The sequence below is a fragment of the Bacteroides sp. OM05-12 genome (genome assembly GCF_003438995.1).
Lineage (GTDB): Bacteria > Bacteroidota > Bacteroidia > Bacteroidales > Bacteroidaceae > Bacteroides.
In genome coordinates, this window is record NZ_QSUN01000004.1 from 115,343 (window position 1) to 173,013 (window position 57,671).

Annotated in this window: 38 protein-coding genes (2 of these 38 running past the window's edge); 22 read left to right on the forward strand and 16 right to left on the reverse strand. The window is 39.9% G+C overall.

Annotated features, from left to right (window positions below; all coding sequences use genetic code 11):
- Positions 1–300 carry the beginning of a tRNA (adenosine(37)-N6)-threonylcarbamoyltransferase complex dimerization subunit type 1 TsaB gene (gene tsaB, locus DXB63_RS05205; RefSeq protein WP_122125338.1) on the reverse strand. Its footprint begins 390 nt before the window's first position, so only the first 300 of its 690 coding nucleotides appear in the window; it begins with the start codon at positions 298–300; its stop codon lies beyond the left edge, outside the window.
- Between the two features lie 309 nt (positions 301–609).
- On the opposite strand from tsaB, the gene DXB63_RS05210 reads away from it, so the two are divergent.
- The 5 genes from DXB63_RS05210 to DXB63_RS05230 all read left to right on the forward strand — a co-directional run bounded on the left by DXB63_RS05210 (position 610) and on the right by DXB63_RS05230 (position 7,507).
- On the forward strand, positions 610–2,085 hold the full coding sequence (locus DXB63_RS05210; RefSeq protein ID WP_122125339.1) for a TolC family protein: 1,476 nt from the start codon (positions 610–612) through the stop codon (positions 2,083–2,085).
- A gap of 39 nt (positions 2,086–2,124) precedes the next feature.
- The gene (locus DXB63_RS05215; protein ID WP_122125340.1) at positions 2,125–3,120 is read left to right on the forward strand and encodes an HlyD family secretion protein; all 996 of its coding nucleotides are present in this window, start codon (positions 2,125–2,127) and stop codon (positions 3,118–3,120) included.
- Between the two features lie 5 nt (positions 3,121–3,125).
- Entirely contained in the window at positions 3,126–4,307 is a 1,182-nt protein-coding gene (locus DXB63_RS05220; protein ID WP_122125341.1) for an ABC transporter permease, read from the forward strand.
- Positions 4,308–4,316: 9 nt separating this feature from the next.
- Entirely contained in the window at positions 4,317–5,567 is a 1,251-nt protein-coding gene (locus DXB63_RS05225; RefSeq protein ID WP_122125342.1) for an ABC transporter permease, read from the forward strand.
- 110 nt (positions 5,568–5,677) lie between these two features.
- On the forward strand, positions 5,678–7,507 hold the full coding sequence (locus tag DXB63_RS05230; protein ID WP_122125503.1) for an ABC transporter ATP-binding protein: 1,830 nt from the start codon (positions 5,678–5,680) through the stop codon (positions 7,505–7,507).
- An 87-nt stretch (positions 7,508–7,594) separates the two neighbouring features.
- Here the strand turns inward: DXB63_RS05230 and DXB63_RS05235 are convergent, their stop codons facing one another.
- A complete protein-coding gene (locus tag DXB63_RS05235) occupies positions 7,595–9,088 on the reverse strand; it encodes a glycoside hydrolase family 10 protein (RefSeq protein ID WP_122125343.1) in 1,494 nt (497 codons plus the stop codon).
- A 119-nt stretch (positions 9,089–9,207) separates the two neighbouring features.
- Between DXB63_RS05235 and uvrA the strand changes: the two genes are divergently transcribed.
- A complete protein-coding gene (gene uvrA, locus DXB63_RS05240; RefSeq protein WP_122125344.1) occupies positions 9,208–12,015 on the forward strand; it encodes an excinuclease ABC subunit UvrA in 2,808 nt (935 codons plus the stop codon).
- Between the two features lie 52 nt (positions 12,016–12,067).
- Here the strand turns inward: uvrA and DXB63_RS05245 are convergent, their stop codons facing one another.
- The 6 genes from DXB63_RS05245 to DXB63_RS05270 form a co-directional block, all read right to left on the reverse strand.
- Positions 12,068–14,143, reverse strand: coding sequence for a glycoside hydrolase family 172 protein (locus tag DXB63_RS05245; protein WP_122125345.1), 2,076 nt, complete (start codon positions 14,141–14,143; stop codon positions 12,068–12,070).
- A gap of 59 nt (positions 14,144–14,202) precedes the next feature.
- On the reverse strand, positions 14,203–15,453 hold the full coding sequence (locus DXB63_RS05250) for a T9SS type A sorting domain-containing protein (RefSeq protein ID WP_122125346.1): 1,251 nt from the start codon (positions 15,451–15,453) through the stop codon (positions 14,203–14,205).
- 31 nt (positions 15,454–15,484) lie between these two features.
- A complete protein-coding gene (locus DXB63_RS05255) occupies positions 15,485–17,032 on the reverse strand; it encodes a glycoside hydrolase family 32 protein (RefSeq protein WP_122125347.1) in 1,548 nt (515 codons plus the stop codon).
- A gap of 71 nt (positions 17,033–17,103) precedes the next feature.
- On the reverse strand, positions 17,104–18,492 hold the full coding sequence (locus DXB63_RS05260; RefSeq protein ID WP_122125348.1) for a DUF4960 domain-containing protein: 1,389 nt from the start codon (positions 18,490–18,492) through the stop codon (positions 17,104–17,106).
- 18 nt (positions 18,493–18,510) lie between these two features.
- Positions 18,511–20,217, reverse strand: a complete 1,707-nt coding sequence (locus tag DXB63_RS05265) for a RagB/SusD family nutrient uptake outer membrane protein (RefSeq protein ID WP_122125349.1) — start codon at positions 20,215–20,217, stop codon at positions 18,511–18,513.
- A 31-nt stretch (positions 20,218–20,248) separates the two neighbouring features.
- Entirely contained in the window at positions 20,249–23,377 is a 3,129-nt protein-coding gene (locus DXB63_RS05270) for a TonB-dependent receptor (RefSeq protein WP_122125350.1), read from the reverse strand.
- 238 nt (positions 23,378–23,615) lie between these two features.
- On the opposite strand from DXB63_RS05270, the gene DXB63_RS05275 reads away from it, so the two are divergent.
- The 4 genes from DXB63_RS05275 to DXB63_RS05290 all read left to right on the forward strand — a co-directional run bounded on the left by DXB63_RS05275 (position 23,616) and on the right by DXB63_RS05290 (position 30,418).
- The gene (locus DXB63_RS05275; protein WP_122125504.1) at positions 23,616–25,415 is read left to right on the forward strand and encodes a DUF4980 domain-containing protein; all 1,800 of its coding nucleotides are present in this window, start codon (positions 23,616–23,618) and stop codon (positions 25,413–25,415) included.
- A 17-nt stretch (positions 25,416–25,432) separates the two neighbouring features.
- A complete protein-coding gene (locus tag DXB63_RS05280; RefSeq protein ID WP_122125351.1) occupies positions 25,433–26,599 on the forward strand; it encodes an MFS transporter in 1,167 nt (388 codons plus the stop codon).
- An 11-nt stretch (positions 26,600–26,610) separates the two neighbouring features.
- Positions 26,611–27,498 carry a carbohydrate kinase gene (locus DXB63_RS05285; protein WP_122125352.1) on the forward strand — a complete coding sequence of 296 codons (888 nt, stop codon included), beginning with the start codon at positions 26,611–26,613 and terminating at the stop codon, positions 27,496–27,498.
- Between the two features lie 157 nt (positions 27,499–27,655).
- Entirely contained in the window at positions 27,656–30,418 is a 2,763-nt protein-coding gene (locus DXB63_RS05290) for a substrate-binding domain-containing protein (RefSeq protein ID WP_122125353.1), read from the forward strand.
- A gap of 26 nt (positions 30,419–30,444) precedes the next feature.
- Here DXB63_RS05290 and DXB63_RS05295 read toward each other — a convergent pair whose 3' ends face one another.
- From DXB63_RS05295 to DXB63_RS05310, 4 genes are all read right to left on the reverse strand, one after another.
- Positions 30,445–32,481, reverse strand: a complete 2,037-nt coding sequence (locus DXB63_RS05295; protein ID WP_122125354.1) for a sensor histidine kinase KdpD — start codon at positions 32,479–32,481, stop codon at positions 30,445–30,447.
- 85 nt (positions 32,482–32,566) lie between these two features.
- Positions 32,567–33,178, reverse strand: a complete 612-nt coding sequence (locus DXB63_RS05300) for a DsbA family protein (protein WP_122125355.1) — start codon at positions 33,176–33,178, stop codon at positions 32,567–32,569.
- Positions 33,179–33,495: 317 nt separating this feature from the next.
- Entirely contained in the window at positions 33,496–37,053 is a 3,558-nt protein-coding gene (gene nifJ, locus DXB63_RS05305) for a pyruvate:ferredoxin (flavodoxin) oxidoreductase (RefSeq protein WP_122125356.1), read from the reverse strand.
- A 42-nt stretch (positions 37,054–37,095) separates the two neighbouring features.
- A complete protein-coding gene (locus DXB63_RS05310; protein WP_122125357.1) occupies positions 37,096–38,274 on the reverse strand; it encodes an ATP-binding protein in 1,179 nt (392 codons plus the stop codon).
- A gap of 120 nt (positions 38,275–38,394) precedes the next feature.
- Here DXB63_RS05310 and DXB63_RS05315 point away from each other — a divergent pair, with 120 nt between their 5' ends.
- Complete coding sequence (locus DXB63_RS05315) at positions 38,395–39,477, forward strand: hypothetical protein (RefSeq protein WP_122125358.1); 1,083 nt, start codon at positions 38,395–38,397, stop codon at positions 39,475–39,477.
- Here the strand turns inward: DXB63_RS05315 and DXB63_RS05320 are convergent.
- Positions 39,441–41,135, reverse strand: a complete 1,695-nt coding sequence (locus DXB63_RS05320) for a glycoside hydrolase family 10 protein (RefSeq protein WP_122125359.1) — start codon at positions 41,133–41,135, stop codon at positions 39,441–39,443. The genes DXB63_RS05315 and DXB63_RS05320 overlap by 37 nt on opposite strands.
- 129 nt (positions 41,136–41,264) lie before the next feature.
- On the opposite strand from DXB63_RS05320, the gene DXB63_RS05325 reads away from it, so the two are divergent.
- The 7 genes from DXB63_RS05325 to DXB63_RS05355 all read left to right on the forward strand — a co-directional run bounded on the left by DXB63_RS05325 (position 41,265) and on the right by DXB63_RS05355 (position 48,112).
- Positions 41,265–42,680 carry a carbon starvation protein A gene (locus DXB63_RS05325; RefSeq protein ID WP_122125360.1) on the forward strand — a complete coding sequence of 472 codons (1,416 nt, stop codon included), beginning with the start codon at positions 41,265–41,267 and terminating at the stop codon, positions 42,678–42,680.
- Positions 42,667–42,903, forward strand: a complete 237-nt coding sequence (locus tag DXB63_RS05330) for a hypothetical protein (RefSeq protein WP_122125361.1) — start codon at positions 42,667–42,669, stop codon at positions 42,901–42,903. The genes DXB63_RS05325 and DXB63_RS05330 overlap by 14 nt, the downstream gene beginning before the upstream one ends.
- 12 nt (positions 42,904–42,915) lie before the next feature.
- Positions 42,916–43,404, forward strand: a complete 489-nt coding sequence (locus DXB63_RS05335) for a hypothetical protein (RefSeq protein WP_122125362.1) — start codon at positions 42,916–42,918, stop codon at positions 43,402–43,404.
- Between the two features lie 68 nt (positions 43,405–43,472).
- Complete coding sequence (locus tag DXB63_RS05340; RefSeq protein ID WP_122125363.1) at positions 43,473–44,864, forward strand: lipopolysaccharide assembly protein LapB; 1,392 nt, start codon at positions 43,473–43,475, stop codon at positions 44,862–44,864.
- Between the two features lie 130 nt (positions 44,865–44,994).
- Positions 44,995–45,345 (forward strand): DUF3244 domain-containing protein, encoded by a 351-nt coding sequence (locus DXB63_RS05345; RefSeq protein WP_122125364.1) that lies wholly within the window; start codon positions 44,995–44,997, stop codon positions 45,343–45,345.
- A gap of 41 nt (positions 45,346–45,386) precedes the next feature.
- Entirely contained in the window at positions 45,387–47,099 is a 1,713-nt protein-coding gene (locus DXB63_RS05350; RefSeq protein ID WP_147332261.1) for a hypothetical protein, read from the forward strand.
- Positions 47,096–48,112: a T9SS type A sorting domain-containing protein gene (locus tag DXB63_RS05355; protein ID WP_122125366.1), complete on the forward strand. Its 1,017-nt coding sequence runs from the start codon at positions 47,096–47,098 to the stop codon at positions 48,110–48,112. Before DXB63_RS05350 ends, DXB63_RS05355 begins: the two co-directional genes overlap by 4 nt.
- A gap of 152 nt (positions 48,113–48,264) precedes the next feature.
- On the opposite strand, the gene DXB63_RS05360 is transcribed toward DXB63_RS05355, so the two are convergent.
- Complete coding sequence (locus DXB63_RS05360) at positions 48,265–48,882, reverse strand: HU family DNA-binding protein (protein WP_122125505.1); 618 nt, start codon at positions 48,880–48,882, stop codon at positions 48,265–48,267.
- A gap of 665 nt (positions 48,883–49,547) precedes the next feature.
- On the opposite strand from DXB63_RS05360, the gene DXB63_RS05365 reads away from it, so the two are divergent.
- The 3 genes from DXB63_RS05365 to DXB63_RS05375 all read left to right on the forward strand — a co-directional run bounded on the left by DXB63_RS05365 (position 49,548) and on the right by DXB63_RS05375 (position 53,421).
- Positions 49,548–50,441 carry a VapE domain-containing protein gene (locus DXB63_RS05365; RefSeq protein ID WP_233522806.1) on the forward strand — a complete coding sequence of 298 codons (894 nt, stop codon included), beginning with the start codon at positions 49,548–49,550 and terminating at the stop codon, positions 50,439–50,441.
- 414 nt (positions 50,442–50,855) lie between these two features.
- Positions 50,856–52,532 (forward strand): hypothetical protein, encoded by a 1,677-nt coding sequence (locus DXB63_RS05370; protein WP_122348092.1) that lies wholly within the window; start codon positions 50,856–50,858, stop codon positions 52,530–52,532.
- A gap of 229 nt (positions 52,533–52,761) precedes the next feature.
- Positions 52,762–53,421: an outer membrane beta-barrel protein gene (locus DXB63_RS05375; RefSeq protein ID WP_122125369.1), complete on the forward strand. Its 660-nt coding sequence runs from the start codon at positions 52,762–52,764 to the stop codon at positions 53,419–53,421.
- Here DXB63_RS05375 and DXB63_RS05380 read toward each other — a convergent pair.
- The gene (locus tag DXB63_RS05380; RefSeq protein ID WP_122125370.1) at positions 53,363–54,193 is read right to left on the reverse strand and encodes a patatin family protein; all 831 of its coding nucleotides are present in this window, start codon (positions 54,191–54,193) and stop codon (positions 53,363–53,365) included. The two genes, DXB63_RS05375 and DXB63_RS05380, sit on opposite strands and share 59 nt — an antisense overlap.
- A gap of 7 nt (positions 54,194–54,200) precedes the next feature.
- Positions 54,201–56,396, reverse strand: a complete 2,196-nt coding sequence (locus DXB63_RS05385; RefSeq protein ID WP_122125371.1) for a cation:proton antiporter — start codon at positions 56,394–56,396, stop codon at positions 54,201–54,203.
- 117 nt (positions 56,397–56,513) lie between these two features.
- On the opposite strand from DXB63_RS05385, the gene DXB63_RS05390 reads away from it, so the two are divergent.
- Positions 56,514–57,671, forward strand: partial view of an aminopeptidase P family protein gene (locus tag DXB63_RS05390; RefSeq protein ID WP_122125372.1) — the 5' portion only. Its footprint extends 234 nt past the window's final position; 1,158 of the gene's 1,392 nt are visible here — the first part of the coding sequence; the start codon lies at positions 56,514–56,516; the stop codon falls past the right edge of the window.

Sequence of the window (57,671 nt, forward strand, 5' to 3'; positions counted from 1 at the left end):
AAGAACTTCCAACGTAGGCAAACCTATCAAGGGTATATTCCGTCCATAGCAAACTCCTTTTGCCATAGACACTCCAATACGCAATCCGGTATAAGAACCCGGCCCACAACTGACAGCAACCGCATCAAGCATCATCGCATGACTATCCACAAACGATAATGCTTCGTCCACAAATACTCCCAGAGAGACTGCATGTGAAGGTCCGTTGTGATCTTCCTTCGAAAAGATTGATAATCCGTCTTCACTAACAGAAACGGAACATACCGATGTAGAAGTTTCAATATGTAATATACACGACATAATTGTTTTCCTTTTATAATTGTGCAAATTTACACTTTTCTTGGGAGATTTACCGGTCTTCTAAAGAAAAAGTTGAAATAGTCCGTATAAATATAATTCAAGTCAACGATAGTTTTCCGTCTATTGCTTTAGATATTCTTTCAAAAAAATATTTAAATCATTTTGTGGATTCATAGATTCACTCTACATTTGCATCGTTGCATGTGCAATTATTGTGTATGCACATTATAAAAACAGACGTGCATTAAATCAAACTATGTAATAAATGCACATAAAATAAAGTATTACCTTTATAATGTATAAGATACGATGAGAAAATTATTCGGTTTAGTGTTTTTAATGAGTATGTCTATTTCATTGAATTCGCAGAATGTTTTATCGTTAGATAGTTGTCGAGCATTGGCTATTTCAAATAACAAAGATTTGCAAATAGCAGGCGAGAAAATCAATGCGGCACACTACCAAAAGAAAGCTGCATTTACCAACTATTTTCCGGAAATTTCTGCGATGGGAAGTTATATGAGAAATCAAAAAGAATTCTCATTATTGAACGATGATCAGAAAAGCGGACTCAGCAATATGGGAACCGCCGTTCAAACCCAATTACAGAATGGAATACAAGGAGTAATGCAAGGCAATCCTTCCTTAGCTCAGAACCCTATTTTTATGCAAATGGTCGGAGCTTTAACTTCTATCGACCTGGTTAATCCGCTCAATGCGGCAGGTACATCTATCGTAGATGCATTCCGCACGGATACACGTAATGTATACGCAGGAGCGATTACTTTAACGCAACCTCTATATATGGGAGGTAAAATCAGAGCTTACAATAAGATAACCAAATATGCAGAAGAATTGGCAAGAACGCAGCACAATTCCGGTATGCAGGAAGTTATACTTAATACCGATCAGGCTTATTGGCAAGTTGTATCTTTAGCCAACAAAAAGAATCTGGCGGAAGGATACTTAAAGTTACTTCAAAAGCTAGACAGTGATATTGATAAAATGATAGCAGAAGGTGTGGCAACAAAAGCCGACGGATTATCCGTAAAAGTCAAGGTAAACGAAGCTGAAATGACTTTAACGAAAGTAGAAGACGGTTTGAGTTTAGCAAGAATGTTATTATGCCAGTTATGCGGGATTGATTTAACAACACCCATCCGGCTTGCAGATGAAACACTGGAAGATTTACCGGTGCAAAGCACGAACCCTGATATTGATATGGATATGGCTTTCAGTAATCGCCCGGAATTAAAAAGTCTGGAGTTAGCCGGTAACATTTACGACCAAAAAGTAAATGTAGTTCGGTCTGAACATCTCCCGTCACTCGCACTAATGGGAAATTATATTGTAACTAATCCCTCTGTATTCAATAGTTTCGAAAATAAATTCAAGGGGATGTGGAATGTCGGAGTTATGCTCAAAATCCCTATTTGCCACTGGGGAGAAGGCGTTTACAAAGTAAAAGCTGCCAAAGCCGAAGCACGTATTGCCCGCTACCAGTTAGACGATGCTAAAGAAAAGATAGAATTACAGGTCAATCAGTCGGCTTTCAAAGTAAATGAAGCGTCCAAGAAACTCGCAATGGCAGAGAAAAATATGGAAAAAGCAAACGAGAATCTGCGTTACGCAACTTTAGGATTTGAAGAAGGAGTCATTCCGCCCAGTAATGTATTAGAAGCGCATACGGCATGGCTTTCCGCACAATCAGAAAAAATCGATGCGCAGATTGATGTAAAACTGACAGAAGTATACTTGCAGAAAGCATTGGGTACACTGCAATAATAATCTATATTATAAACGAATAATTAAAAGCATAAAAATATGACATCACAGAGAAGATCACAAAACAGTAATATGCTGCTCGCATTCCTCACCTTGCTGGGGGTTATTGCATTAGTCGCTTTAGTAGGTTTCTTCATGTTACGAAAAGGACCTGAAATCATTCAAGGACAAGCTGAAGCAACAGAGTACCGTGTATCAAGTAAAGTGCCCGGCCGTATACTTGAACTTAAAGTTAAAAAAGGAGAACAAGTCAAGGCAGGAGATACACTTGCCATCCTCGAAGCTCCGGACATTCTGGCTAAAATGGCACAGGCACAGGCTGCTGAAGCCGCAGCACAGGCACAAAACGAAAAAGCGATAAAGGGTGCCCGTAGTGAACAGATACAAGCAGCTTATGAAATGTTGCAAAAAGCAAAGGCAGGAAGAGAAATTGCCGAAAAATCATACAACCGAGTAAAAAGGTTATATGAACAAGGTGTAATGTCTGCCCAGAAAATGGATGAAGCATCCGCACAATATAATGCGGCCATTGCTACGGAAAAAGCAGCCGATGCACAATACACAATGGCCAAAAACGGTGCGGAACGTGAAGAAAAGATGGCCGCCGCCGCATTAGTTGAACGTGCAAAAGGTGCAGTAGCCGAAGTTCAATCCTATGTTAAGGAAACGTATTTGATTGCACAGGCAGACGGTGAGGTATCCGAAATATTCCCTAAAATGGGAGAACTCGTCGGAACAGGCGCACCGATTATGAATATCGTTGAACTTTATGATATGTGGATCAGCTTCAACGTACGTGAAGATTTACTGAAAGATCTGACTATGGGAGCAGAATTCGAAGCTATCGTTCCGGCATTGGATAATAAAGTCATCAAATTGAAAGTAAATTACATGAAAGACTTAGGTACTTATGCTGCATGGAAAGCAACAAAAACCACCGGTCAATTCGATTTGAAAACGTTTGAAGTTCGCGGTGTTCCCATGGAACCGGTTGAGAACCTACGTCCGGGAATGTCGGTTATCATTAAGAAATAAAGTATATGAACAAGAAACAAAAGAAGCATATCTGCCTTTGGCTTGTCATGAAGCGCGAATGTCGACGCCTCGTGTCAAGACCGCTATATCTCTTTTGTATGGTATTGGCTCCGTTGTTCTGCTATATCTTCTTTACCACGCTGATGGATTCGGGACTTCCCACAGACTTACCTGTCGGTGCAGTAGATTTAGATAACTCGTCAACGTCACGTAATATCATCCGCAACCTCGATGCTTTCCAACAAACCCATATTGTAGCCCATTATGAAAGTTTCGACGAAGCGCGTATCGCAGTACAAGAAGGAAAGATATACGGTTTTTTCTATATTCCGAAGGATATGTCGCAAGATGCTGTCAGCAGTCGCCAACCGAAGATTTCATTTTACACCAACAACTCTTACCTGATAGCCGGTTCGTTATTGTTTCGTGATATGAAAATGATGTCCGAATTGGCAAGCGGAGCGGTAGGTCGTGCCAGCCTATATGCCAAAGGGGCAACGGAAGAAGAAGCAATGTCGTTTTTGCAACCGATTGTCATAGATACACATGCCATTAACAATCCGTGGCTGAATTATTCCGTTTATTTGTGTAACACGATATTACCAGGAATACTGATGTTGTTGATCTTCATGACGACCGTTTACTCCATCGGAGTCGAATTGAAAGAGAAGACCTCACGGGAATGGTTACGGATGGGACATAACTCAATGTACGTCTCTTTATGGGGAAAGTTGTTGCCACAAACAATCATCTTTTTCATTATGAGTATTTTTTATAATGTGTATCTATACGGATACCTGCACTTCCCATGCAATAGCGGTATTTTCCCGATGATATTGGCATCGCTGCTGATGGTACTGGCTTCACAAGCCTGCGGAGTATTTATGATAGGTATGCTGCCAACCTTACGTTTAGGACTTAGCTTCGCATCACTTTGGGGGGTTATTTCTTTTTCCATTTCCGGATTCTCATTTCCGGTCATGGCTATGGATCCAACCTTGCAGGCTTTATCCAACTTGTTCCCGCTCAGGCATTATTTTCTGATTTATGTAGATCAGGCATTGAACGGATACAGTATGGCCTATTCATGGTTCTCTTATTTGGCATTACTATTATTTCTGTTCTTGCCATTCATTATTATGAACCGACTTAAAGAAGCGATGATTTATTATAAGTATATACCTTAATATATAACAATGAAAGAGCAATCATTTAAAGAAAAGACAAAACAAGGTATCTACGATCTGTTCTATATTTGGAAACAGGAGTTCCGCAGTACTTTCAAAGATCAGGGGGTATTGATATTCTTCGTGCTCGTACCACTACTCTATCCACTCCTTTATTCATTCATTTATACAAATGAAGTGGTTAGGGATGTGCCTGCCGTAGCAGTGGATGACTCTCGAAGCTCACTAAGCCGGGAATATCTGCGAAAAGTAGATGCCTCGCCTGATGTTAAAATAGTAGCATACAGTTCAGATATGGAAGAAGCCAAAGAAATCATGAAAAAAGGATTGGCATACGGCATCATCTATATACCGAAAGACTTCAGCAGTGATATTGCGAAAGGTACTCAAACCCACGTAAGTATCTATTGCGACATGAGCGGTTTGCTTTATTACAAGAGTCTTCTTTCCGCCAATACATTCGTATCATTGGATATGAATAAAGACATAAAGGTCATGCGGGCAGGAAATACGACCGACCAACAGGATGAAATAACCACACAGCCGATTGAGTATGAAGACATTGCTTTATTCAATTCCCAGAATGGTTTTGCCAGTTTTCTTATCCCTGCAGTATTAATGCTTATCATTCAGCAGACATTATTGCTCGGTGTAGGATTGTCGGCAGGGACAGCACGTGAGAACAACCGTTTCAAGAATCTGATTCCGATCAACAGACATTATAACGGAACACTCCGTATTGTTTTCGGAAAAGGATTAAGTTACTATATGGTCTATGCTCTCGTTACAGTCTATATGCTCTGTGTTGTACCGCGGCTATTTAATCTGGTACAAATAGCTGACCCTGCCACACTGATATTATTCATGCTTCCTTACTTGTCTGCATGTATTTTCTTTGCCATGACTGCTTCGATAGCCATACGTAACCGTGAAACTTGTATGCTGATATTCGTATTTACATCCGTTCCATTGTTATTCATTTCCGGCATTTCATGGCCCGGAGCTGCCATACCCGATTTCTGGAGGTATATTTCCTATATATTCCCCTCAACATTCGGTATCAACGGATTCGTGCGAATCAACAGTATGGGGGCCACATTGAGTGAGGTAAGCACCGAGTATCAGGCACTTTGGTTACAAGCGGGCATCTATTTCATCACCACCTGCTGGGTATATCGCTGGCAGATACTGCAAAGTAGAAAAGATATACTCGAGCGATATAAAGAGATGAAGATGAAGATGAAAAGAGAAAAAGCATAACTCATAAAACGGTAAATAGCGGATAGATATTCACTATTTACCGTTTATAGTTTACGGTTCACCGTTTATTTCTTATCTTTGCGCCCTTACTATTTTCATAAATTTATATGATGAAAGAATTTATACTTATTCTGAAACGTTTTGTTTCTCCCTATAAAAGATACTTAGTCCTTACTATCGTATTTAATTTCCTGTCGGCAATCTTAAACATCTTTTCTTTTTCACTTATTATCCCCATCTTGCAGATACTGTTTAAGTTATCCAACGATACTTACACATATATCCCATGGGATTCGGCTGTAAGTATGAAAGATATTGCCATTAATAATTTCTACTATTACGTAACCAGCCTTATCCAGCAATTCGGAGAGAGTACCACCCTGCTTATTCTAGGACTTTTTCTTGCCGTTATGACTTTCTTGAAAACTGGAAGTTATTTCCTTTCATCCGCAATGGTTATACCCATTCGCACCGGCGTGGTACGTGATATCCGCAACCAATTATATAAAAAGATACTGTCACTTCCTCTCGGTTTCTTCTCCGAAGAGCGAAAAGGAGATATCATAGCCCGTATGAGCGGAGATGTACAAGAAGTGGAAAACTCCATCATGAGCTCGCTGGATATGTTGTTTAAGAATCCTATTCTTATCATCGCTTATTTCGGCACGTTAATAGCTGTAAGCTGGCAGCTTACTATCTTTACCTTAATCGTACTACCAGGTATGGGGTGGTTGATGGGAACCGTGGGTAGAAAGCTGAAAAAGAAATCTTTACTGGCTCAGTCACAATGGAGTGATTTAATGTCTCAGGTAGAAGAAACACTCGGCGGTTTGCGTATCATCAAAGCATTCAACGCCCAACAAAAAATGGCCAGCCGTTTCGTCAAGGCAGACGACACTTATCGCAACACCATCAGCCGTGTGAATACCCGTCAGCAGTTGGCGCATCCGATGAGTGAGTTTCTCGGCACTGTACTCATTGTCATTGTACTCTGGTTTGGAGGTACACTTATCTTACATAATAACTCATCTATCGACGCTCCTTCTTTCATCTTCTATCTGGTAATGCTCTACAGCCTGATAAACCCCTTGAAAGAGTTCTCGAAAGCCAGCTACAACATACCGAAAGGACTTGCTTCAATGGAACGTATCGATAAGATTCTCCTTGCAGAAAACACGATGAAAGAGAGTAGCAACCCGGTACATATCGACTCATTGAAAGAAAAAATAAAATACAAGGATATTTCTTTCAAATATGAGAACAAATGGGTATTGAAGCATGTGAACCTTACCATCGAAAAAGGAAAGACCGTTGCGTTGGTAGGACAATCCGGTTCCGGCAAATCGACCCTTGTTGATCTGCTTCCCCGTTACTACGATGTACAGGAAGGTGAAATCCTGATAGACGGTATCAATATAAAAGATACAACCCTGTTAGATCTGAGGAGTTTGATGGGAAATGTCAATCAAGAAGCTATTCTTTTCAACGATACATTCTTCAACAATATTTCTTTCGGAGTAGAAAATGCTACGATGGAACAAGTAATCGAAGCTGCCAAGATAGCTAATGCGCATGAATTCATTATGGCTAGCGAAAATGGCTACGACACGATGATAGGCGACCGTGGAGGAAAACTCTCCGGCGGACAACGTCAACGTATCAGTATAGCGCGCGCCATCTTAAAGAATCCTCCTATTTTAATATTGGACGAAGCAACCTCCGCCCTTGATACGGAATCTGAAAAGATGGTACAGGAAGCATTGGAAAACTTAATGAAAAACCGTACGACAATTGCTATTGCCCATCGCCTATCCACCATCCGCAATGCAGATGAGATATGTGTGCTACACGAGGGAGAGATTGTAGAACGTGGCAAACATGATGAATTGCTTGCTCTAAACGGTTATTACAAGAAACTTTGCGATATGCAACAAGTATAAGCCATAAATACTTTCTATTCAACATACGGTCCGTTGATTACAAACTCCTATCGTTTGCAAACAATCGACCGTATCTTTAAAATACATCTATAGTTTTACTTTCTTCGCTTTTGCTTTCGACTCATTATGCAAACGGTCTAATGCCGTAACCACATAACGATATCTCGTCTTACCGTTTTCATAAGGAAGTTTATAATAAGGATTGCGCGTTATAGCAACAATCTTAGACGGATCATTCAAATTCACTTTCTCCTTATTCCCAAAACGATAAACAACAAATTGCACCGCTTTGTCCATTTCATCTTTTGCCTCCGGTGCTTTCCAGAAAAGAATAAGTCCGTCTTCCGTCCACACGTCTTTCAGTTTACTTACCTGTTTCGGAGCTTTATCATCTATAAATGCGAAAACAGGAGGAAGAGCCGGGAATCTATGATAACTGCGTATCAACATATCACGATAATTTCCCGCATTGGCGACAACCTCAACAGCAGGCCACTGGCAACTTCCACCAATAGCAGGATAGGCACGTTGCAATTCCATCTTACGAGGCATCTGATTGATCGAAGGATTCTGCAAATCTGCTTTCTGTACAGTTCTCAATACGTCTTGTCCTATAAACAAAGGTCTTTTGAAAGCATGCTTTGCCCACCAGCCTACCAATGTTTCATAATCAGCTGCCGGATGCCCTATTTCCCAATAAACCTGCGGGATTGTATAGTCCACCCATCCGTTATTTATCCACAAAAGTATGTCGGCATAAAGATCATCATAGTTCTGAAGCCCTTTGGTATCGCTTCCATTCGGATCACTTTTTTTATTCCGGTAGATGCCGAAAGGCGATATACCAAACTTCACCCAAGGCTTCTCCGTATGAATCAACTCATGCAATTCTTTCACAAGTACATTCACATTATCACGACGCCAGTCTTGCTTATTACTGAACCCCATGCCATAACGGGCAAAGCTCAGATTATCAGGAAAGTCTTGTCCGGCTATGGGATAAGGATAAAAATAGTCATCCATATGAATTGCATCCACGTCATACCGATCAACAATATCTTTCATTACCTTACATATATATTTGCGTGATTCGGGAAGTCCCGGATCAAAGTAAAGTTGATTGCCATACTGTAAAAACCATTCGGGATGTTGCCAATAGATATGTGTCGGGGCCAACTCCGATTTCAAATTCGTTTTCACCCGATAAGGGTTCACCCAAGCATGAAACTCCATACCTCTCTTATGGCATTGTTCAATCATAAAAGCCATCGGGTCCCACAACGGGCTTGGTGCCTGCCCCTGCTTTCCCGTCAAGAAACGACTCCATGGCTCAATATTAGAGATATAAAGTGCATCTGCTTCCGGACGAACTTGGAATATTATGGCATTTATACCCGCCTCTTGTAAACTGTTTAATTGTTCGATGAGAAGTTTTTGCATTTCAGCCGTACCCATTCCTTTATAATGACCGCTTACAGTGTGCATCCATGCACCGCGAAATTCACGTTTAGGCGATAATTGCGCCATTAGCGGAAACATGACAAACAAGAAAACTAATAAGGCGTATGTCTTTAGTTTCATAACTTTTAGGATATATTAATTGGTTGAGCGGCAAAGATACACGTTTTACTTTAAACAAAGCTATACAATGCACGGAATTTATGTGTAACTTTGCAAGTCCAAATCTATAAGGTATTTATATGTCAGAAAATAAATATATATCCATCAAAGGAGCACGCGTCAATAACCTAAAAAACATCAGTGTAGACATTCCCCGAAATAAGTTGATAGTAGTCACCGGACTTTCCGGTTCCGGCAAATCATCTTTGGCATTTGATACACTTTACGCAGAAGGGCAACGCCGCTATGTAGAGAGTTTATCGTCATACGCACGGCAGTTTCTCGGAAGAATGAGTAAACCGGAATGTGATTTCATTAAGGGGATTCCGCCTGCCATTGCCATCGAACAAAAAGTAAACAGCCGCAACCCACGTTCTACTGTGGGTACTTCTACCGAAATATATGAATACCTACGTTTGCTGTATGCTCGGGTAGGCAAAACTTATTCTCCTATCAGTGGAAACCTGGTAAAGAAACATACCACCGAAGACATTGTAAACTGCATGCTCGCTTATCCGGCAGGAACACGATATACCATCCTGACTCCTATCTTCTTACGTGAAGGCAGAACTCTTTGCCAACAATTGGAAATGGATTTAAAACAAGGTTTCAACCGTATAGAAGTAGATGGAGAGATTGTTCGTATCGAAGATATTCTGGCACAGGGAGAAGAAGATTTTCGCAAAAATCACCCCAATAACGAAAATATATTCTTATTGATAGACCGTATGGTATCCGACAGCAGCAAAGATAGCATCAGCCGCTTGACGGACTCCGCAGAAACCGCATTCTATGAGGGTGACGGCAATTGTTTTTTGCGTTTTTATACGGAAGAAGAAACAAAACTATACACTTTCAGCAAAAAGTTCGAGGCAGACGGAATGACGTTTGACGAGCCCAACGACCAAATGTTTTCATTCAACTCCCCGATAGGTGCGTGCCCTAAGTGTGAAGGATTCGGAAAAGTGATAGGAATTGACGAAAGCCTTGTCGTTCCCAATCGTTCACTCAGCGTATATGACGGTGCTATCGTATGCTGGCGAGGAGAAAAAATGGGTGAATGGAAAGATGCCTTAATACACTCTGCTGCATTGTTCGATTTCCCTATATTTAAACCTTATTATGAACTGACAGATGAAGAAAGACAGGTTCTTTGGGAAGGTAATCAATATTTTCATGGCATTAACGACTTCTTCCATATGCTGGAAGAAAATCAATATAAGATACAAAACCGGGTTATGCTAGCACGCTATCGGGGAAAGACCATTTGTCCGATATGTCATGGAACACGTTTGAAAAAGGAAGCAGGCTACGTCAAAGTCGGAGAACACTCCATATCCGAATTGGTAGATTTACCGATACATGACTTAAAAGCCTTTTTCGATAACCTCAAACTCGACGAACACGACACAGCCATCGCCAAACGTATACTCACGGAAATAAACAATCGGATTAACTTCCTGATAGATGTAGGTTTGAGCTATCTGACCCTGAACCGCTTAAGTAATTCCCTATCCGGTGGCGAAAGCCAACGCATCAACCTGGCAACATCTTTAGGCAGTAGCCTGGTAGGTTCATTATATATTTTGGATGAACCCAGCATCGGACTTCATTCGAGGGATACAGACCGATTAATAAAAGTTTTACGCCAACTACAACAGTTAGGAAATACAGTGGTCGTTGTGGAACATGACGAGGAAATAATCCGTGCTGCCGATTACATTATTGATATAGGACCAAAAGCCGGACGTCTTGGAGGAGAGATTGTCTATGAAGGTGATATGAAAGACCTGAAAAAAGGGACTAACAGCCACACTGTAAAATATCTGTTAGGAGAAGAATTAATAGAATTGCCTTCACATCACCGTCTCTGGAACAGTTACATAGAAATAAAAGGAGCAAGAGAGAACAACCTGAAAGGTATTGATGTACGATTTCCTTTAAACGTGATGACCGTAGTAACCGGAGTAAGCGGTTCGGGCAAATCAACATTGGTCAGAGATATCTTCTACAAGGCATTAAAAAGAGAATATGATGAAAGCAGTGAGCGCCCGGGAGAGTTTGTCTCTTTAGAAGGTGATGTGCAAATGGTCAAAGATATTGAGTTCGTCGACCAGAATCCTATCGGCAAATCATCCCGTTCCAATCCGGTAACTTATGTCAAAGCATACGATGAAATCCGTAAACTCTTTGCAGACCAACCACTCGCCAAACAAATGGGATATTCTCCTTCCTATTTCTCCTTCAATATGGAAGGAGGCCGATGTGAGGAATGTAAAGGTGATGGTACTGTAACAGTAGAAATGCAGTTCATGGCAGATTTGGTATTGGAATGTGAATCATGTCATGGTAAACGTTTCAAGAACGATACACTTGAAGTAAAATTCAAAGATAAGAATATCTATGATATACTGGAAATGACCGTTAATCAAGCAATCGAGTTCTTTACTGAAAATGGTCAGAAGAAAATAGTAAAAAAGTTACAGCCACTACAAAGCGTAGGATTAGGCTATATCAAATTAGGACAATCGTCATCGACTCTCTCCGGAGGTGAAAATCAAAGGGTAAAACTAGCTTATTTTCTTAGCATCGAGAAAGCAGAACCTACGATTTTCGTATTCGACGAACCTACTACCGGATTGCATTTCCATGATATAAAGAAACTGCTGGAAGCTTTCGACGCTTTAATTTCCCGAGGACATACCGTTATTATTATTGAGCATAATATGGATGTCATTAAATGTGCAGACCATATCATTGATCTCGGACCGGAAGGCGGGAATATGGGCGGACATTTGGTTGTTGCCGGAACACCCGAAGAAGTAGCGGCTTGCGGTGCATCTTATACAGGACAATTCCTAAAAGAAAAACTATTTGATATAGGTTAAAACAAAGAGTCCTTATTTCCATACTCGGAATAAGGACTCTTTTCTTAATCAACTACTTCAAAAGCATGCAGTCTAACCCAAAAACATTTCCTGTACCCCGAACCTTTTCATTTTGACCTATTAATTCTATTCTCAAGCATATCTTTCCATCTGACGGGATATAATTTCCAAGTTTGATAGCTCCTGAATTAACGACTCCAAACTCTGGAGCACTGCATCCATCAAATTCCACATTTGACTTCTGACCATTGATAGAAAAGCCCAATACTCCGTAGTCCGGAGCTTTTGTACCATAAACAATGACTTCATAAGGTCTGCTTTCCAATGAATCAAATTCATATTCCAAGAAACTGCCAACTTTCCCATGCGTACAAATTAGCTGTTTACTTCCACTCCATTTTCCATCGGGAAAAGTTAGCATCCCTTGCGCATCTAGAAACAAGTCATCGGATTTCGCAATCGGTTTCAGTTTCTCAAACTCTATAACATCATCTGCAATCTTATAAGCAGCAGGATCTTCCGGTTGGGGCAAAAGAGTGCGCAATGTTTCTTCTACCGGAGTGCATCCTTCTGCGGTTGCATTTAAATCACCATACCAAAATACAGTAGTGGCATAATCTACCTCACCGGATATCCAACTCAACATTTCAATATCAAAACGTAACTTTTTATTAAATGGTATCTGATCTAAGTTACGCGTACGGAAGAATGTATTATAGCCGATAGATGTTTCTGCATCAGCACGCGTTGCTCCTCCGAACGGAGTATAAAAAGGAATAACCGGAGCCCAGGAACAATTATAATAATCCTCTGTACCTGTACCGAAATGAGAAGGAAAATCCTTATCATCGTCTACCCATATCTTTTCATCTCCTTCTCCATACCATGCCAACGTATGATTAAACAAAGAAAGCACATCTCCACGATAAACTCCTCTACCATTCAATGTCGTAAAGTTCCATTCTACACATGCAGACTCATTATCCGGATTTGACTCCACATGAATCCCATTTTCCTGCTTCCAAGAAGTATGAAAATAAAGACTTCTTTCATCCCAATTCCAAACATCCGTGCATACCTTAACAACCGTCTTAACCGGAGAATCAGACAGATTAACCAACTTGAAAGTTGCCTCTTTTTGATAAGGCATCACCCAACGGCTGGTTACATTTCCTTTTCCATCAGCAGATAAGAACCAGCTATCAGATTGACGTGCCCCCATACCTGCACCGGAGAAATCGCTTAATGGAACGACAACCGTTTCAACTCCGTCAAACTCAATCTTAATAATCAGCTCACGCATCACTTGTTCATATTTCAAGCTGTCCACTTGGGCATTTATCTCCAATGTATGCAATGCATTTGCACCTTCCGGTAAGGCAATTAATAATGAATCTTTAGCTATCAATGTTTTGGACTCTTCCAATAACTTCCCATTCAGAGAAGAAGGATGTTTCAAAAGGATAGAATCGACTTTTAAAATATGGTTTCTGTTCTTTTTTACCAGTTCCTCCGAAAAAGTTTCTATACGTGTCCCAACAGGATATTTCCGATAGTTAATACCATAATACTTTGGAGACGGTTCTATGGAATCCGGTAATTCGAAAGTGATTTTACATCCGTCACCATAAGGTATCGGTAAAAACAAGGTATTGCCTCCTTTACCATCCGGCGTATAATTAGGATGAGCTTGCAACAATCCTTCTCCTATACCTAATCCGGTACGAAGTAAATCATAAGCAGGAATTTCCCATTGTGCATTTTTTGCATGATTAAAATAGAAACGCATGGTACCACGCTTATCCATTGTTGTCAGCCAAAAGCGAGTAATGACTCCGGGACCATCTTGATCAAATAAAACATTTTCTTTCCTACCATTAAGCGTATCCACCCGAATAATACCGAATCCGTCATTATTCGCAAACCAGCCTACTGAGTCCGGATGAACAGATCTTCTGTCATAACTACTCTCTTGACGACAGGAAAAGGATATTACAGGATAGCGCGCAGCTTCCTCATAATCAATCATCTCATCCAATAGTGAGCTAAAAGTTATATCATATTTCTCTTGATTGCAAGAACTTACCAGCAAACAAAATAATATAAATAAGGTATGTAGATATTTCATAGTATTCTTTTAAAGAAGTGAAGAGTCATGAAAACTCTTCACCTCATTGTCAATCATGTTTATTCATTAATCATTTTCCGGACCGCAACCTTGCCTGTCGAATCCGTTTGACGTACAATATAAACCCCTTTCCCATAGTTCACAGGTATTACATTCTCCTCTGCTCCCCATGTTCCAACAAGTATACCATTCACATTATAAACTTCGGTCTTAACGATTTCAGCTTCATTCAATTCAGATAAAGAGATAGATGTAGTTCCATCAGACAAATAAAGTTCATCAACATAAATATCAATTGGATCAACAAAAGCCTCATCCTCTTTTGTATCGATAGCATGCGCCTGCAGAATAATAATTTGTAAAGGTTCACCTTCCAACACATCTTGAGGTATATCGAAATGGAGTTCTTGCCATGCTCCGACTTCAGTATAATCAGCAGTCAAAAGTTGTTTTTTAACTTCTCCCGGTGATTGTATTTCCAGACTTACCGGACCAGCTACACTCTTCTTCATCATCATTGTAAAATACTTGAAATCACTTAGATTAGTAACCTTAAAGTTTCGGTTGATTGCGCCGGAGAATAATTCATCCATCTTTTCTCTCTTAATCCACAAACATCTGTCCGTGTTGTTAATACCGGTCTTATCAGGATTATCCACAATCATCGCTTTTTTGCTAAACTCATCACTTGGGAAAGGCAGCCATCCCCCTGCAATCTTATCTTCACCATTAAAATAGAATCCAGGCATTGCTTTATGCAATGTTATCTCATCAGCATACATCACACAATCTTCGAAATCATCATTATTATTTTCATCTTCCCGATGAATTTCTATCAAGATTTTAGTCATACCTGTATCACCTAAACCAGCTACATTAATAACCGGAAAAACCAATCTTTGCCAAGAATCATCAGTTGCCGTGTATTCAGCGAAAATCATACTGCTACCTCCCGTAGGACTCTGTAATTCCAAACAAACTTTGCCAGGATAAGGCTTCTTTACCAACATTGATACCGAGTTGTAATCAGTAATATTAGGAACATTAAAACTCTCAGACAAAGCTCCTTCCCAATTCCAACCAATTTCATCTGACCCTCCGGTCTGTTTCGGACGCAACATTGATATACATTTATTTGTAGAATTAACCGCATCCTTAGATGGATTATCAACTTCCTGAACATTAGTAGGTCCGGCAAAGTTGTGCCATTCCACACCTGTCGTTTCATCACCATAAATCACTAAATCGTCCTGTGCTGAAACTGTAACTGTTGCAGCTAACGCAGCAATAAGTAAAAAAGTCTTCTTCATGTTAGTAATTTTTTAATTGTTAATAAAGGATTTATTCATATACTTTTATGTTAGAGAAAGATACTTCCGTACCTTTATCTGTAAAAATAGCCCACGGATTCTCCGGCATTTTATCAATGCGGTTTGAGAAAGCAACCTGTTCATTTACATACATCACACATACCGATTTCTCTACTACGATCTTTACATTAAACTGTTTGTTTGCAGGAATAGGTAAAGCTACATCCGTTTGTGTAGGATTCGTTCCACGAGTCAAATCATCTTTAGACATGATTATTTTCTTCGTTTTCATATCGAATCGAATGGAATATACCTCTGTCTTGTCATCACAAGCCCCAAAAGCAAAACCAAAGACATCGTCTTCACCCGTAGCCGTAATTGTCGCCTCTATTTTACAGGTCTTTGTCAAACGGGGAAAACTAACAGAAGCAGCATCCGTTAGAAGATAAGTATCGTCTTTACGAACAGCCTTGCCGGATTTATCAATCAAAACCGTCTTCTTCAAATTGGTAAATTTCCCATCAATCCCATCCGGAAGTTTCAGGCTTATGGTTCCATCGGAATTAAATAACATACGATGACAAACCAATGACCCTCCCCACTGATCAGGATCTCCATCTCCAATACGAGTGGGGCACCATCCTGCCAAATACCGCTCCGTTCCGTTAGACATCGTTTTTCCTGCATAGAATCCTATACCATCAAATATGTCATTGCCAGGCTTTATCCAAGGACCTTTTAATGATTTTGCGTAACGATAATGCACTTTGCGATCAGCGACGTTCGAATAAGTCAAATACCAATATTCACCTTCCTTAAAGACATCCGCACATTCCATCACCCATATCGAAGGATCAGTAAATAAAGGTTCTTGCAATTTCCAGGAAGATGCATCCTGTAAAGTTTTAGTTGTAAGAAGAGCCAAAGTAGCCCCGGCATTTGTATGCGTTGTTACTACCATCTTATACAATCCGTCTTCTTCATCATAAAACACATGCGGATCACGAAAATCATTTTCAACATAACCACTCTGTCCCCGAAGCGATAAATAGAAATTCTTCTCGCCTTTCTTTGTCCACGTTTTCATATCTTTTGAAGTGGTCAATAAAACGGCTTGTGTAGGAACTCCCATCGCCTGCCAATTCCATTGATGTCCGGTATAAAAAGCACAATATTCACCCGTTTCCCGATCTTTTATCACTCCCCCCGTACCCAAAGCAACATCCTGTTCATTTTCCTTTCCACAAGGGATTACTTCACCACCAAAAGTGAAAGATGACAAATCAGTGGAGTAAACCATGTGCCATGGATGTAAGAATGGAAATCCCGAACGCCAATCTTGCAAATAAAATACATAGAATGTCCCATTATCATAAAATGGAATAGGATCACCAACCCACCCACTAGCAGGTTTATACCATGTACTATAAGCTCCTTTCTCATTTGCAGACTTACAATCAGTCGTTTTGTCTACCTCCTCGTTCTTATTATCATCATCACCAGGAGTTGAGTCATTACTTCCACAAGCCCATAAATTAAATGACACAAAAATGAAAAAAGCATAGATATATTTCTTCATAAGATATTATTTTAATAATTCTATTTTGAAACCGTCTCTATTCCGATAGAATAAAGACGGTTTTATTCATTCTACTTACTTAGATATTCAAAAATGTTCTGCGTTATCTTTTCTATGTTGGAATAATATGAATTGGCCGAAGTACTCTCTTTTTCATAATACCAATCATATGAAGGTGCACCGATACACACAGCAGAACCTTTCCCACCATCTACTCCATCAAAAACAGATATGGCAACCTTTTCATTACAATCATTATCCCAGTTAAAGGATGCAAGCGGAGTTCCTCCTGTTTTTGCAGACCAATCAGACCAACTTTGTGTATATGGCGCAACAAGATCCCACGGACAACCAATATTTCTACGCCATGATATTTCTTTTCCTATAAACCAAATTACCGGCCAAGATTGAGTTATATTATCAATAACAAGATCTTTATAAATAGGATGTGACTCACAGCCCGTAATAGCAACACCCCAATTCTCGCCGGGCGCATTCACTTGCCCTGCATCCCCAAAACTGCCAAAAGCATTGTTAGGAATATATGCAGAAGGAGTAATACCCAAACTACCGGTATAAAGGCAAGCTGTTCCTGAAAGGAATACATTACCTCCGTTACTATAGAAATCTTTAATCGCATTAGTAACGGTCTTGTTGGCAGCTATTGCCGGCAATGTATTTGTTTGCTCATAATGGAACCAAACAGCAGTAAATTGATTCAATGAAACAGAACCGTCTTTCAAAGATTCCAACGATATATATCTGCTGTTTGGAATATTTTGTAACATCCATTCCGCAGCAGTTCGCTCATCCGCATTTGATAACCCGTCAACAGTTTCGCTTGTTCCAAGAAATGCATACGCATGGTCACTCTGAATCACAGTTACCTCATACTTAAATGTTTCATTCATATAACTTAATGTATAAACCACCGGATTCGTGAAGTCCTGAATCTTTGAGTCTTCCGGAGTTATGGTAGCTCCTTCAGTATACTCTATTGTAGGAATCATTTTCGTAATATCAATGGTAGTCGGTACTGTCACACTGATTTTATTATTCACCTGATCAATTGTTCCGCTATACTTACCATTCAAAATAAACTTTGTAATCTTAGCACTAAGCACTTCAACAGAAACCTCATAAGTATTATATAAATTGCCATTCACAATTTTATACTCCACAGAATTGGAGAAGTTCTGTACAATATCAGCCGCAGGAGTGACTGTTGCACCATCAGCTACTTTAATAGAAGGAGTCAATGCAGATATATCAGTCTTAGGAGGAAGTACCACCTTGATTTTCATTGCCTCATTATCAATCTCACCTTGTGCACCATTTATGGAGAATTCGTGAATAGTCACATCCGCAGTTAAATCCAAAGATTCACGTTCTTCGTCGCAAGCTACCCAAACAAGACAGCACGCAAACAACATGATTGTCAGACTAAAATATTTTTTCATAAGTTGTTCATTTTAATGTTATTTCCATCCATAATTCTGTTTATACACATCCTTACTATATCCTATTTGTTGTTGAGGAATTGGAACATATTCATTCTTATTCTTTGTAAAAACAGCTTCTTTCAAGTAAGAGCGCCTTGCCCTTTCCGACTGGAAATATTTATTCATCACTTCATCAGCAATTCCCCAACGAACCAGATCAAAGAAACGCACATTCTCCATTGCAAACTCCAAACGACGTTCCCAACGCAATGCATAGCGAGCAAAGTTCTGATTCCATGTACAATTCTGTCCATCTTCATATAATGCGACTTCCATTACCGGCTTTAAATCCGGATCACTATAATTTACCAATCCATTGGCACTATCCTGAGCACGTTGGCGTATTTGATTAATCAACGGTAATGCTTCCGATTCACGATTCAATTCAATCAATGCTTCCGCTCTCATTAATATGACATCCGCAAAACGAATTAATATTTTATTCATGGAGTTTGCATAATATGGAGAAAGATTCACAAAACAATCACAAGAAGGATCAACATTTTCTTTCAAAGAAGCAAAGTTACCATACATCTCTGGATTACGATTCCAGGAATTCTGAAACAAAAGATCTTCATTATATTTATAAGGCAAACCATCTATGGCAACAGTATGAAACAAGCGTGGATCAGCAGCTTTTGACAATGAGTAATTCGCAATATCATAATTTTCGGAATAAGTACCATTATTCACCTTAAACATAGGAAGTCCTTTGTTTGTCTTAAAAGCATTTACCAAATTCTGACTCGGTTTATGGAAATCACAACACCCTAAACCTTGTGGTACCGCAAGGAAATCAGCAAAATTAAGATTCCCGAACATTGTTCCGTCATCTTTAGAAAATTGTATGGCAAAAACACTTTCTTTCCCATTTTCAAACTCCGGCAGGAAGTTAAATCCGAAATCTGATTCCAAACCATAATTGGACTTCATCACTTCACCTGTATATTCCACTACTTTATTCAAATCTTCTGCATTGATAGAAGTTACTTCATACTTTTCATTCTGACGGTAAGCCTTATACAAATATGCTTTTGCCAGATAAGCTGCAGCAGCATATTTATTAGCGCGCCCCAGATCAGCTTGTTTATCAGGTAAATTATCAAACGCAAACTTGAAATCCTCAATTATCTTATCCCATAGTTCTTCATCAGTCAACGCTACATTCGAAATTGTAGGATAGTCTTCTGTCGGAATGGTCTCGTCAACATAAGGAATGTGTTTGAAAAGAATTTTTAGCAAGAAATAAAAATGTCCTCTTAAGAAACGCATTTCTGCCTGACGAGTTACTTTATTAGGGAACTCTTTTTCCGATAACAGGTTCAATGCATTAAGGGCCGTATTGGCACGGGATATACCACAGTATTGTATAAACCAGTAACCATCCGGTTCACCAAACGTAGTAATAATATGGGTACCTGTCTCATAACAATGTTCCGTATAACCATCATTAGCTCCACCACCGCCTTTATAGGCATCATCCGAACGGACATCGCCCCAAGCCCATAATTTCACATCACGCATATTCATCAACGATGCATAAGCTGCATTACAAAACTTCTCCGCATCATTAGCCTGTTCAGGATCTAAGCCGCTTTGAGTTGCCACGTCCAAAAAATCCGAGCAAGATGTACTCAATAGCATCACTCCAATAAATCCAAGTATATATTTTATTTTTTTCATATCAGTATTAGCCTCTTTTTATTATTCATACTTAAAAACCAATATTTAATCCGACTGTAAAAGTCGTAGGTATCGGATATCCAAAAGCCGCATTTTCCGGATCCACACCGGAGAACTTCTTGCTTTTAATCGTAAACAAGTTTTGTCCACTCACGTAAATACGACATTTCTCCATATAGATTTTTTCCGTAAGTTTCTTTGGTAAAGTATATCCCAACTGTAAATTACGTAACTTCATGAAAGAACCGTTTTCAATAAAATAGGTAGATAAACGTCCTTCATCATTTGTGTTCAAAGCTGTTATAGCGGGAATATCCGAATTCGGGTTATTTGTGCTCCAAGCATTCAACAAACGTGTTCCTTTATTGGAGCGAACATCGTTTATACTCCAGAAATCAGTTTCGCTTTTCACTGAATAAGTATTTACATCAATACCTTGTACTCCATAAAAGAAAGCATTCAAATCAAAACCTTTATAGCTTAAATCAATGCTCAATCCATACATAAAATCCGGATGAGGAGAACCAATCCATGTACGGTCATCTTCGTCAATCTTTCCATCTTCATGCAAATCCCGATAACGAATGCGTCCTACACCTTCTCCACCATTCTGAGTGGCATGTTCAATAACTTCTTCTTCCGTACGGAATATTCCGTCAGCGATATAACCATAGAATGAATTAATAGGATGTCCCAGAATATTGTCTCCCTTACCATTACCTCCATAAGAGTTTTCTACATCAGCAGGCAGTTTCGTTACTTTATTACGATATCCCGATATATTACCTGTTATACCATAAGATAAACCAAAAGCTGTTTGATCACGATAACCTAAACTGATTTCAAAACCTTTATTCTCCATTGAAGCACCATTATACCAGCAGTAACCGCCTTCTCCGATAATACCTAAATAAGGAGGTTGTACAAGGATATCCTTTGTTTTCTTAATATAATATTCGGCAGTACCATACAATCTTTGATTAAAGAAGCCAAAATCAAGACCAATATTTGTTTGAGTCGTAGTTTCCCACTTCAAATCAGGATTTCCCTGTTGTGTTTTCTTATAACCGGACGGAAGTGTTGTTCCTCCCTTACCAGTCAAATCATAGGAAGTACCATTCAAAGAAGTCCATGTAGGATCTCCTGTTCCATAATCCGTAACATAAATTGTATGTACAGCAGTATTCGAAGTTTCCTGATTACCGGTTTGTCCCCATGCAAAACGAAGTTTTAAATCTGACAACCAGTTCTTTGTATCTTCCATAAACGCTTCCTCACTGATGCGATACCCCACAGAGAATGCAGGGAAAGTACCGAAACGGTTATTCTTACCAAAACGGGAAGAACCGTCATAACGTAAAGTGGCAGAAGCCAGATAACGGTTATCATACGCATAATTAACTTTACCGAAATAGGACAATAATGTATACCCCGATGCTGTTCCCGTAACTTTAGAAGTCCCGATTCCCATATCAGGCCACATCTGCTCCGGTGTTTCTATTAAGTAGTCATCCTTGTAAGCAGAAAAATCAATTGTTTCTTCTTTATACATTTCTACACCGACCAACACGTCAAAGTCATGTACTCCTATCTTTTTGGCATAACTTGCAGTATTACTCCATGTCCATTTAGTTGCATAAGATTCACCTAAGGTAACTGAGCTCAGATCATTATTCAAAGTACCGCTTACATAGCTATGCACCATATTCCGTTTGAAGAAATTCGTATAATCCAATCCAAAATTACTTTTTATATTTAACCCCTTAATCGGTTGCAAATTAATGTATGCATTACCAAATAGACGCCAATAAGCATACTTGTTATCTTTATTATCATAAAGTAAACGTGCCGGATTATGACGGTCATTCATTCCGGTAGTAGGTCCACCCCAGCCTTCACCATCGACTGTACGAACAGGAATTAGCGGAAGCGCTTTTAACGCCATATCCAAAATATTATCGTCCGGAATCTGAACTTCGGAAGTACGGTTTACTGAGAAATTCTCTCCAATGGTCAATATATCCTTAATTAAATGATAAGATGAATTCATACGTGCAGAGAAGCGTTCGAATGAAGTATAATTCAGAGTACCATCATTATTTAAATAACCTAAAGAAAAGAAATAATCACCTTTATCCGTACCGTTACTAACCGAGAGATTATAAGACTGTTGCAAACCATTGCGTGAAACAGCATCAAACCAATCGGTATCAGAAGTCAGCATTGTTTTATTAGTATCCAGATATTTCGGCAGATACATATTATATAATTCAGGATCACCATTATCATTATATCCCCAATTATAATTATAACCTATATTATTCTTATTCGGATCTTCCGAATTATTAACCGTAGCCTGCCATAGCGCCTGACCATACTCCTTGGCATTCATCACATCCAATTTATTCGTATAAAAAGACTGAGTTACATAAGTATCAAAGTTTAATTTGATCTTTCCCTCTTTTCCTTTTTTAGTAGTGACAATAATAACCCCATTAGCTGCACGGGAACCATAAATACTGGCGGCAGAAGCATCTTTCAATACTTGAATATTCTCAATATCATTGGAATTCAGTTCATGCATACCACCCCGAGTAGGCACACCGTCAATAACAAACAACGGATCATTATTATTTAATGTACCGATACCACGGATACGAATCGTAGCTGCACCACTCGGATTTCCGTTTGCAGTTACTTCCATACCCGGCACACGTCCCTGCAAGCCTTTAATCGGATTATTTTCTGCTGATTTCATCACATCTTCCATGGAAACAACTGTTATTGATCCCGTCAGGTCTGATTTCTTCTGAGTAGAATAGCCCGTTACTACAATTTGATCCAATTGATAATGATCCGGTTGCAAAGTGATGTCTACCTTATCACCTCCATTTACCCGTTTCTCCTGTTTCATCATACCGACCATAGAAAAGACCAATGTAGAAGTCGGATTCTTTAATTTAATAGAGTAATTACCGTCTATGTCAGTAATCGTCCCATTCGTTGTCCCTTTCTCCAGGACATTAACACCCGGTAATCCTTCTTTGTCTTCTGATGAGATTACCTTTCCAGTAACTATCTGAGCCACCATCCAGACAGGGAAAAGCAATAAAAGAAAAATCACCGTACCTCGCTTTGTTCTAAAAGTAACTTTCTTCATGTTTTTTATATTAGATTTAAAATTCACTTGGGCAAAAATAAGTCTTACTCATAAGACACACTATCACAAATGTTACAAATAATAGCATTTTTGAACAGAACAGACAACGATGAAGTTTCCCCAAAAACGATGTATCATTTATCATAATATATGAATCAAATATTATATGTTTATGCATTCTTTTGTCGTTTCTTTGCAACAAAAGAACATTCAGTCTAAAAACTTAAAAATAATATTTATGAGAACACAACATGGAAATTGGAAACCCATTTTAGTGAGCTTACTTTCCTCTTTCTTTATTCTGTCTTGTTATGCAGATAGTATGGACCTGACCATAAAACATCTGGGTGACGGACAAAGTATTGTCCGTGCCAATGAATCTAAACGATATTTATTACTTCCCATTGAAGAAAAGGCAGGAGAAGCCAAATTATATATGATATCAAATAATGATGTTATTAAAACAATAAATATTCGTCTGGCTATTAATAAGGTGGATTATTTTGTGCCTTTAGACTTATCCGCATATGAGGCTAAAAACCTCGGCTTTAACATCCAACTGGTTCCGGACTCGGCTTTATGTTGGAGGGAGATGAAGCTATCGGATACTTTTGATTCTTCGAATCGTGAAAAATATCGTCCGAAGTACCATTTCTCACCTGCTTACGGATGGATGAATGATCCGAACGGAATGGTTTATAAAGATGGAGAATACCATCTGTTTTATCAATATAACCCTTATGGCTCCATGTGGGGAAATATGCATTGGGGACATGCCATATCCAAAGACCTTATCACATGGACACACCAACCCGTAGCCATTGCCCCTGACGGCTTGGGAACAATATTCAGTGGAAGTTGCGTAATTGATAAAAACAATACAGCCGGTTTCGGAGCAAACGCGATAATCGCTTTCTACACATCTGCCGGTGAACGTCAATCACAAAGTATGGCTTACAGTCTCGACAACGGACGTACATTTAAGAAATACGAAAGAAATCCGATCCTGACATCTACTGTTCGTGATTTCCGTGATCCAAAAGTATTTTGGCATGAAGAAACATCCAAGTGGATTCTGATTCTGGCTGCCGGACAAGAAATGCAAATCTATTCATCTGCCAACCTGAAAGACTGGACGTTAGAAAGTACTTTTGGTGACGGACAAGGTGCACATGGTGGTGTTTGGGAATGTCCGGACCTTGTACAACTGCCGATAAAAGGAACTGATCTGAAAAAATGGGTACTGATTTGCAACTTAAATCCGGGCGGACCTTTCGGAGGATCTGCAACACAATATTTTGTCGGTACATTCGACGGTAAAACATTCAAGAACGAATCAGCTCCTGAAGTAACCAAATGGATGGATTACGGAAAAGACCATTATGCAACTGTTACGTGGAGCAACGCACCGGAGAACCGTCATATAGCTTTGGCATGGATGAGTAATTGGGAATATGCAAACGATGTACCGACAATGCAATTCCGTAGCAGTAACTCTGTTCCCCGTGATTTATCTTTATATACTCAAGACGATGAAATCTATCTGAGCTGCACTCCCAGCAAAGAGGTCGATGCCCTTCGCAGTAAGTTGGAAAAACAAAAATCATTCAAAGTAGAACGCACTTATAACTTAGGCGATATGTTTAAAACTCCTTGCGATGCTTATGAAATAGAACTTAACATCAAGAATCACGGAGCAGAAGTTATCGGTTTCCAACTCTTCAATGAAAAAGGAGAAGAGATAGATTGTTATTACAATTTGATTGAAAAAACATTTTCAGTGGATAGGACAAAAAGCGGTATCACAAATTTCAGTAAAAGTTTCCCTGCTGTAACAAGTGCTCCGATTGTCGTAGGAAGCACCTATAAGTTAAGACTGTTGGTAGACCGTGCAAGTATCGAAGCATTTGATGGTGACGGCAAATTCGCTATGACAAACTTGATATTCCCAACCGAACCTTACAAACGCTTGAGTTTCTACTCTAAAGGGGGAAAGTATGATGTCATTTCCGTTAAGGTATACAAATTAGGAGAATAACAAAAAATACATATATCATGAAAAACAATGAAAATACATACATGAAATTAATCCCCATCATGTTATGTTTCTTTGCGATGGGATTTGTAGACCTGGTTGGCATCGCCTCGAATTATGTAAAAGCTGATTTGGATTTATCTGACGCACAAGCCAACATTTTCCCTTCATTGGTGTTCTTCTGGTTTTTAATCTTTTCTGTACCTACGGGAATGCTAATGAACAGAATCGGTCGTAAAAAGACGGTATTATTAAGTTTATTAATAACACTTGTCTCACTTCTGATTCCTATCTTTGGAGACAGTTATATTATTATGTTAGTATCTTTTTCCCTTCTAGGTATTGGCAACGCACTGATGCAAACGTCCTTAAACCCTTTACTTTCTACAATAGTAAGCGGTGAGAAGTTAGCCAGTTCACTGACATTCGGACAATTTGTGAAAGCAATTGCATCTTTCCTTGCACCTTATATCGCAGGATGGGGAGCTATAATGGCTATTCCTAGTTTCGGATTAAGTTGGAGGATATTATTCCCTATTTATTTGATTATTTGTGTTTTAGCTACCATTCTATTAGGATACACCTCTTTTAAAGAGGAGAAAGAAGAAGGAGAACCATCAACGTTCTCTCAATGCTTTGCCTTGCTTGGTAAACCGTTTGTACTGCTGTGCTTCCTCGGTATCATGTGTCATGTAGGTATTGATGTAGGAACAAATACGACTGCTCCTAAAATATTAATGGAACGTTTAAATATGACGCTGGCAGACGCAGGTTTCGCCACAAGTTTATATTTCATTTTCCGAACGGCCGGATGTCTTCTCGGAGCATTTATCTTACAGAAAATATCCAGTAAGGCATTCTTTGCCATCAGTATAATATGTATGCTGATCGCCATGATCGGACTTTTCCTATTCGACTCAAAGACTGCCATTTATATTTGCATCGCCTTAATAGGATTTGGCAACTCCAATGTATTCCCTATTATCTTTTCACAGGCAATGTTATACATGCCCAATAAGAAAAACGAGATATCGGGCTTAATGATTATGGGACTTTTCGGCGGTACCATCTTCCCGCTTGCAATGGGAGTGGCTTCTGACGCTATCGGTCAAGTCGGAGCCGTAGCCGTAATGACTGTCGGAGTTATCTATCTGATGTTCTATACCCTGAAAATTAAAACATTATAATCATATATACCATGAACAACAATATTATCGTAGGAATGGGAGAAGCCTTATGGGACGTTCTTCCCGAAGGGAAAAAGATAGGTGGCGCACCGGCCAATTTCGCTTATCATATCTCACAATTCGGTTTCAACAGCCGCGTAGTTAGTGCTATCGGAGACGACAAACTAGGAAATGAAATCATAGAAAACTTCGACTCAAAAGACTTGAAATATATCATTGAGAAGGTTCCATATCCAACGGGAACGGTACAGGTTGAACTGGATGAAGCCGGAGTACCTTGCTATGACATCAAGGAAAACGTAGCATGGGATAACATCCCTTTTACTCCGGAGCTTGAAGAATTGGCACACAACACCCGTTCCGTATGTTTCGGCTCTCTGGCACAACGTAGCATCGTTTCCCGCGAAACAATCAATCGGTTTCTGGATGTGATGCCCGATGGAGAGGGTCAATGTAAGATATTCGATGTAAACCTCCGTCAAGGATTCTACAGTAAAGAAATCCTTTGTAACTCATTTCGTAAATGCAATATTCTTAAGATCAACGATGAAGAGTTAATCACTGTAAGTCGTATGTTTGGCTATCCCGGCATCGACCTTCAGGATAAATGTTGGATTTTACTGGCTAAATATAATCTCAAGATGTTGATTCTAACCTGTGGTATTAACGGCAGTTATGTCTTCATTCCCGGTGTTGTTTCTTTCGTTGAAACACCCAAAGTAGAGGTCGCCGATACGGTAGGTGCAGGCGATTCATTCACTGCGGCTTTCGTAGCGGCCATATTAAAAGGAAAGACTGTACCCGAAGCCCACAAATTGGCAGTAGATGTATCCGCTTTCGTATGCACTCAAAACGGAGCTATGCCAAAGCTCCCGGAAACGATAAAAGCACGTTTATAATCAATAAATTATAAGATTAATATATGGTACAAAGCCGCGTTGCCACAAAGCAAGCGGCTTTTCCTTTTAACACAAGAATTCGTTAAAAAGCCATCTATCATCATTCTTAATCAGTTTTTCTTCTATCTTTGTTCCTATAAATAAGACAATTCATCTAATGAGAAGCATAACTTTCCTACTTACTCTATTCATATTACTAACTGCATGTACTAAAGAAAAGTCTCGTTATATTATCGGAGTTTCCCAATGCAGCGATGATGAATGGAGGCATAAAATGAATAACGAGATTACTCGTGAAGCTCTATTTTATGATGGTGTTAGCGTGGAAATACGTACGGCAAAAGATAATAACGAGATTCAGAAAAAGGACATTGAATATTTCATTAACAAAGGTGTCGATCTGCTGATAGTAGCCCCTAATGAGGCAATACCGATCACTCCTGTCGTTGAGAAAGCATTCGACAAGGGGATTCCTGTCGTAGTGGTAGACCGTAAAATCCTTTCTGATAAATACACTGCTTATGTAGGCGCCGACAATTATGAAATAGGAAAAGCAGTAGGAGAATATGTAGCCAATCTTCTAGAAAAGAAAGGCAATATTGTAGAAATAGCGGGACTGGAAGGATCGACTCCTGCGATAGACAGGCATCAAGGATTTATTAATGCATTGAATAACTATCCGGATATAAAGCTACTCAATCATTTTGATGCCGGTTGGCTACAAAGCGTAGCAACAGAAAAGATGGATACGGCTTTAGCCCATTACCCCGATATTGACTTGGTCTTCGCCCAGAATGACAGAATGGCCGTAGGTGCTTATCTGGCATGGAAAAAGAGCAACCGAAAGAAAATGGCTTTTATCGGCATAGATGCCCTACCCGGCAAAGAATACGGCGTAGACCAGGTTCTTAACAAGGTATTAGATGCCACATTCATGTATCCAACCGGTGGAGACATCGTCATGCAAGTAGCAATGTCCATTTTACAAAAGCAACCTTTTCTGCGTGAGAACATATTATCCACCGCTGTTGTGGATTCTACGAACGCACACGTCATGAAACTGCAAACCGACCACATTACCGAATTGGATAATAAGATAGAAGCCTTAAATATGAAAATAGGAGTTTACCTGACGCGTTATGCCAACCAACAGGTGGTTCTTTACGCCAGTCTTATCATCCTCCTACTATTGACGGGTATTTTATTCTTAATATATAAGGCATACCGTTCCAAGAACCGCATGAACACGGAGTTGTCCGGAAGAAACGATGAAATAACCCGGCAAAAAGAGCAATTGGAAGAGCAGCGTGACCAGCTTATCATGCTTTCCAGACAACTGGAAGAAGCTACGCATGCCAAACTCGTATTCTTTACCAATGTGTCCCATGATTTCCGTACTCCATTGACATTAATATCCGACCCTATAGAACAACTACTTGCAGACAACAACTTGGACGAGGATCAGATGAAGCTGCTGAAGATAATAAGGAAGAATGTCAATATCCTCTTACGGCTGGTAAACCAGATACTTGATTTCCGTAAATACGAAAACGGGAAACTAGAACTTGTACTATCACGTAGTAACTTAAAAGAGCAGATAACAGAATGGAACAACGCATTTCAACCTGTAGCACTGAAAAAGCACATCAAGTTCACATTTGAAACTGACGAAAAGATATCTTACAGCATGCCGATGGATATAGAAAAGATGGAACGTATTTATTTCAATCTTCTATCCAACGCATTCAAGTTTACGCCTGAAAACGGGAAAGTGAAAGTACATCTTTCTTCTTTTGAGAAAGAGTGCACACCATTCATACGCTTATGCGTATCCGATACGGGAATCGGTATATCGGCCGAACATATCCGCAATATATTCGACCGCTTTTACAAAATAGACCTCCATCATTCCGGCTCAGGAATAGGTTTGGCACTGGCTAAAGCCTTTACTGAACTTCATGGCGGAACAATTCAGGTAGAAAGCAATCCTAACAGCGGTACTATCTTTACGGTAGAGATACCAATGAAGCAACCGGATTTCATTGAATCAGAAACTCCGGCTATCCCCCATGACGCCGTAACGAACCAACAAAAAGAATCCATACCGCTATCGCCCGCTGAAGAGTTTGCCATGGCAGAAGAAGAAACCGAGCAAGTGCTGAACCCCGACAAGGAAACCATTTTGATTATCGATGATAACGCTGACATACGGGAATATGTAAGGTCGTTACTGCATAATACATATACGGTTCTGGAAGCTATTGACGGACGTGACGGATTAAGAAAAGCCATGAAATACGTACCGGATGTAATCATTTGCGATGTCATGATGCCTGTAATGGACGGAATAGAATGTTGTGAGCATCTGAAAAATGAGTTGCAGACGAGCCATATACCTGTTATCCTGTTAACCGCCTGTTCGCTCGACGAGCAACGTATCAAAGGATTTGAAAGTGGTGCAGACTCCTATATAGCCAAACCTTTCAACTCCAAAGTACTGGAAGTACGTGTACATAATCTTATCGAAAACCGCAAACGGATGAAACAATTTTTTGGAGATAATACCACGTTGGCTAAAGAGTCTATCAGCGATATAGATAAGAGCTTTATCGAACGTTTCAAAAAACTTATCGAGGACAACCTGTCAAATTCAGAACTTAATGTGGAAGAACTTGGACGAAGTATGGGCATGAGCCGCGTACAACTGTATCGCAAAGTTAAATCGCTCACGAACTATGCTCCGAACGAATTGTTACGAATTGCACGTTTAAAGAAAGCAACTTCCCTCCTTTCTTCTTCGGATATGACAATCGCTGAAATCACATACGAAGTGGGCTTTACATCGCCTTCTTATTTCACCAAATGTTATAAAGATCATTTCGGAGAAAGCCCTACCGACTTTTTAAAAAGGAAAGGATAATATAGAGGAGTATGAATGATTACTCATCATCCTTGTGGTAAGGATATTACTATACGGCAGCCGTTCTTATATTCCGGATCAACATGAATTGTTCCTCCCAAACGAGTGATGATGATACGACAAATATAAAGTCCCAGTCCTGTACCGGGTTTAAAGCTATCTACTTTAGTAAAACGCTCGAATACCCATTCCTGCTTATCCGGAGAAATGCCGATACCTTCGTCGGTCACCGTTATAAGCAGTTCCTTTCCATCCATATCCAAATGATACGACAATCTCACTTCACCTTTATCCGTAAACTTTACGGCGTTATTCAATAAGTTTTTAAGGACAAGTGCCAAATAGAGAGGGTGCGTCCATACCAGGCAGGTTTCTTCTTCATTCTCCAGCTTAATTGTGACATCGTGTTTTGTATTGGCTTCTTTCAGCAGATCTATTTCCTGATGACAAATAACAAAAATATCAGCGGAACTTATCGGTAACTTTTCCGTAGAGCAAACCAAGCTCGAAAGTTCAATCATTGTATTCAGCAGATCCGTTAACTTACCAATATTCTCCTGTATCATTCCGGGAAAATCTTCTTTCAACTTATCATCAATCGTTTTATCAAGCAATAAATCCGTAAAACCATTGATCGCATTGAGCGGCGTACGTATTTCATGACACATGGAACTAAGGAAAGCGGTCTTCATTTTCTCACTTTCCGCCGCCCTGTTACGCTGTATGACTATCTCTTCGTTCGATTTCACCAAATCTCCCTGCACATGCTTCAATCGCTTCACCATCAAACGTTGATAAATGGTCCACCCGGTGATAAACAGTAACAGTATCAAAACCACTGTAATAATGACCACGTTGTTCCTGTTTGTCAGTTTTTCCTTCTCCAACTGCAAACTATACACATTGAAACGCGCCTGCATCTCGGCCATCTCTTTTTTTATTCCTTCCGAACGACTCACTTCCCTCAAAGAGTCACATTCTTCCAATGTCTCCAACGCTTTCGCATATTGTTTCATATCCTTATAAATCCCCATCTTTATTTCATAAGGAGTTATCAGGTCAAGCACGCGGGCATTTTCTTTACGGAAAGCAATACAAGAATCAATATACAATAAAGCCTTATCATAGTGTTTCATACGCCAATGATACAAGCTGATAAGATCATAAACCTCCTTCCGTCTGTCTTCATTATTCACCAGTTGCATTAACTTATCATAGCAAGCCGTAGCCTCTTTTTCGGGCATGTCATCTCCAAGATAAATAACCTTGCCGTATACCGTTAACTTAAAAGGAAAATCATCAAGAAAGACTCTCTTAAAACCTAGATCCAATTGATTTATAACATCATGGGCCGATATCATCAATGATATTTCTTCCAGAACTTTCGGCGTATGCTCCGGCATTGTCATATAAAGATTAGAGAGTTTATTATGACAAAGTTGCTCAAAGAAACACCGCTGTTCTTCCGGATAAGACGACAATAAACTCAATACACGCTCCACATAAGGAATCGCATCTTTCACCACACTGTAACCTCCGGATTTAACCGATGCGCAATCCATGGAAATAGCCGTTAAGAATTCCCATTCCAACTGTTCTTCCGCAGTCAATTTATCTTTGGCTTTTAATCGGGTTAATTCCTCTCCAATCACAGTTTCCACATCTTCATGAGAGGTACGAAACGATGCATTTTGTGAATATAAATAAGATACAAACAGGTTATTTTCCGGAATCGGCAATACATCCTTGGCCAGTTGAATATAACAATCCACTTTTTCCGGTTTGATACAGGACATTCCTTTTACCAATTCATCCAAAGCAATTTTTATCACGGCTACATTATCGCATTCGATAGCTTCTTCCAAAGCCTTGTCCCAATAGTCTAACGCAATATTAGAGGAGCCTACATTCAGATCAGCAAGATGGACATACACCTCACATCGTTTTTCGGCATCTTTATACTCACCCAACAGTTGTTTCAAGCTGTCTGTCGGTGTTGTATTTGCCATCATTAACGAAGGAATAGCGCACAAAATAATGAGAATGTAGCTAATCTTCCCCATATTATATTTTCAAACTATATGCTAGTAATTTATCATGATGCTACAAAGATAAAAAACATCCTTCGCATTAGAACATAAAAAACCTTTAAATATTATTCATATTCTTATTTAATTGATATAATCCCAACCTGGAAGCTCCATAACGACAAAGGCGTCCTTCGACTATCATTTTATTTAACTCCTCAATAGCCTTGCTTCGTTTGCATCCTCTTATTTCTTGATATTCTTCACGGGAGATGAAAGGATTCTTCTCAAAATGTGCCGCCAATGCCGCATCACGTCTCTTTACATCAAGCGGTGAAGAAGTCCATGCTTCCGGATTCCTTTTCAGTTGAATGCCACGCAACTGTTGCTTCATCCGCTTAGATGTACGCAGCACAAGATTGTTCACTTCTATGGAAGCGGAACGTATTTCTTTCTCATCCATAACCGGACGACCTTTCAAGGAAATGGTGAGCGTTCCTATCTCACCCAGTTCTACGTTGTAACCATCTTTAAGAGCCGTTACAACTCGTCTGGTAATCTGGTTTAAAGCCGCTTCCAGCTCGGCCGGACTAAATGTAGTGCCATCTGCTGCCAATTCATAAAGTTTTTGGGCATTCACCGTTCCTAACGGGGCAAAACGGGGGTGTAATAGTTGTTTCTTTCCTGTCTGTTTCGGATCAGGATTCTCATGAAGTTCATACTGTGCTGCCATGTTCTATGCGTTTTTAAAGGTTTGTTCCGGTATCTCTAAGTTCAGACGACCTTGTCTATAAAGGTAAAGATAAGGTTCACTAAATCATTTTACAGTTGTCAATCATACGTATGACAGTTGTCATACGTTCATTTGACAGCTGTCATTCATTCGTTCGACAATTGTCAAACGATTTATGTGACAGGACAAAAGTACATAATATTACTTGAACGGGCAACTAATCATGCAAGGATTGCAGCTTAGTGTCAATGGTGGGAAATAAAAAAAGCGGTGACCTATCAAAGTCACCGCTTTTTATTATGAATTAATTCTCTGAATTATTCTGCGTCAACACCCCAAGCCTGATTAGCCAGACGCTTGTAGTTGTTGTATCTCCATTTAGCGTTGTCTTCAGCAGCCTGGAAGAGTTCTTCTGCTTCGGCAGGATATTGCTTCATTACGGATGCGTAACGAACCTCGCCTTTCAGGAAGTCTTTGAAATCAGCCCAGTTCGGTGCTTTGGAATCCAAGGTAAACGGATTCTTTCCTTCTGCTTCAAGAGCCGGATTGTAACGCCACAAGTGCCAGTAACCGCAAGCTACAGCTTTTTCTTCTTCAGCTTGTGATTTACCCATACCTTGCTTCAATCCGTGGTTGATACATGGTGCGTAAGCGATGATCAATGATGGTCCCGGATATGCTTCTGCTTCGCGGATAGCTTTCAGGGTCTGAGCTTGGTCGGCACCCATAGCAATCTGTGCAACATATACATAACCGTAAGTGGTAGCCATCATACCAAGGTCTTTCTTACGTACTCTCTTACCTGCAGCAGCAAACTTAGCGATAGCTCCTACCGGAGTTGCCTTAGATGACTGTCCACCTGTATTTGAGTAAACTTCCGTATCCAAAACAAGGATATTTACGTCCTTACCAGAAGCGATAACATGGTCGAGACCACCGTAACCGATATCATAAGAAGCACCGTCACCACCGATAATCCATTGTGAACGTTTTACCAGGAAGTGAGTAAGTTCTTGCAACTGTTTGCTTACAGGGCAACCTGCTGCAACGCCTTGTGCAATAACTGCTTCAACCTGCGGAGCCAGTTCTTTCGTCTTTTCAGAATCATTTCTGTTTTCAATCCAAGCCGTCAGAACTTCCTTAGCCTCAGCAGGAGCGTTGTTACCAGCAAGAATCTCATTCATCAGCTTAACAATGCGGTCGCGCATCTTTTCGTTGGCAAGTTCCATACCGAAACCGAATTCGCAGAAGTCTTCGAACAATGAGTTAGCCCAAGCAGGACCATGTCCTTTTTCATTCTTAGTATAAGGAGTAGAAGGTACAGAACCGGAATAGATAGAAGAACATCCGGTTGCATTGGCTACCATCTCACGATCTCCGAACAGTTGGGTAATCAACTTCACATACGGAGTTTCACCACAACCGGAGCAAGCTCCCGAGAACTCGAACAACGGAGTAGCGAACTGAGAGTTCTTCACGTTAGCCTTAACGTCTACCAAATGTTGTTTGCTCTTCACATTCTTAGCGCAATAATCCCAGTTTTCAGCCTGAGCCAATTGGCTTTCAAGATGCTTCATCGTCAAAGCCTTGCCACCCTTCTTAGGATTGCCCGGACATACATCGGCACAGTTACCGCAACCAAGACAGTCGAGAACATCTACCTGAATACGGAATGTCATACCGTCGAATGCTTTACCTACAGCCTTTAATGTCTCGAAGCCTGCACCCTTCTGCTCTTCTGCATCGAGTACGAACGGACGGATAGAAGCGTGAGGACAAACGTATGCACACTTGTTACACTGGATACAGTTTTCGGCATTCCATTCAGGAACGAATGCTGCAACACCACGTTTCTCATATTGAGAAGTACCTTGTTGCCAAGTACCGTCTTCGATACCTTTGAATGCAGATACAGGAAGCAAGTCGCCATCCTGAGCATTGATAGGACGAACCACTTCATTGATGAATGCCGGATCATTATTTGCAGCAGCAGGCTCAACAGTCAGTTTAGCCCAAGCCGGGTCAATAGCCAGTTTCTTATATTCACCACCACGGTCAACGGCAGCGTAGTTCTTGTTGACTACATCTTCACCCTTCTTACCGTATGACTTAACGATGAACTTCTTCATTTGCTCGATAGCCAAGTCTACAGGGATAACCTCTGTAATACGGAAGAATGCAGACTGAAGGATAGTGTTGGTACGGTTACCAAGACCGATTTCCTGTGCTATCTGAGTTGCGTTGATATAGTAAACAGTGATATTGTTTTCTGCGAAATATTTCTTCACACGAGTAGGCAGGTTCTTAGCCAAATCCTCGCCTTCCCAAATAGTATTCAATAGGAATGTACCGTTCTTACGAAGACCGCGAGTCACATCATACATATGCAGGTAAGCCTGAACGTGGCAAGCCACAAAGTTCGGAGTATTTACCAAGTAAGTAGAACGGATAGGCGTATCACCGAAACGAAGGTGAGAGCAAGTGAAACCTCCAGACTTCTTAGAGTCGTATGAGAAGTAAGCCTGACAGTGTTTATCCGTATTGTCACCGATAATCTTAACAGAGTTCTTGTTTGCACCTACAGTACCGTCTGCACCCAATCCGTAGAATTTAGCTTCGAACATACCTGCACCGCCCAGAGCGATCTCTTCTTTCTGAGGAAGAGAAGTGAAAGTAACGTCATCTACGATACCGATAGTGAAATGATTCTTAGGCATAGGCAATGCCAAGTTTTCAAATACAGAAAGTATCTGAGCCGGAGTAGTATCCTTAGAACCTAATCCATAACGTCCGCCAATAATAACCGGAGCGTTTTCTGCGCCATAGAAGCAATCCTTAACATCCAGATACATCGGTTCGCCGTTAGCTCCCGGTTCTTTTGTACGGTCAAGAACAGCAATACGTTTTGCAGTCTTAGGCACAGCAGCCAAGAAATGCTTAGCAGAGAACGGACGATACAAGTGAACAGCAACCATACCTACCTTTTCGCCATTGGCAACCAAGTGGTCGATAGCTTCACGAGCTGCTTCAGTAACAGAACCCATAGCAATGATAACGCGTTCTGCATCTTCCGCTCCATAATAATCGAACAAACCGTACTTACGACCTGTAATCTTGGATAGTTCGTTCATATATTCTTCCACAACATCCGCTACATTCTCATAATAAGGATTGCAGGATTCTCTGTGTTGGAAGAAGTGATCCGGATTCTCAGCCATACCGCGAGCTACAGGAGTCTGAGGATTCAATGCGCGTGCACGGAATTCAGAAAGAGCTTCCTGATCAATTAGATGAGCCAAATCCTCGTTGTCCAATTTCTCAATCTTCTGGATTTCGTGAGAAGTACGGAAACCGTCGAAGAAGTTAATGAACGGTACACGAGATTTGATTGTAGACAAGTGAGCAACAGCAGACAAGTCCATAACTTCCTGTACAGAACCTTCTGCCAACATAGCAAAACCTGTCTGACGGCAAGCCATTACATCCTGATGGTCACCAAAGATACAAAGTGCATGAGAAGCCAATGTACGTGCAGATACGTGGAATACACAAGGTAGTAATTCACCTGCGATCTTGTACATATTAGGAATCATCAGCAACAAACCTTGTGATGCAGTGTAAGTAGTAGTCAATGCACCGGCTTGAAGTGAACCGTGAACAGCTCCGGCAGCTCCGGCTTCCGACTGCATTTCCTGTACCAATACTGTTTCACCGAAGATGTTCTTGCGACCTGCGGCAGCCCATTCATCTACATGTTCAGCCATTGTAGATGACGGAGTGATAGGATAGATGGCAGCAACCTCCGAGAACATATAGGATATATGTGCAGCTGCTTCATTACCATCACAAGTGATAAATTTCTTTTGTTTAGTCATAACAAATTAATATATTAAGTAAAAAATCTCTTTGTTCGCTCGTTAATATAAAAAGCCAAACAACCATAAAGGTATTTGGTTCCCATGTCCTACTTCCGCTTTTTGCAAAGCGTAAATCACATTGGGGTTATTCTTTATTTTAGTCCCCTCCGTACAGATGCGGAAAGGAATATGCCCGTCCACAAGAAAAGAGGTTCCTTTATCACCTTTATTCAACTTGTGGTCTTTATATAAAGTATTCATGAAGAATGTCTCCAACACATCCTGTACATCCACTTTCACGGGATAAATAGAATACATCAGATTGGTATTATGCATCATAATCTTCGATGGTTTCTTAGGAAACTCCTCTCCTCTGGGATACACCATGTTTATAAGACGTGCATCTGCCAAGTATTTAATGTAATTCATAACCGTAGCACGGGAAGTCTGTATATCGCTGGCAAGCTGACTCACATTGGGCGCAACCGGTCCGTCCACAGCCAATAGATATAACAGTTTCTTAATCTTAGAAAGATATTTCAATTCTATTTGCTTGATAAGCAATATGTCTACCTCCACCATCATGTTCATGGTCTTCAGCAGATTCTCCGAGAAATTACGTTTCTCCAGAAAGAACGGATAAAAGCCATGATGCATATAATCCTGAAAATACTCCAAAGGTTTCACTTTAGGCAATATCTCCTTAACTATCTGCTCATGGTTCTTCAGAATATCTTCCAGTGAGTAAGGATGAAACTGATTGCCGGTTTGTAGATTCAGAAATTCACGAAAAGAAAACCCGCGCAAATTATAAGACTTCACAATGCCGGACAGCTCCAGATTCTCTTCTTTCAGACGCATTACGGAAGAACCCGTAAACACAATCTTCAAGTTAGGAAAGCGGTCATAGCACATACGTAGTTCACGGCTCCAGTCCGGATACTTAAACACCTGATCAATGAGTAAAACCTTCCCGCCATTCTTTTGGAATTCATAAGCAAAATCAACCATTGAGTGCCCGGAAAAATAGAAATTATTCATGTTGATAAACAAACATGAACGATCCGTCCCGAACTTTTCTTTCGCATATTGAAGCAAGAAAGTTGTTTTGCCGACACCACGAGTACCTTTAATACCAATTAAACGATCGTTCCAGTTTATTTCATCCATAAGATCACGACGCACCGGAGCATTGGTATGTTCTACAAGATAATTGTGTGTTCTATAAAATGCTTCCATCAGATTTCGTTATAATTGGCTGCAAATATAATCTATTTTTCTTCAATTGCAAAGTAGAGATAGCAAAATTACGCAATAATTATCTTTTTTATCCTTAAGAATGAGTATTTTTGCAGTCGTATGAGTAAAAGCCAATATATATTCAATCCGGATACAGATTTAGCCCTCGCCGATGGCGACGAGAACTATATTCCGCCTTACTCCGCCACGAAAATGGCAAAAGATTTGGCATCATTACCCCGTTGGTATGACATAGAGGATTCAAGGGCAGTCATCCCATGGGGATGGAACCCGGCACTCATCAAAAAGCTGAAAGCACAAGGGATAGCACCGGATTTATTGCCGGACAAGGAAAAGATGGAACGCATCAGGCAGTTATCCCACCGTTCCTTATCGGTTCATCTACAAAAGGAACTACTCACTTCAAATGAATACTGCGGTTCCGCAATGGAGTTTTCATCGGAGCAAGCTCTTCAATCTTTTGTAGAAAGCCACACTTCCACTATCTTAAAAGCTCCTTGGTCGGGAAGTGGAAAAGGCTTATTATTCTGTCATGGCGAGTTCACAAACCCTGTCCGGCAATGGTGCAAAAAGATTCTGGACAAACAAAAGAGTATTATCGGAGAGATAGCATACAATAAAGTAAAAGACTTCGCCATGGAGTTTTATGCGGATAGTAACGGCACTGTCTCTTTTGCCGGATATTCAGCTTTCTACACGGATAAATGGGGAGCATATAAAGGCAATCTATTAGCTTCCAATCAAAAGATTATAGAAATGCTGACCGGATATATCTCTTTATCTACACTCAGTGCACTACAAGACAAACTGGTTTCCCTGCTTACATCCCATATCGGGAAACACTATCAAGGGTATCTCGGAGTAGACATGATGGTTTGCAACTTTCCGGAACAACCATTTTACCGTATTCATCCATGTGTGGAAATTAATCTGCGCATGAATATGGGAATGGTGGCAAGAATCATTTATGACAGACATCTTTCGGCAAACAGTACCGGAGTTTTCATAATCGACTACCATGCCGACTCGTCCGAACTACAGAAAGACCATGAAAGCAAGCTGCATACTTATCCTTTGGTAAAAGACGGTAAAGGCAAAATCACTTCCGGTTATCTGGCGCTTACGCCTATCTTTGCAACAACTAATTACCGGGCGTATATACTCTGCAATAATACGATATAATCCCTTATTATTTCTCTGTCGTTGGTTATTAAAATCCGATAAGTGCCTTGACTCAGTTTCTCTTCCAATAACACATTCTGCGAATAAGGTACATGTAAGACACATCGTCCTGATATATCCGTCACCGTCACAAACCGGGCATCGGGCAATGGAGGAAGATATAAAACTTTCCCGTCACAATGAGAAACAGCCGGTTTCCCGGGAGAATTGAATTGCAAGGGTTCGCTCTCATTTCCATAACGGTCTATGGCAGTAACTGCAAAGAAGCGTTTACGCTTGTCAGGATAAACATAAGAATAAGTGTAGTGATTCTCACGAAGTCCCGTCACAATCAAATTAGCAGCGCAGTTTACATCCACCGGATAGGTATCAGACGCATATACGGTATAAGCAGGCGTCCTCCTTGCATCATTATCTATGGAAACACTCCAATTCAAAGACACCTCTCCATATTGTTCCTGTAAGGTCGGTTGCGAAGGAGCACCGGGAGCAATACTGTCCAGCCATGTCATTGCAGGAGTCAGAGCCGGATAAGGATAATATTTACAAACCAATTCATCAAGTATACCTTTCGTATTATCCATGATAAATTTCGCCCGGTAATACGCCTGTCCCGCAAGACCTTCCCGGCGTGTAAAAGATATTTGCCGTTCAATTTCATCCAAGGGCCAGTTCTTCTCGGAAGGATGCAAAAAATAGACTCCCAAACCGGGTACGATCTGCCTGCCATTGCATTGTTCCTGCCAATCAAGTGCGAAAGGATAGAACTGATTACCACTAAAATACATCATCGGGAACAGCATGTCCTGGATTCCTTCACGAAGCCACCCTTGCGCATCCTGATATACCGCATGATAACCGTTCCAGCCACGGGAGGAATAACGGGAAGTATCCCTGAATTTGCCGATGGGTGAACTACTGACTTTTACCCACGGTTTGACGGACTTCACCGTCTGATAGATATAACGTACAATCCCCGTTACATTTTCCCTGCGCCATACCGCAAGCGACAATCCCTTTCCATATTTACGATAGGTATCTTTATCGGGAAACGCAGCCGGATGATCCGGATAACGGATATAATCCAGATGGACGCCATCCACGTCATAATTGGCAACCACTTCCTTCACGATACGATTTAAATACTCTTTCGTGCCCGGATGTCCGGGATCTAAGAACCATTCTCCCTGATATTGTTTGCAAATGGACGGCTGTTTACGAGTCACAGAACCAGCACCTAACGAACGCACATGTTTTGCCGTACCCAAAGGTATAGAAACAATCCATGCATGCAACTCCATACCCCGTTTATGACACTCGTCAATAGCGAAAGCCAGTGGATCATAACCCGGACTTTTGCCACTCCTTCCTGTCAATATTTCATTATAAGATTCTATAGCAGAAGGATATATCACGTCTCCCCTGATTCGTGCCTGAAAAAGAATCGTATTAAAGTTAGCCTTTTGCAGTTCATCCAGTATCCGGCAAAGTTCCGCTTTCTGTTTTTTCACCCCCAAGGGAGTAACGGCACGGGTCGAAGGCCAGTCCAATCCGTAAGCCGTTGTCAACCAAACGGCACGAACCTCTCTTTTCGGTTGCGCTCGCAATCCTACAAAAGGTATCAAAAAGGATATTAGAATGATGAATATATGACGCATATCAATAGCAAATTGGCGGTTACAAAGGTAGTTCTTTTCGCTAATTAATCTAAATCTTTTAATGTTTTATATCTTATGTAAGAATAGTTTTCTATATCTTTGTTTACACGAATCGAATTAAAGATACTTATGATCACATTTATCGTCGCCTTGCTATGTCTCATCGGAGGCTACTTCATATATGGAAAATACGTAGAAAGAGTATTTAGTCCGGACAGTCATAGAAAAACACCGGCTTTGACAAAGGCAGACGGAGTAGACTTCATGCCGTTACCCACCTGGAAAATCTTTATGATTCAATTCTTGAACATCGCAGGGCTAGGTCCGATATTCGGAGCAATCATGGGAGCAAAATTCGGAACATCATCCTACTTATGGATTGTATTCGGAAGCATCTTTGCCGGAGCTACCCATGATTATCTGTCGGGTATGCTTTCCGTACGCAATAACGGAGAAAGCCTGCCGGAACTGATCGGAAAATACTTAGGTCTGACCACCAAACAAGTCATGCGGGGTTTTACCGTTTTGTTGATGATTCTGGTAGGAGCCGTATTTGTAGCGGGACCGGCAGAACTTTTAGCCAAACTGACTCCGGAACATCTGAACCTGACTTTTTGGGCTTCGATAGTCTTTATATATTACATCTTGGCAACCTTATTGCCAATAGATAAAATAATCGGGAATATCTATCCGCTTTTCGCAGCCGCTTTATTATTTATGGCTGTGGGAATCTTAGTCATGCTGCTATGGCATCATCCCGATCTTCCGGAGATAACAGGATGGGGCAGTCTCAAAAACACTTATCCGGGAGGAATCCCTATCTTCCCGATGATGTTCGTCTCCATTGCCTGCGGAGCAATCTCCGGGTTTCACGCCACACAATCGCCGCTTATGGCACGTTGCATCAAGAACGAGAAATACGGTCGTCCCGTTTTTTACGGAGCTATGATAACAGAAGGTATCGTAGCATTGATATGGGCTGCGGCCGCTACCTATTTCTTTCATAACAACGGTATGGAGGAAAATAATGCGGCAGTTATCGTAGACAGCATCACCAAAGAATGGCTGGGTGCTATCGGAGGATTTCTTGCCATACTCGGAGTGATTGCCGCACCGATTACCTCGGGCGATACGGCATTTCGCTCCGCACGCCTCATCGTCGCAGACTTTTTACACATCGACCAAAAGCCCGTCTTAAAGCGTTTGCTGATATCCATACCTTTATTCATAATAGGTTTCTTCATCCTGCAAATGAACTTCTCTATCTTGTGGAGATACTTTGCTTGGTGTAATCAGACACTATCCGTGTTCACACTCTGGGCGGTAACCGTTTATCTGGCACGTGCCCGAAAAAATTATTGGATTACTCTGATACCTGCCTTATTCATGACTTCCGTCTGCTCTACATATATTTGCATAGCACCCGAAGGCTTCTCACTGCCTGCGGAAATCGCCTATGGTATTGGTATTGCAAGCACCTTAACCGGTGCAATATGGTTTATTTTATGGTATAGAAAACAACATTTTACGTATGAAAAAATATAAAAAATCAACTTGGCTGACCACTTTACTCTTTATCTACGTTACTGCGATGGCTATCTATTTCTTGCCTCGCAACACACAAACCGGCGACTTGGAAAAGTATCTGACCGTAGCCGCGTCTTATCTCATCCTGGCACTACTATGGTACGTATTACGCAGAAAAGAACGTTTGGCAGCCGAACGGGAAAAAGATATAGAAGAAAACAGTAAAAAGAATAAAAATTAAAAAGGAAATGACATGAAGAAATTATTAGTAAGCATGCTACTGTTAGTATGCACCTTGGCAGTACATGCACAGTTTGAAAAGAACAAATGGTTTGTAAATACTTCCGTTACCGGATTAGGATTATCATACAGCGGACAAGAAAAGACTCATTTCGGATTTGATGCGAACGGAGGAGCTTTCATGACGGACAACATAGCATTATTAGTATCCTTGGGAGGTGACTATGGAAAGCATATCAACAACACGACCCACGTAGGCGTGGGTGGACGCTACTACTTTGACAAAGTAGGAATATTCTTGGGACTGGGTTTGAAATACAAGCATTTCGGAGACATCCCTACCAAAGATAATGACTTAGCCGCAGGTTTCGAAGTCGGTTATGCTTTCTTCCTGAGCCGTACAGTTACCATAGAACCTGCCGTTTACTACGATCAAAGTTTCCTGCATCATAAGGATTACAGCAAAGTAGGATTCAAAGTAGGATTCGGATTCTATTTCTAAAAACCTTTAACTAGCGGGGCAGCCTTGTTTGGGTCTGCCCCTAATATATAAATCGGACACAAAGAAACATGAAAAAAGTTTGGCTATTACTATCTATATTTTTTATCCTCTCTTGTAGTGGAAACAAATCCCAACAGGCTACACTCCTATACGAGCAAGGAAAAGAACAGGAAGAAAGAGGAGCTGTAGATTCCGCAGTCGTTACTTACAACGCAGCCATTAACCTATTGAAGCAAACGGATGACAAGCCATTACTAGGAGAAATTTACAACCGAATCGGTGATTTATATTTGGATAATGACCTTGAGCCTAACGCTTTCCAAGCATTCCAAACAGCACTTAAATATAATTCCCTTTTGACAGAAAAGAGTAAAGCCTCTTATTCCCTTCGAGGAATGGGAAAAAGCTATATTTACAGACTTATGCCGGATTCCGCATTACACTTTCATTTATTGGCAAATCAACTCATACCACAGATTAAGGATACAGATGAAATAGCCAATATACATAATAATCTTTCTAATGCCTATTTAGAACTAAAAAACTACGATACTGCTCTTGCACATATCACCAAAGCTCTTTTTTTCTGCAAAGACAGTAATAATATCTACAGTAGTTATTCCACAAAGGCAAGTATCTTTATCGCTATGCATCAATATGACTCTGCTCTAATCTATCTTAAAAAAGGAATTTACAGTAGCAACATTTATACCCAAGCAGCGTGTTATTTGCAATTATCCAGATTATCCAAAATGATCGGAGATCCAAATTACACAGCATATTTAGAAAATTTTAATTACTTGAATGACTCAATAGATCGACAAAATCAAAACACCAGCATAGCAAATGCTGAACAAAATCTTATCAAAAAACATACAGCTCAAGAAAAACGCTTATTAATAATATGTATAATAGGTATTCTTATTATAAGTTCATTAGGCTATTATCTGGTATTACATTACAACAAGAAGAAAATAAACAGAACAAACAAACAGTTACAAGAAAGTAAAATCACTATACAAGAAATTCAGTCACAACTCCAAGCTATTTTGGCAAATATAAAAGAAACAGGGGAGACTTGCACTAAAGAATTTATAAAATCCAAAGAATATCCGGTTATAAAAGATCGGGCAAAAACCGATTTTGTTCTATCTTATAAAGAACAAGAACAATATTGCACTCTACTATTAAAACACTTTGATCCTTATATAAGATGCTTAGCTAACGTTATGTCTATGTCTAAAGAAAGCTATTATCTCTGCTGTCTTTTCTTAATCGGATTTAATACAAAAGAATGTGCCAATTTTCGTGGTATATCAACTAAAGGACTCCGTACGCAAAAAGGTAGAATATTCAAAAAAATAAAAGAATTGTTTGGGACGGAAATAACTTTTGAATATTTCTTTAATCTTCCTGAAAAACAAGTAAACCCAGCAAACAAAAGCCTTCATTCGGATTAGAATGAAGCGCCAAACGCATATAACAAACTAGAATACAATAATTTACATTCATTCATTTTGAAGCATTTTATACTTGCCTATTTCTCACTTTTACCATAGTTTTGTTGCATTAATTAAAAAGCAAACAACTATGATGAAACAAATTCTATTAATGATCGGAGCACTATTCATTTACTCATTATCTTTTTCTATGACACAAGCTCCCGGTAAAAAAATTATTCTGAAAGGAGGGAACACACTTATTCCCTCAAGTTCCGTTCAAGTAACGCTAGATAAAGATAAGACATTAACCACTACTTTCAACAAAGATATGGATAATGTAACTATTACAATCAAAAAACAATCCGGTGAAGTTATATCCATTGAAAATATGGATGCTAAAGAGTGGGATATTTGTCCTACCAACATCCCCGATTACAAAGAGGGTGAATACATTATCGAAATTTCGACTCCTGATGGAGAGCTGGAAGGACAATTTTAATCATTAACCTACTAAATTAAGTCCATAATAATACTATAAATATGAAACAAATTTATTTATCACTTATAGCAGCCAATAGGAAAGTAATCTATTTAATTTTACTTTTTACTTGCCACATAAATCTATTTTCACAAAAAACAGTTATTTTAAGTTCATCAGATAAATTCTTGGATGGTGCTCCTACAATTGTAAAACCAAGTTTATCTAAAGTACAACGGTTGAACAGTGCTAATAGAGGAACAGTGATTTGCATGTATGAATCAGATTTCAGTATTCCTGACAGCATGAAAAGCAGTATCGAAGTTGCAGCCCAAACGTGGGAAAGCTATCTAAATAATAAAGATTCAATATATATAAAATTTACTTTAGAAAATCTAGACAACGATGACATTCAAACCGATGTTACTTATCTTGTACAAGACAATATGATTTATCCTTACTGCCTTGCAAGACATAACAAAATGATTTCAGGAACAACCAGAGAAGGATTTGATGCTGTAATAGTTATAAATCAAAACACGAAATGGGATTGTGGTTTTAGTGATAAAATCATTTCATCTTCCAAAAATCTAACAAGTGCCATACTCAGAGGTATAGCAACGGCTATGGGATTTGGCGCAAGTATCAGAGAAAGAAAAGGAAATATTATAGATTTTTACATACCTTCAAAATATTCTGTTTTTGACAATTTAGTCATCTCCGATACAAATAAACGTCTTAGCAGTATGGTTAATAATCCCAATTTAAAAAACTTTGTTACCTCTAATTTATATGCATTAAAAATAGCAGCTACATATCAACTATATACTCCTAATCCGTTTGAATATTACTCTTCTTTACGCTATTTTAAAGAAAAAGGTTCACTCATGTCATATGGTTTACATACTGGTGAAAAACTTCAACAGGTAGACAGCAAGACGATAGAAATCTTAAAAGAAATGGGATGGAAGCCCAATGAACCCACTACTATAAAAATTATTGCCGAAGGTATCCCTGATACCGGAATTACTTCAGCTTATGAAAGCCATTATTTTTATTTTGAGAATAATACAGGATATCCAGTAAATGAACCTCATTGGACTTTTGAACTGACATTCAATAATGGAGAAAAAACAATTCTTGCACAATCAAATAGTTCAACTTTTACAATTCCAGCTTTATCAAACACAGATCAGTATAAAAAAAACGTAGAAGGAGACATCAATGGTATCATAACCCTTACAGCCGTAACAAACGGGAAAAAAGTTGTCCAAATGTATAACTTAAACTTAGAAGTTAAACCTGCTATTTATTATGTAAGTAAACCTATCTATACATATAGATCATCAGATCATGCCTATTTTGCTGATTTTACTGTTAAATACGGTGGAGCACGATATTTAACAGTTGGAGCTGAAGAAGATTATGTCACAGGATATGATGTACAAGATATTTTTGAGCCTTATCAAACTCATGTACGAGTTGGTCCCTTTGGTGATCATCACGACGCATGGGTTGATTTAACCGTTGAAAACCAATATGGAAAAACGACACAAACCGTAGAGTTATATAAATTAAAGAAGATTTCAATTCCAGGTTCTAATACTACAAATCTCACAGATTTCAATGTGAAACTATATGATATGAATGGAACACTTGTTAAGGAATATTACAAATCTGACAAAGTTGAAAGTTTGTATTTACCAAAAGGCTTTTATATTCAAAAATATTACAACAAAGAAGAGTGTATAAAGACTGAAAAAATCGTATTATGAAAATCAAATATCTCTTTTTAGTCATCTCATTATGGCATTTCAGTTTAATATTTGCAGGTAATATTAATGCCCATTTAAAAAATGGAAAGCCAGTAAATGAAGGGGGTGTTTTACTACTAAATGACACCTGCATCTTCAAATACAACACCCCCCAATCCGAAACGGAATACAATTGGATATTCAAAATTGATAAAGCAGATGGTAGCAGTTACGAAATAAAAAAACAAATTACCGGACAATCGACTTTTACATTTTGTATAGATTCTGCTTTATATAAGAATTCTGCTTTGGGAAAAGAATTTAAAAGAACCGTCTTGGATAACGATAGCTCAGTATATTATACAGGACAAGTATATTGTTATCTCAAAAATGATTTACGAGGAATATTTCCCCTCAAAATTAACCTTTTACCCTCCATCCCAAAGTTTTCAAGTGTAAAACTTATATATGATAACTTTAATGAAGAACATCTTTCTTTTGAGAATGATACCGTACGTTTTACGATTAATATCTCGAAAACAGATCGGTTACTTTTAAAAGGTGGAGATCATATGCGGGGAAATGACTACTTTTTCGGTGTTATTCGTCAATACTTATTAGATAGAAATTGTAAGAATTACATTATTGATATTCCTTATTTTTATTTTGAAGATTTTTTTGCACTCGAAGCGACTAATAGTAATGGAACAGTCGCTCCAGATGATATAGCTTTCATCATTGACTATATAGATGACCCGGAAATATTGGAAGCTATACGACGAGCTACAGATATTAAATCTACACAGAATGATAGTATAGATATCCATCATACACCTCAATCGGATATTCTACAAATCCGAGGGGAACTCTCTTCTATACTTGAATGCAAGATTTATGATACAAACGGGAAAATAGTTAAAAGTACAATCCCGTCGTCAAATACAATAGATATTTCAGATTTACCAAGTGGGATATATATTACTATATGTACGATGAAATCGAATAAATTTGTAATAAAGAAAATTTTAAAATAAACATTTACGATATCGCGACCTTTAAAGAGATTAAAAAGTAAATATAACAATTTCCATATCCTACCTTCACCTTATCACTCTACGAACATATCACACTAATACACAGAGCAATAAAGTGAAGGTACTATTTTTTTTAACTGCACCCCGAATTTCTACAAACGGCTTTTCCTGAAATTGCCGGGAACGGGATAATAAAACGGAGCACGGCTATGTCCGGGATGTGTCAGACGACCGTCTTTTACCCTTGTCTGCAAACGACGCAATGCCGTCATATAACTCAGACCGCAAAGGCCACGCATTTGCGCTGTGGTGATGTAATCATGGTCGGCAAAGAAGTCGGTCAGCCGGGCGTCAATCTCAATATCGCTAATGTTATTCGAACGGTTTGAGTAGGTTACTTTCTCAAAACTCACCGCTCCCATTTTCCGCATCAGCTTCTTTTCCGGTGTGAAAACAATGCCTTTGAACTGTATGCTCTCGGCACGAATCTCTTTCGTGGTACGAACTGACGGTGAGTGGGCACTGACACGAAACGAGCCGATTCCGTCGATATGAATGCTGCGTCCTTCGGGAAGTTCGGTAAACAAAACCTTTGCCAGTTCCACCAACGTACCTGTCACATCACCCTCTTTTATCGTGGAACGGGAGGCTATCATCCGGGCGATGTCTTCCGTCTCCATTGTATCCCGCACTACCACACGGGCATGATACCTCACTTTGTCTTTATTCTTCGGCTGAGGTGTACGGAAGAAATCATAGGGAACTGCCATATTCATTATTTTTTAAAGTGTATAAATTAGCTTTCGGATAAGGTCTGACTATCTTTTTCAACCTGAATAACTAGATCTTTCACATGATGTGCAAGATGTTTTTCACAGTTGTGAAAGTTCTCTTGCACATAATATGAAATACAACTTTCACACTTGTGAAAGAGATAATAGACAAGGGACAAAGATACAAATATTAAACGGAAAAAACTAATTAACCCTTACTCGATACTTAGATGAATTTGTTGGTTTTCAAAGGGTAAAATAGTTGCAAATCCCTGATTTACGACTATATATTTGCAGCCTGAACAAATTTAATAAATATCAGTATGATGAACAAAATCGTTAAAAGTATCTTGAAAGCATGGAACAACTGGTTCCTGAAATCGCCGGAACGCACTGTTTCAAACCGTAGGTATTCCGCCATGACAAAAGAATTGAAAGATTATCTGCTCCGGCATTTTGACTTTCGCTACAACCGGCTGACAGGCGTCACCGAATATCGTCCGGCGGGAGAAAAAGGAACAGCGTTCCGCCCTATCGACGACCGGGAAATGAACGGCATGATTATCGACGCACGACTTAAAGGAATGCTTTGCCGCCACAGCGACCTCCCGACACTGGTTCTCTCAAACAATATAGAGAGTTACAATCCGTTTCACCTCTATATGGACGAACTTCCGTCATGGGACGGGCAAGACCGGGTCACTCCCCTGCTAAAGCTGGTTTCGGAGAACGACATCTGGCTCAGGGGCGCACGTTACTGGCTGCGCGCCATGGCTTCGCAATGGATGGGGCGACAACGCAGCCATGCCAACACGCTGACACCCATCCTGATCAGCGACAAACAGGGATTGGGGAAAAGCACTTTTTGCCGCCGCCTACTTCCCGACGCGCTTCAGGCATATTACATCGACAACCTGAACCTTGCTCCGGGCAGCAATCCGGAAAAGAAACTGGTAAAGAACGGGCTTATCAACCTTGACGAGTTCGACAAAATCAGCGAAAGACGTCACGCCGACCTGAAAAATCTTCTGCAAATGCTCACCATACCTATATATAGAGGTAAACGAATCGGGATGGTCACCGAAGACCGCCTGGCATCTTTCATTGGCACGACAAACAGCCGCGAAGTGCTGACCGACCCAAGCGGAAGCCGGCGTTATCTTTGCATAGAGGTCTCGCAATCCATTTCCGAAGAACCGATCGAGCACAAACAGTTATACGCCCAGCTTAAACAGGAAATAGAGAACGGAGAAAGCGACCACATGAACCGGGAAGAAGAAAAAGAGTTGCAACGTCACAATCGCGCCTACTATCGACAGACACCTATGGAGGATGTGTTCTACGAATGTTTCCGTCGCCCCAACGGTCAGGAGAAAGGAATATGGCTGACCGCCGCCGAAATATTCAGGAGAATGCAGCAGTACAATACTTCCGCGCTACGCGAGACTTCCGCCAAACAAATGGGTAGCCGATTGATAGGCATAGGACTGAAAGCCAAGCACACCAATCATGGGAATTATTATCATGTGATTCCTAACGATGCTACTAATGGTTAAATTAGTAATGTTGCCGATGATTTTTCTATTAGAAGATCCGTAAATATAATAATTTGCATTATATTTACATCATCAATCAGATATATAGAGCATTTTAGATGCCATGGGAGATATTACTTTAAAACAGCAAAAAAACGTCCTTCTAAGAAAGGCAATAAACTTGATTCTAGAAAGATAGATTCAGGAGATAAGTTTATTTTGTCTGATGTCTCCAAAGAAGAACTTGAAAAAAGAAGGATTCCTGTATATCCTTACTTACTGTAATGCTTCAAAGCGCATATATATATATTTGGAAGTTATACAATGAATGAGCTGTACCGCGTGCTATAAAGAATATAAGATTCGTTTTACATAAAGTTAACCTGTTATCTGAATAAAAAGGATGCAAGTCAAATCACAAATATCAGAGAAATTATGAAAACAATAAAACGTTGGTTTTTCTCTTTTTCAACCGCTTTAGTGGATTGGTCGGCTATTATTTATCTCTACGTCATTGTTGATAGTTTACTCTCTTTATTCGTGTTTATTCCCTCTATACCCGGCATATTGCTTTGTTCATTGACCTATTATGTTTTTTGTCTCTTTAAATGGGGGAAAACACCGGGAATGTTTATTCTATCGGGTAATTATCAACCCCTTCGAAAGGGATGGACAGTCGCTAAAGAGCTGCTAACAAGTACCTCTGTTTTTTTGCTTTTAATATACCTATCTACTGTTGTTCAGTTCACTGGTATTTATTTTTCTATTTGGATGATTGTTACTCTTTTTTGGTTGGCAGTTATTCTATTATTATTTTTACTTCCATGTTTAAAGCGTAAGATTTTTCGTTCCAAACTTGTGTTTCCCGGAAAACAGAATTGGATAGTACGAAAAAAGGCTTTAAAATATTATTCATTCCTGTGGGGAATAGCTATCAGTGTTCGTATTATTTTTTATTTTGGATTAGATAATTTCCAGACTTCTTATATCAATCCGCATACTACCCATAAATATGTAGACTTTTTACAAAAGCATCGTCAAAACACATTGGATTACATTTTCAATTTATACGATCAGTACGACCATGTTATCTTATGCGAGCGGCTTCATCCCGAATATACGCAGTGGGATTTGATTTACAGTATTGTCAGCGATCCCCGTTTCGCTCAAAAAGAAATTCAAATGTTTACCGAATATGGCCGGACGGATGCACAGGAGCGGTTTAAGCAATTCTTATCGAAAGATTATGCCAATGATACAATTCTCGAAAAAGAACTAGCTCATTTTAATGTGTATAATTCTGCGACTTGGGTATTATGGATAAATACAAACTGGTTTGATTTCTTGAAAAAGTATTATTATTTGCAGAAGGAAAAGAATCTCAAACTTTGGTTTACAGATGGGCGTATCCCTTGGGATCAAATCCATACGTCCGAAGATTATCGTAGTTCTCAGAATTATCATAGAGACAGTTTAATGGCGGCAAATATAATAGAGCGTATAGACAAGGATAGTATTGGCAAATCGTTCATCATTATGAACTCAAGACATGCCTTAACCAAAGGATCTCAAAATTGCGGATACTATGTGGCTCAACATTATAAAGGGAAAGTTGCGAATGTACTTTTGAATAGCAGTCAATATTTGCCATATACTTTTTTTGTTCAGGATGGAATTTGGGACTGTGCTTTCAATCAAATTCCTGACTCCACCTTCGCATTCAATTTTAAAGATTCTCCTTTTGGAACTAGCCGTTTGGATCTTTGGTCTGGATTGCTTGTAGCCCGTGGAACTTATGAAGATTTCTTTACCGGATTTATTTTCTATTTACCCATTGAAAGGCACTTTAAAGCAGTGGGTTATCCTTATGAATGGGATTATGAAATGGATGAATTATGCCGCCGCAATTCTCTCATCTCTGGTAGTGCGTCTTTGCTTCAAAAGGTGAATCCTTATTATAGTAATTCTTCTCCGGTAAGTCACGAATCCTTATTCTGTATAACTTGGAATGTAGTGAAAGATTGGCTCTTTATTCTATTCTCTGTGTATTCATTGTTCTTTTTGGGAATTATGTGGGTAACAGGAAGAAACAAAATAAACCGAAAAGAATAATTGAATAAGAACATATAAAAAGTACGCAAACTTTTAGGATGCAGTTCAACAAAATAGCACCTTCACTTTATTACGCTACATATCAATCATATAAGAGTAAAGCGTGATAAGGTGAAGGTAGAAATTGATTAATTTTAAAAGTGTATTTTACTATAAATTCAGGTGCTTCACTGCTTCTTTTATTCTTTTTTATTCTACTTTTGTAGCCACAGACTCAAGAATAACATCTATGAAAAAAATATATATTATAGCTCTGCTTCTCATCACATCCTGTCTTTCAGTAAAAGCGCAATGCATAAGATTGGAAAACGGATTCAGCTTTTCATCGTTAAAATCAGACAGAGTACCGATGTTTACAGATAACATCCAGCGTTATGCTTTTCTGGTAGGGGCAGATTACTGGGAGCATTCATATTGGAACCTGTCCAGCGAAATAGGATATGTCACCAAAGGAGGAAAAGAAAAGGACTTAATTTTAGATGACAACATAGCAAACGATTACATTGAAAGGCAAAATTACCTTCATCTCAACACAACATTCAGAGTGAAATACTCCATATCCCAAACCCACTTTTATGTAGGTATAGGTCCCAAAGTGGATATCCTCGTGAAAGAAAGACGTGACAATGACTTTATGCTGAAAGAGTATGAATACAGAAAACTCAATTGGGGGTTAAAACCCGAAATTGGTCTGTATCAAACATTAAAAGATAAAATAAGAGTAGGGTTGTCCGCTTCCTATCTGCTCAATTTCAGAGGAATGATGCACAGCCCTTATATCATCAAAAAAGATAATACTTTCCTGCTCACTTTTTCTCTCGGGTATATGTTCAAAACATCTTCTTCGCGCACTCATATCCTTCCTGATAAAAATCACGAAGTTTATTGACGTCTTTCTCTATGCGATCTACAACAACCGGTTTCTCCGGACGGATAACATGAATCCTGCCCTCGTCTTCCAAACGTTCCACCATCTCCAGTTGCTGATTGTATACCTTGCAACGGTTACTCAACGCGACACGCAGGCGCGGGTACTTCTTATAAATAAAATGAGGAATCTTCATATCCTTAGACGTTTTACGATAACCGCGGTTACGGGTAAGCACTACCACATTCTTCTCATTCCCATCTTCCATGGAACGTAGCAAGGGAATGGAATCTACAATCCCTCCGTCAAGCATCGGAACATCGTCCACATAAGTTATGGGGCAAACATAGGGCAGACTACTGGATGCACGCACGATATCTATAATGCGTTTCTTGTCTTTCTTTTCCTCTAAATAATTAGCCCTTCCCGTCCGGCAGTTCGTAGTCACCATGACATAACGCCCCGGTGAAGAAAAATAGGCATCATAATCGTAAGGCAGAATATGTTCGGGAAACTCGCCGAACAGCAAGTCGAAATCCATGATATTACGCTTCTTAAACAAATATTTGACACCGATATAATCATATTGTTCCAGCAAATCGATATTGCTGAATTTCGCTCTACCCCGTTGTCCGGACATATAAGAGAGTCCGTTGCAAGCTCCGGCAGAGACGCCTATCGTATAAGGAAAACGAATCTTCTTATCCATAAAGTAGTCCAAAACCCCACAAGTGAAGACACCACGCATACCACCACCTTCAAGTACTAATCCTGTTTTTTCATCAATTACCATAAATTTTCTATTTAATTGCTTTCTTCATTATCAATAACGACGGCAGTTCATTCACGTCTGCCACATTCCTCACCATCTCCTCACTCACTTCATAACCAACAACCAGCAGACTATCTTTATCAAAAGACAACTGGGAAAGGTCTTCGTATTCAATCACCTCAAGAGTTTCTTGATATTCATCCATCCATCGCTTTACCGGATATTCTCCATTCTGAAAAAGGAACAGCCGGACAGGCATACTTCCGGACTCCAAAACAGTATCTATATAAGGTAAGAGGAAATCATCCAAATCTCCTCCCAGCAAGAAAGAGATTCTTGACGGCCGCCCACTATCCAGACGGTTCACAAAAATACCGAGTGGAGCATCTATCTGTTCTACGATTTCATTGGTTCGCTCACGAAAAAGTGTTCCTACCATCTGAAAAGAGTTTTCTTTTATACGTTGCAACAATCCGGACGATAAATCGATATAGGAACTTTTACTTCCGATAAGCATTAAATCCGCCTGCTCACTCTCTCCGAGATGCACAATTTCGTCACGCACCTTATCCGTAACCTTATAACGCTCCTCTACCTTCACTTTCAGAAGAGCCGCTTCACGCCTCAGCGGTTTAAAACTATCCCGTTCATATTGTTCGGCTTTTATCGGATTCAAATCCGTACCTTCCGTATAGTGTGCCGCAATCAAATGATATTTTTTCAAACGCCTGCCAAAAAGCAGACCTAATACCAGCAACAGTTCTCTCCCACTTTCCGGACGTCCGAAACACAGTACCAGTTTACGTTTTACCACATCTTGTTTGGTATTCTTTTTATAAATCAGCTCTATTAACGAAAGCATTGGAGTGGTCATGAAGGAAGTGACCAGTGCCATGATGACCAAAATCACAAAAACAGGCGGCGGCAATACTCCCATCTCATAACCGATATTCAAAGCCACCAGTTCCATCAGTCCGCGCGTATTCATTAAGGTCCCTATGGTGAGACTGTCACGCCAAGACTCTCCGACCAAACGGGCGGCAATGGCGCAGCCTCCAAACTTTCCTAACACAGCAACCCCGATAAACAGGAGGCAAATCAACCATAATTGGGGAGTATCTATCAAGCCGATTTCCGTATGTAGCCCGGTATAGGCAAAAAACAACGGAAGAAAAAAGACCAATGCCACATCTTCCACCTTTTCCATCATCACTTTCCTGAAACCGATATTGGGCGGCATCACCACGCCTGCCATAAATGCACCAAACAAGGCATGAATACCAATCAATTCCGTTAGCGTGGCGGAGATAACAAGAATTAAAAAGATAAAACTTACAAATGTTTTATTGATAACTTCCCCCGTGGCATAGACCTCTCCCACTTTCCGAAGGAACGGACGTACCAACAAAAACATGATCAATATATATACAGCAGTCAATACGATAGCAAACAGTGCACTGACCATCGTACCCGCTTTTGCTATGGCTATCACTACGGCAAGCAAACACCAAGCAGTTACATCATCATTGGCGGCAGAAGCGATAGAGAGGATTCCAACGGAGGATTTCGTCATATTACGTTCCTGAATAATGCGCGCCAACACCGGAAATGCCGTAATACTCATGGAAATACCAATGAACAAGGCAAAAGGAAGAAAGCTCGTTTGTGACGCCGCATACTCTTCATACACCCAATAAGAGGCAATAATACCTAAAAAGAAAGGCACTAAAATACCGGCATGGCTGATAACCAATGTTTCGTTTATTTTTTTACGGATGACTCCGAAGTCCAATTCCATTCCGATAACAAACATAAAAAGAATTAAACCCAGTTGGCTTATCAACTCCAGATTCGTCAATGAATCGGGACGAAACAGCCAGCCAAAGACATCAGGAAAAAAATAGCCCAACAGAGAGGGACCGAGCACGATGCCCGCAACAATCTCCCCTATCACTCCCGGCTGACCGATATAGCGAAACAAGTAGGAAAACACCCGGACAGCAAATAAAACCACAACTATCTGGATAAGCAGAATTACCAGTCCGCCACTTAAACTGTCCGAGAAAGTGGAGCAAAACATTTGCCATGCATTTTGCTCTGCCGGTGTATGGCCGGCGGAAATAGAATCAAAACGCTCTCCCCCATGAATAGCGACATAAATAAGCCCGCCAAACAGCAAAAGCATGAGCAGGTATATAAAGTAATTTTTCTGATGTCTTGTCATGAGGTTCAACCTTTGTATAAAAAAACACAAAACATGATTTAATAGTTCACGAATTTATTAAATTTGCAGGTATTATGAATTAAAATATATCAATTATTAACTATAAAATCCATAGCTATGTTTAATGCTGAAATTTATCAAAACCGCCGCGCCGCTTTACGCAATAAAGTAGGTGACGGACTTATCCTTATTCTCGGAAACAAAGAAGCACCGGCAAACTATCCGGACAATACTTATAAATTCAGACAGGACAGTTCCTTTCTTTATTTCTTTGGGCTTAACCAACCGGGATTCGCAGGAGTCATCGATGTGGAAAGCGGACAGGAAATTATTTTCGGTAATGACGTGGATATGGACGATATTATCTGGATGGGGCCTCAACCTACAGTACGCGAACAAGCGGCATTGGTAGGGGTAAAAGAAAGTCGTCCTTTCTCCAAATTGACAGAACTGATGCAACAAGCAGTTGCTTCTAAACGCAAAGTACACTTTCTGCCTCCGTATCGTTATGATAATATGATGCTGCTCGAAGAATTATTGGGTATCCGCGCTTCTATCGTAAAACAATATGCTTCACTGGAACTGGTCAAGGCAGTAGTTGCTCTCCGTTCCGTGAAAGGTCCTGAAGAAATCATAGAAATAGAAGACGCCTGCAACGCCGGATACGAAATGCACACGGCAGCCATGCGTCTCTGCAAACCGGGTGTAAAAGAACAATATATTGCGGGAGTGCTGGACGGTATAGCCGCTTCTTACGGGAGCATGACATCTTTTGCCACAATCCTGTCACAAAACGGAGAGACATTGCATAACCACGACCACAGTCAAATTTTAACGACCGGACGCATGATGCTTACCGATGCCGGAGCAGAAAATATTAACAACTATTGTTCGGACTTTACACGTACAATTCCGGTAGGCGGAAAATTCGACAACCGCCAAAAAGACATTTACAACATCGTACTCTCCTGTCACGATAAAGCCATCGAATTTGCCCGTCCGGGTACAACTTATCAGCAAGTACATCTCTCTGTATGCAAAGTCCTGGCACAAGGATTGAAAGAGCTTGGCCTAATGAAAGGAAACATAGACGATGCGGTAGCTGCGGGAGCACATGCCATGTTCATGCCTCATGGTTTAGGACACATGATGGGGCTGGATGTACACGACATGGAAGATCTGGGACAAGTATATGTAGGCTACGATGAGGAAACACGCCCCATCAATCAATTCGGAACATCTTCTTTACGCATGGGACGCCGTCTGCAAGAAGGA

Excerpts from the sequence above, each read along its gene's own strand:
- DXB63_RS05210 (WP_122125339.1), top strand. The coding sequence starts at position 610 with ATGAGAAAATTATTCGGTTTAGTGTTTTTAATGAGTATGTCTATTTCA.
- DXB63_RS05215 (WP_122125340.1), top strand. The coding sequence starts at position 2,125 with ATGACATCACAGAGAAGATCACAAAACAGTAATATGCTGCTCGCATTC.
- DXB63_RS05220 (WP_122125341.1), top strand. The coding sequence starts at position 3,126 with ATGAACAAGAAACAAAAGAAGCATATCTGCCTTTGGCTTGTCATGAAG.
- DXB63_RS05225 (WP_122125342.1), top strand. The coding sequence starts at position 4,317 with ATGAAAGAGCAATCATTTAAAGAAAAGACAAAACAAGGTATCTACGAT.
- DXB63_RS05230 (WP_122125503.1), top strand. The coding sequence starts at position 5,678 with ATGAAAGAATTTATACTTATTCTGAAACGTTTTGTTTCTCCCTATAAA.
- DXB63_RS05235 (WP_122125343.1), bottom strand. The coding sequence starts at position 9,088 with ATGAAACTAAAGACATACGCCTTATTAGTTTTCTTGTTTGTCATGTTT.
- uvrA (WP_122125344.1), top strand. The coding sequence starts at position 9,208 with ATGTCAGAAAATAAATATATATCCATCAAAGGAGCACGCGTCAATAAC.
- DXB63_RS05245 (WP_122125345.1), bottom strand. The coding sequence starts at position 14,143 with ATGAAATATCTACATACCTTATTTATATTATTTTGTTTGCTGGTAAGT.
- DXB63_RS05250 (WP_122125346.1), bottom strand. The coding sequence starts at position 15,453 with ATGAAGAAGACTTTTTTACTTATTGCTGCGTTAGCTGCAACAGTTACA.
- DXB63_RS05255 (WP_122125347.1), bottom strand. The coding sequence starts at position 17,032 with ATGAAGAAATATATCTATGCTTTTTTCATTTTTGTGTCATTTAATTTA.
- DXB63_RS05260 (WP_122125348.1), bottom strand. The coding sequence starts at position 18,492 with ATGAAAAAATATTTTAGTCTGACAATCATGTTGTTTGCGTGCTGTCTT.
- DXB63_RS05265 (WP_122125349.1), bottom strand. The coding sequence starts at position 20,217 with ATGAAAAAAATAAAATATATACTTGGATTTATTGGAGTGATGCTATTG.
- DXB63_RS05270 (WP_122125350.1), bottom strand. The coding sequence starts at position 23,377 with ATGAAGAAAGTTACTTTTAGAACAAAGCGAGGTACGGTGATTTTTCTT.
- DXB63_RS05275 (WP_122125504.1), top strand. The coding sequence starts at position 23,616 with ATGAGAACACAACATGGAAATTGGAAACCCATTTTAGTGAGCTTACTT.
- DXB63_RS05280 (WP_122125351.1), top strand. The coding sequence starts at position 25,433 with ATGAAAAACAATGAAAATACATACATGAAATTAATCCCCATCATGTTA.
- DXB63_RS05285 (WP_122125352.1), top strand. The coding sequence starts at position 26,611 with ATGAACAACAATATTATCGTAGGAATGGGAGAAGCCTTATGGGACGTT.
- DXB63_RS05290 (WP_122125353.1), top strand. The coding sequence starts at position 27,656 with ATGAGAAGCATAACTTTCCTACTTACTCTATTCATATTACTAACTGCA.
- DXB63_RS05295 (WP_122125354.1), bottom strand. The coding sequence starts at position 32,481 with ATGGGGAAGATTAGCTACATTCTCATTATTTTGTGCGCTATTCCTTCG.
- DXB63_RS05300 (WP_122125355.1), bottom strand. The coding sequence starts at position 33,178 with ATGGCAGCACAGTATGAACTTCATGAGAATCCTGATCCGAAACAGACA.
- nifJ (WP_122125356.1), bottom strand. The coding sequence starts at position 37,053 with ATGACTAAACAAAAGAAATTTATCACTTGTGATGGTAATGAAGCAGCT.
- DXB63_RS05310 (WP_122125357.1), bottom strand. The coding sequence starts at position 38,274 with ATGGAAGCATTTTATAGAACACACAATTATCTTGTAGAACATACCAAT.
- DXB63_RS05315 (WP_122125358.1), top strand. The coding sequence starts at position 38,395 with ATGAGTAAAAGCCAATATATATTCAATCCGGATACAGATTTAGCCCTC.
- DXB63_RS05320 (WP_122125359.1), bottom strand. The coding sequence starts at position 41,135 with ATGCGTCATATATTCATCATTCTAATATCCTTTTTGATACCTTTTGTA.
- DXB63_RS05325 (WP_122125360.1), top strand. The coding sequence starts at position 41,265 with ATGATCACATTTATCGTCGCCTTGCTATGTCTCATCGGAGGCTACTTC.
- DXB63_RS05330 (WP_122125361.1), top strand. The coding sequence starts at position 42,667 with ATGAAAAAATATAAAAAATCAACTTGGCTGACCACTTTACTCTTTATC.
- DXB63_RS05335 (WP_122125362.1), top strand. The coding sequence starts at position 42,916 with ATGAAGAAATTATTAGTAAGCATGCTACTGTTAGTATGCACCTTGGCA.
- DXB63_RS05340 (WP_122125363.1), top strand. The coding sequence starts at position 43,473 with ATGAAAAAAGTTTGGCTATTACTATCTATATTTTTTATCCTCTCTTGT.
- DXB63_RS05345 (WP_122125364.1), top strand. The coding sequence starts at position 44,995 with ATGATGAAACAAATTCTATTAATGATCGGAGCACTATTCATTTACTCA.
- DXB63_RS05350 (WP_147332261.1), top strand. The coding sequence starts at position 45,387 with ATGAAACAAATTTATTTATCACTTATAGCAGCCAATAGGAAAGTAATC.
- DXB63_RS05355 (WP_122125366.1), top strand. The coding sequence starts at position 47,096 with ATGAAAATCAAATATCTCTTTTTAGTCATCTCATTATGGCATTTCAGT.
- DXB63_RS05360 (WP_122125505.1), bottom strand. The coding sequence starts at position 48,882 with ATGGCAGTTCCCTATGATTTCTTCCGTACACCTCAGCCGAAGAATAAA.
- DXB63_RS05365 (WP_233522806.1), top strand. The coding sequence starts at position 49,548 with ATGGACGAACTTCCGTCATGGGACGGGCAAGACCGGGTCACTCCCCTG.
- DXB63_RS05370 (WP_122348092.1), top strand. The coding sequence starts at position 50,856 with ATGAAAACAATAAAACGTTGGTTTTTCTCTTTTTCAACCGCTTTAGTG.
- DXB63_RS05375 (WP_122125369.1), top strand. The coding sequence starts at position 52,762 with ATGAAAAAAATATATATTATAGCTCTGCTTCTCATCACATCCTGTCTT.
- DXB63_RS05380 (WP_122125370.1), bottom strand. The coding sequence starts at position 54,193 with ATGGTAATTGATGAAAAAACAGGATTAGTACTTGAAGGTGGTGGTATG.
- DXB63_RS05385 (WP_122125371.1), bottom strand. The coding sequence starts at position 56,396 with ATGACAAGACATCAGAAAAATTACTTTATATACCTGCTCATGCTTTTG.